The organism is Streptomyces sp. NPDC046759 (assembly GCF_040645475.1).
In the GTDB taxonomy this organism is placed as follows: Bacteria; Actinomycetota; Actinomycetes; order Streptomycetales; family Streptomycetaceae; genus Streptomyces.
On sequence record NZ_JBEYYJ010000040.1, the window covers coordinates 1 to 55,995 of the forward strand.

The 55,995-nt window shown below is 72.9% G+C and carries 52 protein-coding genes and 2 pseudogenes; 29 read left to right on the forward strand and 25 right to left on the reverse strand.

The features are described from left to right. The first annotated feature begins 1,236 nt into the window (after positions 1-1,236). Positions 1,237-4,602, forward strand: a complete 3,366-nt coding sequence (locus ABZ919_RS36810) for a lectin (protein WP_361257076.1) — start codon at positions 1,237-1,239, stop codon at positions 4,600-4,602. A 100-nt stretch (positions 4,603-4,702) separates the two neighbouring features. Here ABZ919_RS36810 and ABZ919_RS36815 read toward each other — a convergent pair whose 3' ends face one another. After that, positions 4,703-5,827 carry a putative sulfate exporter family transporter gene (locus tag ABZ919_RS36815; protein ID WP_361257079.1) on the reverse strand — a complete coding sequence of 375 codons (1,125 nt, stop codon included), beginning with the start codon at positions 5,825-5,827 and terminating at the stop codon, positions 4,703-4,705. 95 nt (positions 5,828-5,922) lie between these two features. On the opposite strand from ABZ919_RS36815, the gene ABZ919_RS36820 reads away from it, so the two are divergent. After that, on the forward strand, positions 5,923-6,888 hold the full coding sequence (locus ABZ919_RS36820) for a LysR family transcriptional regulator (RefSeq protein WP_361257082.1): 966 nt from the start codon (positions 5,923-5,925) through the stop codon (positions 6,886-6,888). Between the two features lie 189 nt (positions 6,889-7,077). On the opposite strand, the gene ABZ919_RS36825 is transcribed toward ABZ919_RS36820, so the two are convergent. Beyond that, positions 7,078-8,013, reverse strand: a complete 936-nt coding sequence (locus tag ABZ919_RS36825; RefSeq protein WP_361257085.1) for a LysR family transcriptional regulator — start codon at positions 8,011-8,013, stop codon at positions 7,078-7,080. 134 nt (positions 8,014-8,147) lie between these two features. Between ABZ919_RS36825 and ABZ919_RS36830 the strand changes: the two genes are divergently transcribed. Both ABZ919_RS36830 and ABZ919_RS36835 read left to right on the forward strand, forming a co-directional pair. Next, positions 8,148-9,416 carry an MFS transporter gene (locus tag ABZ919_RS36830; protein WP_361257088.1) on the forward strand — a complete coding sequence of 423 codons (1,269 nt, stop codon included), beginning with the start codon at positions 8,148-8,150 and terminating at the stop codon, positions 9,414-9,416. Positions 9,417-9,597: 181 nt separating this feature from the next. Next, positions 9,598-10,599, forward strand: coding sequence for a LacI family DNA-binding transcriptional regulator (locus ABZ919_RS36835; protein WP_361257091.1), 1,002 nt, complete (start codon positions 9,598-9,600; stop codon positions 10,597-10,599). 103 nt (positions 10,600-10,702) lie between these two features. On the opposite strand, the gene ABZ919_RS36840 is transcribed toward ABZ919_RS36835, so the two are convergent. From ABZ919_RS36840 to ABZ919_RS36850, 3 genes are all read right to left on the reverse strand, one after another. After that, complete coding sequence (locus tag ABZ919_RS36840) at positions 10,703-11,638, reverse strand: alpha/beta hydrolase (protein ID WP_361257094.1); 936 nt, start codon at positions 11,636-11,638, stop codon at positions 10,703-10,705. A gap of 202 nt (positions 11,639-11,840) precedes the next feature. After that, positions 11,841-12,980: an aromatic acid exporter family protein gene (locus tag ABZ919_RS36845; protein WP_361257097.1), complete on the reverse strand. Its 1,140-nt coding sequence runs from the start codon at positions 12,978-12,980 to the stop codon at positions 11,841-11,843. Positions 12,981-13,428: 448 nt separating this feature from the next. Continuing rightward, positions 13,429-14,607, reverse strand: a complete 1,179-nt coding sequence (locus ABZ919_RS36850; RefSeq protein WP_361257100.1) for an AI-2E family transporter — start codon at positions 14,605-14,607, stop codon at positions 13,429-13,431. 509 nt (positions 14,608-15,116) lie between these two features. Here ABZ919_RS36850 and ABZ919_RS36855 point away from each other — a divergent pair. Then, positions 15,117-15,266: a hypothetical protein gene (locus ABZ919_RS36855; RefSeq protein WP_361257103.1), complete on the forward strand. Its 150-nt coding sequence runs from the start codon at positions 15,117-15,119 to the stop codon at positions 15,264-15,266. On the opposite strand, the gene ABZ919_RS36860 is transcribed toward ABZ919_RS36855, so the two are convergent. Together ABZ919_RS36860 and ABZ919_RS36865 are read right to left on the reverse strand one after the other, a co-directional pair. Next, positions 15,260-15,652: an ANTAR domain-containing protein gene (locus ABZ919_RS36860; RefSeq protein WP_361257106.1), complete on the reverse strand. Its 393-nt coding sequence runs from the start codon at positions 15,650-15,652 to the stop codon at positions 15,260-15,262. The genes ABZ919_RS36855 and ABZ919_RS36860 overlap by 7 nt on opposite strands. Positions 15,653-15,821: 169 nt before the next feature. Continuing rightward, positions 15,822-16,274, reverse strand: a complete 453-nt coding sequence (locus ABZ919_RS36865; protein WP_361257109.1) for a DUF2267 domain-containing protein — start codon at positions 16,272-16,274, stop codon at positions 15,822-15,824. Between the two features lie 255 nt (positions 16,275-16,529). Here ABZ919_RS36865 and ABZ919_RS36870 point away from each other — a divergent pair, with 255 nt between their 5' ends. Further along, entirely contained in the window at positions 16,530-17,099 is a 570-nt protein-coding gene (locus ABZ919_RS36870) for an MgtC/SapB family protein (protein ID WP_361257113.1), read from the forward strand. An 88-nt stretch (positions 17,100-17,187) separates the two neighbouring features. On the opposite strand, the gene ABZ919_RS36875 is transcribed toward ABZ919_RS36870, so the two are convergent. Beyond that, positions 17,188-17,679 carry a DUF1360 domain-containing protein gene (locus ABZ919_RS36875; protein WP_361257115.1) on the reverse strand — a complete coding sequence of 164 codons (492 nt, stop codon included), beginning with the start codon at positions 17,677-17,679 and terminating at the stop codon, positions 17,188-17,190. A gap of 605 nt (positions 17,680-18,284) precedes the next feature. Between ABZ919_RS36875 and ABZ919_RS36880 the strand changes: the two genes are divergently transcribed. The 10 genes from ABZ919_RS36880 (at position 18,285) to hypE (ending at position 28,314) form a co-directional block, all read left to right on the forward strand. Continuing rightward, the gene (locus ABZ919_RS36880; protein ID WP_361257117.1) at positions 18,285-18,815 is read left to right on the forward strand and encodes a hypothetical protein; all 531 of its coding nucleotides are present in this window, start codon (positions 18,285-18,287) and stop codon (positions 18,813-18,815) included. An 861-nt stretch (positions 18,816-19,676) separates the two neighbouring features. Then, positions 19,677-19,895 (forward strand): hypothetical protein, encoded by a 219-nt coding sequence (locus tag ABZ919_RS36885; RefSeq protein WP_361257120.1) that lies wholly within the window; start codon positions 19,677-19,679, stop codon positions 19,893-19,895. A 55-nt stretch (positions 19,896-19,950) separates the two neighbouring features. Continuing rightward, a complete protein-coding gene (locus ABZ919_RS36890) occupies positions 19,951-20,319 on the forward strand; it encodes a hypothetical protein (protein ID WP_361257123.1) in 369 nt (122 codons plus the stop codon). A gap of 65 nt (positions 20,320-20,384) precedes the next feature. Then, positions 20,385-22,094 (forward strand): enoyl-CoA hydratase-related protein, encoded by a 1,710-nt coding sequence (locus tag ABZ919_RS36895; RefSeq protein ID WP_361257126.1) that lies wholly within the window; start codon positions 20,385-20,387, stop codon positions 22,092-22,094. After that, a complete protein-coding gene (locus ABZ919_RS36900; protein ID WP_361257129.1) occupies positions 22,091-22,657 on the forward strand; it encodes a hydrogenase maturation protease in 567 nt (188 codons plus the stop codon). The genes ABZ919_RS36895 and ABZ919_RS36900 overlap by 4 nt, the downstream gene beginning before the upstream one ends. A 75-nt stretch (positions 22,658-22,732) precedes the next feature. Further along, positions 22,733-23,455 (forward strand): hydrogenase nickel incorporation protein HypB, encoded by a 723-nt coding sequence (gene hypB / locus ABZ919_RS36905; protein ID WP_361257132.1) that lies wholly within the window; start codon positions 22,733-22,735, stop codon positions 23,453-23,455. Further along, the gene (gene hypF, locus ABZ919_RS36910; RefSeq protein ID WP_361257135.1) at positions 23,452-25,797 is read left to right on the forward strand and encodes a carbamoyltransferase HypF; all 2,346 of its coding nucleotides are present in this window, start codon (positions 23,452-23,454) and stop codon (positions 25,795-25,797) included. The genes hypB and hypF overlap by 4 nt, the downstream gene beginning before the upstream one ends. Positions 25,798-25,800: 3 nt before the next feature. Beyond that, entirely contained in the window at positions 25,801-26,091 is a 291-nt protein-coding gene (locus ABZ919_RS36915) for a HypC/HybG/HupF family hydrogenase formation chaperone (protein WP_361257138.1), read from the forward strand. Then, complete coding sequence (gene hypD / locus ABZ919_RS36920) at positions 26,088-27,230, forward strand: hydrogenase formation protein HypD (protein ID WP_361257141.1); 1,143 nt, start codon at positions 26,088-26,090, stop codon at positions 27,228-27,230. The genes ABZ919_RS36915 and hypD overlap by 4 nt, the downstream gene beginning before the upstream one ends. A gap of 94 nt (positions 27,231-27,324) precedes the next feature. Next, entirely contained in the window at positions 27,325-28,314 is a 990-nt protein-coding gene (gene hypE, locus ABZ919_RS36925) for a hydrogenase expression/formation protein HypE (protein WP_361257264.1), read from the forward strand. 44 nt (positions 28,315-28,358) lie between these two features. On the opposite strand, the gene hypA is transcribed toward hypE, so the two are convergent. The 10 genes from hypA to ABZ919_RS36975 form a co-directional block, all read right to left on the reverse strand. After that, the gene (hypA, locus tag ABZ919_RS36930) at positions 28,359-28,700 is read right to left on the reverse strand and encodes a hydrogenase maturation nickel metallochaperone HypA (protein WP_361257144.1); all 342 of its coding nucleotides are present in this window, start codon (positions 28,698-28,700) and stop codon (positions 28,359-28,361) included. A 7-nt stretch (positions 28,701-28,707) separates the two neighbouring features. Continuing rightward, on the reverse strand, positions 28,708-28,887 hold the full coding sequence (locus tag ABZ919_RS36935; RefSeq protein WP_361257147.1) for a hypothetical protein: 180 nt from the start codon (positions 28,885-28,887) through the stop codon (positions 28,708-28,710). 32 nt (positions 28,888-28,919) lie between these two features. After that, positions 28,920-29,126, reverse strand: coding sequence for a hypothetical protein (locus tag ABZ919_RS36940; RefSeq protein ID WP_361257150.1), 207 nt, complete (start codon positions 29,124-29,126; stop codon positions 28,920-28,922). Between the two features lie 20 nt (positions 29,127-29,146). Next, positions 29,147-29,743 (reverse strand): DUF5947 family protein, encoded by a 597-nt coding sequence (locus tag ABZ919_RS36945; protein WP_361257153.1) that lies wholly within the window; start codon positions 29,741-29,743, stop codon positions 29,147-29,149. Next, complete coding sequence (locus ABZ919_RS36950) at positions 29,740-30,300, reverse strand: NifU family protein (protein ID WP_361257156.1); 561 nt, start codon at positions 30,298-30,300, stop codon at positions 29,740-29,742. The genes ABZ919_RS36945 and ABZ919_RS36950 overlap by 4 nt, the downstream gene beginning before the upstream one ends. Continuing rightward, a complete protein-coding gene (locus tag ABZ919_RS36955; RefSeq protein ID WP_361257159.1) occupies positions 30,293-32,086 on the reverse strand; it encodes a nickel-dependent hydrogenase large subunit in 1,794 nt (597 codons plus the stop codon). The genes ABZ919_RS36950 and ABZ919_RS36955 overlap by 8 nt, the downstream gene beginning before the upstream one ends. 63 nt (positions 32,087-32,149) lie before the next feature. Continuing rightward, complete coding sequence (locus ABZ919_RS36960; RefSeq protein WP_361257162.1) at positions 32,150-33,238, reverse strand: hydrogenase expression protein HypE; 1,089 nt, start codon at positions 33,236-33,238, stop codon at positions 32,150-32,152. A gap of 237 nt (positions 33,239-33,475) precedes the next feature. Beyond that, positions 33,476-35,026: a hypothetical protein gene (locus tag ABZ919_RS36965; RefSeq protein WP_361257165.1), complete on the reverse strand. Its 1,551-nt coding sequence runs from the start codon at positions 35,024-35,026 to the stop codon at positions 33,476-33,478. Positions 35,027-35,694: 668 nt separating this feature from the next. Beyond that, the gene (locus ABZ919_RS36970; RefSeq protein WP_361257168.1) at positions 35,695-36,768 is read right to left on the reverse strand and encodes a type I phosphomannose isomerase catalytic subunit; all 1,074 of its coding nucleotides are present in this window, start codon (positions 36,766-36,768) and stop codon (positions 35,695-35,697) included. A gap of 1 nt (position 36,769) precedes the next feature. Beyond that, on the reverse strand, positions 36,770-37,183 hold the full coding sequence (locus tag ABZ919_RS36975; RefSeq protein WP_361257171.1) for an SRPBCC family protein: 414 nt from the start codon (positions 37,181-37,183) through the stop codon (positions 36,770-36,772). A gap of 249 nt (positions 37,184-37,432) precedes the next feature. Between ABZ919_RS36975 and ABZ919_RS36980 the strand changes: the two genes are divergently transcribed. Continuing rightward, positions 37,433-39,238: an alkaline phosphatase family protein gene (locus ABZ919_RS36980; protein WP_361257174.1), complete on the forward strand. Its 1,806-nt coding sequence runs from the start codon at positions 37,433-37,435 to the stop codon at positions 39,236-39,238. Between the two features lie 146 nt (positions 39,239-39,384). Here the strand turns inward: ABZ919_RS36980 and ABZ919_RS36985 are convergent, their stop codons facing one another. Together ABZ919_RS36985 and ABZ919_RS36990 are read right to left on the reverse strand one after the other, a co-directional pair. Next, positions 39,385-39,615, reverse strand: coding sequence for a helix-turn-helix transcriptional regulator (locus tag ABZ919_RS36985; protein WP_361257177.1), 231 nt, complete (start codon positions 39,613-39,615; stop codon positions 39,385-39,387). 202 nt (positions 39,616-39,817) lie between these two features. Continuing rightward, positions 39,818-40,276 carry a hypothetical protein gene (locus ABZ919_RS36990; protein ID WP_361257180.1) on the reverse strand — a complete coding sequence of 153 codons (459 nt, stop codon included), beginning with the start codon at positions 40,274-40,276 and terminating at the stop codon, positions 39,818-39,820. 201 nt (positions 40,277-40,477) lie between these two features. Here ABZ919_RS36990 and ABZ919_RS36995 point away from each other — a divergent pair, with 201 nt between their 5' ends. Further along, the gene (locus ABZ919_RS36995; protein WP_361257182.1) at positions 40,478-41,023 is read left to right on the forward strand and encodes a hypothetical protein; all 546 of its coding nucleotides are present in this window, start codon (positions 40,478-40,480) and stop codon (positions 41,021-41,023) included. 179 nt (positions 41,024-41,202) lie between these two features. Continuing rightward, positions 41,203-41,733, forward strand: a pseudogene (locus tag ABZ919_RS37000) (nitrilase-related carbon-nitrogen hydrolase); the annotation flags it as partial. Between the two features lie 207 nt (positions 41,734-41,940). On the opposite strand, the gene ABZ919_RS37005 reads toward ABZ919_RS37000, so the two are convergent. Beyond that, positions 41,941-42,753 carry a serine hydrolase gene (locus ABZ919_RS37005; RefSeq protein WP_361257185.1) on the reverse strand — a complete coding sequence of 271 codons (813 nt, stop codon included), beginning with the start codon at positions 42,751-42,753 and terminating at the stop codon, positions 41,941-41,943. Between the two features lie 228 nt (positions 42,754-42,981). Here ABZ919_RS37005 and ABZ919_RS37010 point away from each other — a divergent pair, with 228 nt between their 5' ends. From ABZ919_RS37010 to ABZ919_RS37020, 3 genes are all read left to right on the forward strand, one after another. Further along, positions 42,982-44,001, forward strand: a complete 1,020-nt coding sequence (locus ABZ919_RS37010; RefSeq protein ID WP_361257188.1) for a permease — start codon at positions 42,982-42,984, stop codon at positions 43,999-44,001. Next, positions 43,998-44,807, forward strand: a complete 810-nt coding sequence (locus ABZ919_RS37015; protein ID WP_361257191.1) for a TIGR03943 family protein — start codon at positions 43,998-44,000, stop codon at positions 44,805-44,807. The genes ABZ919_RS37010 and ABZ919_RS37015 overlap by 4 nt, the downstream gene beginning before the upstream one ends. Positions 44,808-45,542: 735 nt before the next feature. Then, entirely contained in the window at positions 45,543-46,145 is a 603-nt protein-coding gene (locus ABZ919_RS37020) for a hypothetical protein (protein WP_361257194.1), read from the forward strand. Between the two features lie 366 nt (positions 46,146-46,511). On the opposite strand, the gene ABZ919_RS37025 is transcribed toward ABZ919_RS37020, so the two are convergent. Then, entirely contained in the window at positions 46,512-46,883 is a 372-nt protein-coding gene (locus tag ABZ919_RS37025; RefSeq protein WP_361257197.1) for an STAS domain-containing protein, read from the reverse strand. A gap of 676 nt (positions 46,884-47,559) precedes the next feature. Further along, complete coding sequence (locus ABZ919_RS37030; RefSeq protein ID WP_361257266.1) at positions 47,560-47,826, reverse strand: GlsB/YeaQ/YmgE family stress response membrane protein; 267 nt, start codon at positions 47,824-47,826, stop codon at positions 47,560-47,562. A gap of 241 nt (positions 47,827-48,067) precedes the next feature. Between ABZ919_RS37030 and ABZ919_RS37035 the strand changes: the two genes are divergently transcribed. The 4 genes from ABZ919_RS37035 to tatA all read left to right on the forward strand — a co-directional run bounded on the left by ABZ919_RS37035 (position 48,068) and on the right by tatA (position 52,064). Then, complete coding sequence (locus ABZ919_RS37035) at positions 48,068-49,213, forward strand: TerD family protein (protein WP_361257200.1); 1,146 nt, start codon at positions 48,068-48,070, stop codon at positions 49,211-49,213. Between the two features lie 194 nt (positions 49,214-49,407). Beyond that, positions 49,408-49,773, forward strand: a complete 366-nt coding sequence (locus tag ABZ919_RS37040; protein ID WP_361257203.1) for a metalloregulator ArsR/SmtB family transcription factor — start codon at positions 49,408-49,410, stop codon at positions 49,771-49,773. 310 nt (positions 49,774-50,083) lie between these two features. After that, entirely contained in the window at positions 50,084-51,787 is a 1,704-nt protein-coding gene (locus tag ABZ919_RS37045) for an LCP family protein (RefSeq protein WP_361257207.1), read from the forward strand. A gap of 70 nt (positions 51,788-51,857) precedes the next feature. Continuing rightward, positions 51,858-52,064, forward strand: coding sequence for a Sec-independent protein translocase subunit TatA (gene tatA / locus ABZ919_RS37050; protein WP_361257210.1), 207 nt, complete (start codon positions 51,858-51,860; stop codon positions 52,062-52,064). A 19-nt stretch (positions 52,065-52,083) separates the two neighbouring features. On the opposite strand, the gene ABZ919_RS37055 is transcribed toward tatA, so the two are convergent. Beyond that, on the reverse strand, positions 52,084-52,317 hold the full coding sequence (locus tag ABZ919_RS37055; protein ID WP_361257214.1) for a hypothetical protein: 234 nt from the start codon (positions 52,315-52,317) through the stop codon (positions 52,084-52,086). Between the two features lie 150 nt (positions 52,318-52,467). Further along, complete coding sequence (locus tag ABZ919_RS37060; protein ID WP_361257217.1) at positions 52,468-53,337, reverse strand: class II glutamine amidotransferase; 870 nt, start codon at positions 53,335-53,337, stop codon at positions 52,468-52,470. A gap of 454 nt (positions 53,338-53,791) precedes the next feature. Here ABZ919_RS37060 and ABZ919_RS37065 point away from each other — a divergent pair, with 454 nt between their 5' ends. From ABZ919_RS37065 to ABZ919_RS37075, 3 genes and pseudogenes are all read left to right on the forward strand, one after another. Next, the gene (locus tag ABZ919_RS37065) at positions 53,792-54,457 is read left to right on the forward strand and encodes a ScbR family autoregulator-binding transcription factor (RefSeq protein WP_361257220.1); all 666 of its coding nucleotides are present in this window, start codon (positions 53,792-53,794) and stop codon (positions 54,455-54,457) included. A 267-nt stretch (positions 54,458-54,724) separates the two neighbouring features. Continuing rightward, positions 54,725-55,114, forward strand: a pseudogene (locus tag ABZ919_RS37070) (class I SAM-dependent methyltransferase); the annotation flags it as partial. Between the two features lie 89 nt (positions 55,115-55,203). Further along, positions 55,204-55,947, forward strand: coding sequence for a class I SAM-dependent methyltransferase (locus ABZ919_RS37075; RefSeq protein WP_361257223.1), 744 nt, complete (start codon positions 55,204-55,206; stop codon positions 55,945-55,947). The last annotated feature ends 48 nt before the right edge of the window (positions 55,948-55,995 follow it).

Below are 55,995 nucleotides of genomic sequence, written 5' to 3' on the forward strand. Positions count from 1 at the left end.
CGACATCTCGAAGCGTGGAGAACGGCCGCCTCCGCTGTCCCGTGAAGAACCGCAGGTCAGCAGGACGAGTGACCCGCGAGGTTAAACGCCAAGCTCAGTGAAGGTGCGAGATCGTGTGGGCGTCCCGGGCACAAGCCCGGGACGCCCTGTCACTGCAGCAGCCGCTTCTCCTGTGCCGCAGCGACGGCCTCCGTGCCCCGTCGGACGGGCCGAAGGGCCGCTGACCGTGCCGTCCTGGCGCGGGCCGACAACTCCTCGCCGCCCGCACCGGCCTGAGCGTGGCAGGGGGCCGGGGGGCTCGCGGCGGACGGGCCGCGTACAGGACCGCCCCGCACTGCCCCAGCATGCCAGGCGTGTACGGCGCAGGACCGCACGGCGACCGGCACGTCAGCGACTGGTAAGGAGCCGCGCTCGAGCGACTCCACCTCGTCCGTCGGGCGGTGGTACCTGTGGGTGGCCCTCGGGGAGCAGGCGGTGCGGATGGAGAACTCGCCCCGGGTCGTTGCCCGTCGCTTTTGCGATGCAGGCGGCGTTGTCGGCGCTTCGGTTGTGCCGCGCGTCGTCGAGAACCCGAGAACTCCTCGGTGACGCCGGCGTGATGGACCGCTGCCATGCGCGGGACCTCAAGGGTGCCCCGGATCCGTCCGCCGGCCGTGTCGCCGGGGAATCCGGGAGCAGCTCCACCGTCTGCTCACCGACCCTGCGGCCGCCCGCTCATGACGCCCTGGTGCGACGGGCGGTACCTGTCGTCGGCCCGCGTCTTCCCTCGTGTCGACGCTTCGGCGGCGGGGCGGACGGTGTCTTCCGCGAGGGGTCCGCAACTCGGCCCGGCTCCCGGCTGGTTCGGCCGAGGAGGAGCGGCTCACTGCCCTCGACAACACGGAGCCACCTGAAGGGCGGCCGGTGACTGAGGGACAGATGCGCCGGGGTAGCGGAACGGCCGGCCCGGCCCAGGCGGAGTGGCGCCGAAGACACCGGCTGCGAACTTCGCGCTCAGAAAGTGCCGTTGGCCTCGTTGACACGCCGTAAGCCCACGCGTTTCACTCGACACTCGTGTATGGCAACGTTGTCAGGCCGTTTCCCGGGGCGACCGGCAGCGTTGCCGTCGACGACGTCCCCGTCCTTCGGCACGTCAGCACCTGTGCGAAGCACGAACCGCTGCGGAGGCAACCGATGGTCCGACCCCGACGTTCAGCTGCGCCACGTAACCGCAAGAGACTTCGCCAACGCCTGGCCGTGATCTCCGTCCTGGGCCTCGCGGCACTCCCGCTCCCCGCGATCGGGCACGCCTACGCGACGAGCGCCACGACACCGGCGCTGGTGAAGGACCCCGCGTCCCTCGTCAACCCCCTCATCGGCACCTCCGGAGAGGTGGACACCTTCCCCGGCCCCGACATGCCGGCCGGCATGATGCAGTGGGGTCCCGACACGACGCCCGACCGCCCCTCCGGCGGCGGCTACGAGTACAACGACGGCAAGGTCTCCGGCTTCAGCCTCACCCACGTCTCGGGACCCGGCTGCGGCGTCGCGGGCGACCTGCCCGTCCTGCCGATGACCGGCACGCTGTCGGGCAACCTCGGCAACACGTCCGTCGGCTTCAGCCACGACGACGAGCGGACCGGCATCGGCCACTACGAGCTCACCGACGCGGGCGGGGTCACCACCCGGCTGACCGACACCACCCGCGCCGGCCTCGGCACCTTCACCTTCCCGGCGGGGAAGCAGGCGAACCTGCTGTTCAAGCTCAGCGGCGGAGCCACTCAGGTGGACGGCACCCGCGTCCAGGTGGTGAACAAGAAGGAGATCAGCGGCTCGATCGACAGCGGTCACTTCTGCGGCGCCGGCAACCGCTACACGCTGCACTTCGACATCAAGTTCGACCAGCCGTTCACCACCAGCGGCACCTGGGTCGGCAGCACCATCAACTCCGGTGCGACGTCGCTGAAGGCGGGCAACGCCCGGCAGAACCTGCCTGCGCATCCGTCGAAACGGCTGAAGGAGAAGCACTTCACCGTACCCGCCGCCCCGTCCCCGACCGTGCACGGCAGCGCCGGCAAGTCCTCCGGTACGCCGTCCCCGGCCCCGAGCGCCGCAGCGGCGCCCCGGACGCCGGCCACGGGCAGGAACGCCGCCGGCACGTCCGCCGAGCCCCCCACCACGGGCGCGAACGGCATGTACCTGACATTCGACACCTCCTCCCACCCGACGGTGCGGGCAAAGGTCGGCATCTCCTACACCAGTGACGCCAACGCGGCGGACAACCTCGCCACCGAGATCAAGGACTGGAACTTCGACGCCGTGGAGCAGGCGAACCACAACGCCTGGAACTCGGTGCTGAACAAGATCCGCATCGGCGGCGGGTCCTCGGACCAGCAGGTGCAGTTCTACACCGCGCTCTACCACGCATTGCTGCACCCGAACGTCTTCTCGGACGACAACGGCCAGTACATGGGCATGGACAACCAGATCCACAAGCTGGCCAAGGGCCAGCAGGCCCAGTACGCCAACTACTCGGGCTGGGACACCTACCGCTCCCAGACCCAGCTGATGGCGATGGTCGAGCCCGAGCTCACCAGCGATGTGGTCACCTCGATGCTCAACGGCTACGACCAGACGGGCCTGCTGCCCAAGTGGGCCTCGAACAACGGCGAGAGCTACGTCATGGTCGGCGACCCGGCCGCCGGCATCATCTCCGACGCGTACGCCTTCGGTGCCCGCGACTTCGACACGTCCAAGGCGCTCGCCGCCCTGCAGCACGAGGCCACCGTCCCGAACAACGACCGCCCGGGCGAGTCGGTGCGGGACGCCAAGGGCTACCTCCCGCTGGACGAGAACGATTACGGCTGCTGCAACTTCTACGGACCGGTCTCCACACAACTGGAGTACGACTCCGCCGACTACGCCCTCGCCGCCTTCGCGAAGTCGCTGGGCAAGACGGCCGTCTACCAGAAGTTCGCCACCCGCGCCCAGGACTGGATGAACGTCTTCAACCCGCAGACCGGTTACATGCAGGCGAAGAACAAGGACGGCCAGTTCGCCGGCGGTTTCACCCCGGGCACGTCCAACGGCTTCGTGGAGGGCACGTCGGCCCAGTACACGCCGATGGTCCCGTTCAACCTGCAGCAGCTCATCCAGGCGCGCGGCGGTGACAAGGCGTACTCGTCCTACCTGGACAGCCTGCTGGACGACATCACCGATCCCGGCAACACCGACGCCGACCTGAGCAACGAGCCCAGCGTGGAGATCCCCTGGGAGTACGACTACACGGGCCAGCCGTGGAAGACCCAGGAGGCCGTCCGCGAGGCTCAGCAGAAGCTGTACTTCAACGCTCCGGTCGGCTCGTTCGGCAACGACGACCTCGGCGCGATGAGTTCCTGGTACGTGTGGTCCGAGCTCGGCATGTACCCCGAGACTCCCGGCACGGACACCCTGGCGCTCGGCAGCCCGGTGTTCCCGGTCGCCGAGGTGGTCCTCGCCGGCGGCAAGATGGTGCAGATCAACGCACCGCAGGCGGCACCCGGGGCCCCGTACGTGCAGTCCCTGGACGTCAAGGGCAAGGAGTGGAAGACCTCCTGGCTGACGTACCAGCAGTTCAGGGGGGCGGGCACGGTCGACTTCACGCTCGGCGCCCAGCCCGACAAGTCCTGGGCCTCCGACCCGTCGGCGGTGCCGCCGTCGGACACCACGGGCGGCGACCGCGTCCTGGCCGCGACCGGGCCCTCCAGCGACGGACTGGTGCTCCAGCCGGGCGCGTCCGGTGACGCCACGCTCGACCTCACCAACCTCGGCGGCAAGGACGTCACCGTCGACTGGAAGGCGACGGCGCCCTCCGGTGTCACGCTCGACCCGGCGTCCGGTTCGGTGACGGTGCCCGCTTCGGGCAGCGCCGAGGCGAAGGTCCACGTGACAGCGGGTGCGAGCGAAGGTACGTACCCGGTCACCTTCGCGCTGACGGACCACAGCACCGGGGCGGCGCTGAGCGGGGCGGCCTTCCGCGTGGCCGTGGCCAGGGCCGGAGAACTGTGGCCCTACGACACCAATGAAGGCATCTACCCCGACGGTGCGAAGTTCTCGGGCGGCTTCGACGGCGGCGGCTGGGCGTTCTCGCAGAACGCGCTGTCGGCGGCCGGTGTCACGAGCGGTTCCACCGTCACGGTCGACGGCATCGCCTACACCTGGCCCGAGGTGACGTCCGGTCAGCTCGACAACCTGGAGATGGCCGGCCAGACCATCGCGATGCCGGCCGGCACCTCGGGTGCGTCGCTGGGCCTGCTGGGCACGGCGACCAACGCACCGACCGACGGCAGCGGGGTGTCGGGCACGGTGACCGTCACCTACACCGACGGCACCACCTCGAAGGCGACGGTCGGCTTCTCCGACTGGACGCTCAACGCCGGTTCGAGCAAGCCGCTCCCGGGCGAGACCACGGCCGTCACGACGGCCTACCGGAACACCGGCAGCGGGGGCCGGGACGGCGTGAAGACCTACGTCTTCGCCGCGAAGGTCCCGCTCGACGCGTCCAGGCAGGTGGCGTCGATCACCCTGCCGGTCACGGGCTCGACGGGCAGCGACCACCTGTTCGCCTACGGCTTCGGCCAGTGAGACCCGGCGGACACTGACGGCCGCGGGCCGGTTTCCGGGGCACGCGCCCCGGGAACCGGCCCGGTCCCGTGTACAGGCCCGACTCGAACGGCGCCGAGCGTCACAGGTACCGGGCCAGGAACTGGACGGCGAGGCTGGTGGCGGACACCACCAGCCACAGGCAGCCCCCGAGCAGCAGGGGAGCGGGGCCGGTGCGACGCAGTCGGGTGGGTTCGGTGGACAGGCCGATCGCGGACAGGGCGACGGTGATCAGGAAACCGGCGAGCGTGCTGAGCGGGCCGTGGGCGCCGTACGGGACAAGGCCGGCCGTGTTCACGGCTGCCAGGACGAGGAAGCCGGCGAGGAACCACGGCACCAGCCGGCCCACGCGCACCGGGCCGGCAGGATCCCGCCCTTGACCCGCAGCGCCGGCGTCGGCCGGGGCGGCCGCCGTCCGCGCGCGGCGGCGGGCGAGGGCGGCGAGGCCCAGGCAGATGGGGATGATCAGCAGCGTGCGGGCCAGCTTGACCACCACCGCGCAGTCGGCCGCCGGACCGCCGTACGTGGTGGCGGCGGCGACCACCGACGACATGTCGTTGACCGCGGTGCCGGCGAACAGGCCGAAGGCGTGCTGGCCCATGCCCAGCAGGTGACCGAGGGCGGGGAAGGTCAGCACCGCGGCGACGTTGAAGACGAAGATCGTGGACACGGCGTAGGCCACCTCCGCCTCGGCCGCGCCGATGACCGGCGTGACCGCGGCGATGGCCGAGGCGCCGCAGATCCCGGTCCCCACACCGATCAGTGTGCGCAGGTCGCGGACGACACCCAGGCGGCGTCCGATCCCGTACGCGGCCGCCAGGCAGACCGTGAGGGTCACGATCATCACCGGCAGTGAGCCGACACCGACCCGCAGCACCTGCCCCAGGGACAGTTGCGCGCCCAGCAGCACCACCGCGGCCTGGAGCACTGCGCGCCCGGCGAAGGCGATGCCGGGCCGCAGCCGGCCCCCGGGCCGCACCGCGACCGCCACCAGCACCCCGAGCACGATCCCGCACACCGGCCCGCCCACGACGGGGACCAGCCGGCCCAGCGCGGTCGCGACCAGGGCGACACCGACGGCGAGGGCCAGCCCGGGGAGCCGGGCGGCAGAGCCCTGGAGCCGGGTGGCGAGGCCGGCGGCGGGCCGGACGGTGGCAGGGCGGGGCGGGCAGGTGGTCCCGGTCCGGGAGAGGCTGGCGTCCTTCATGATCACCACTCTGGGCGGCCGGCGGACTGGTCTGTAGCCCTTGATCGAGCAGGAGGTCATAGCCCTGGCGTATGAGCGGGTCATACGCTGGCGCTGTGACAGAGTCCTCCCTGCCGGATCCCCGTGCCCTTCCACTTCCCCTGCGCACGCCCGACCTGGAGTCGCTGCGGCTCCTCGTCCTCGTGGCCGACCTGGGCAGCCTGGGCCGGGCGGCCGAGCGGCTGCGGATCTCCCAGCCCTCCGCGAGCCGCCGGCTGTCCACGCTGGAACGCGGGCTGGGCCTGGTGCTGGTCGACCGGACCCGCCGCGGCTCCCGGCTGACACTGGCCGGGCAGGTCGTCGCCGGGCACGCCCGTCGGGTCCTGGACGAGCTGGACGAGCTGCTCGCGGGGGCGGGCGCACTGCGCGACCGGCGGGAGGCCGAACTGCGCGTCGCGGCGAGCCTGACCATCGCGGAGTACCTGCTCCCGGCGTGGATCAGCGAGCTGCGCGGCCGCAGGCCGGAGCTGTACATCGGGCTTCAGGTGACCAACAGCGAGCACGTGCCCGAGCTGGTCGAGTCGGGCGCGGCCGACATCGGGTTCATCGAGGGGCCGCGCCTGTCCCGGGTGATGTCCACGCGGCAGGTGGCCGAGGACCGGCTCGTCGTCGTCGTCGACCCCGGCCACCCGTGGGCGCGGCGACGGGAGCCGTTGTCGGCGGGGGAGCTTTCCCGTACACCGCTGGTGCTGCGGGAGAGCGGTTCCGGCACACGGCAGACCCTGGACCGCGCCCTGTACCTGGCCGGCTGTGAACGCGTCCGGCCCCTGGTGGAGCTCGGCTCGACGGCCGCCGTGCGCGGTGCGGTGATCGCCGGCACCGGGCCGTCCGTCCTGAGCGAGCTCGCCGTCCGCGGGGACATCGCCGAGGGCCGGCTGATCGGCGTCGACGTCGCGGGCGTAGATCTCACGCGCGACCTGCGCGCGGTGTGGCCGACGGGGCGGCGTCTGGTGGGCCCGGCGGCGGAACTGGTCGCGGTGGCCCGCCGGGCGTTCACCGGCGAGCGGACGCCCCGCGCGTAGGCCCGACGGGACGGCCGCGCCCGCCTCGCCGTGCCCCCCGCGGCGGCGTGCCCGAGTGCTCCGGCCGGCAGCTGGGTACCAGGGCCTGGGACGCCGGCAGGGAGAGCCGGAGTTCGCCGATGGCCACGCATTCCCGCAGTCGCCGTTCGTCGATCCGGTCACGGCCATCGAGCGTGGGCGTGGCGACCGTCAGCGCGGAATCACCCAGTCCGGCACCCACGTCCCGAGGGCGTCGTGGCCGGAGGCCGTGGCGGCGAGGTGGGCGCGCAGGGTGGACAGCGCCGGGTGGGGGTTGTCACGGTGCCAGAGCAGTGAGTGCGGGTAGACGGGCGTCGGGTCGGTGACCGGGATGCGGCGCAGGCCGTGGCCGGAGGGCCAGACGAGTCGGGTGTGCTCGCCCATGAAGGTGGCCAGGGCCGGGGTGTCGGCGACGGTGTCCAGGAGCGCGTCGGAGCCGAAATTGGGGCCGGTCGCCTCGATGGTGAGGCCGAACCCGGCGACGAGGTCGTCGTAGTAGGCGGCCCACTCGGTGCCGGGGACGATGCCGGGCATCCAGATCCGGTGTCCGGCGAGCTGGGCGACGGTCACCGACCGGGCGCCCGCCAGCGCGTGTGCGGGGCCGGTGAGGAGCTGGAGCGGCTCGTCGAGCACCCGGACGGACTCGATGTCATCGGGAAGAGGCCGGCCGGGCATGGCGACGGCACGGAAGGACGCGTCGATCGCGCCGGACCGGATGGCGCTGACGGCGGCCTCGACGTCGAACAACATGACCACGTCGAGCTCGATGTGGGGATGAGCGCGGTGGAAGCCGCGCATGAGACCCGACGGCGCGACGCGCGAAGCGATCACGTCGACGCGCAGCGCACGGCGGCCGGTGCGCACCGACGCGACCGCACGCTCGGCGACGCGCAGCAGCTCGCGCGCGTGGGGCAGGAACGCCTGCCCGTCGATGGTGAGCTCGGCGCCGCGCGCGGTGCGGGTGAACAGCCGCACGCCGAGGCTGCGCTCCAGCGCGGCGATGCGCTTGGAGACGGCCTGCTGGGTGACCGCCAGTTCGGCGGCGGCCTCCTGGAACTGCCGCGCGTCGGCGGCGGCGACGAAGGTCCGAACGGTGTCGAGGTCCATGTCGACACCCTAGGGGCACAACCCCAGGTTGTGGCTGGGCGGCCTGCGGTTGTTTGATCCCCTGGTGGTGAGCCCGCTTTGATGCTTCCGGTCGCGGATCGGTTGTGCGGATGAGTGACGGGAGGGCGTCCGGCATGAGGAGCGGGCACCGGCTGGGACAGCTGCTCGGACATCGGCTGGGACGGCGGTTCGGCTGGCTCTGGGCAGCGTACGGGACCAGCGCACTGGGCACTTGGCTCGCCTTCGGCGCGTTCCCGCTGATCGCCATCCGGGTGCTGCACGCCGGACCGGCCGAGGTTGCCGCGCTCTCCTCCGTAGGGGCCGCGGTGGGTGCGGCCGTCGCGGTGCCGCTCGGCCCGTGGGTGGAGTTCCGCCGCAAGCGGCCCATGCTGGTCGCGATGGACCTGGTGCGGTTCGCGGCGCTGCTCACGATCCCCGCCGCGTACGCGGTCGGCGTGCTCAGCTTCCTTCAGCTCCTGCTGGTCTCGGTCGTCGTCGCGGCGGCCGACATCACCTTCCGCGCCGCCTCCGGCGCGTACCTGAAGACGCTGCTGCCGGCCGGGGACCTGCTCGTCGCCAACGCCCGGTTCGAGTCCACGGCCTGGACGACCACGATCGTCGGACCGCCGCTGGGCGGCGCCGCGATCGGGTTCCTCGGTCCCGTGGCCACGGTGGTGGCCGACGCGGTCAGCTACCTGTTCTCGGCCCTGGGCATCCGCGCGACGGGCGGGCACGAGCCGCGGCCCGAGCGCCCGGAGGCCGCACGCATGCGGGTCCGGGACCTGCTCGACGGCTGGCGGTACGTCCTGGGCGACGCGACACTGCGTCCGCTGCTTTTCAACACCGCTCTGTTCAACGGCCTGGTGATGGCCACCGAGCCTCTGCTCGCCGTGCTGATGCTCGGCCGACTCGGGTTCGCACCGTGGCAGTACGGCCTCGCCTTCGCCGCACCCTCGATCGGCGGGCTGCTCGGCTCGCGGCTGGCCCGACCGCTCGTCACCCGGTTCGGGCAGCACCGGGTCCTGGTCGTGGTCGGGGCGCTGCGCGCGATCTGGTCCGTCGGTCTCGCTCTCCTGGGGCCGGGGACGGGCGGGCTGCTGCTGGTGATGGGTGTCGAGCTGGGACTCATCTGCTGCTGCGGGGTCTTCAACCCCGTCTACGCCACCTACCGCCTCGAGCGCACCGCGACCGACCGGGTCACCCGTACCTTGTCCGCCTGGGCAGTGACGACCAAGGCCTCGACCGCGCTCCTGACGGCCGTCTGGGGCGTGCTCGGCGGCCTGCTCGGTCCGCGTACCGCGATCGGCCTGGCCGGCGTACTCCTGCTGGCGACCCCACTCCTGCTGCCGTGGCGCGCGCCGGCGCAGCTCTCCGAGCCGGAGCCCGCAGCGTCCCGCGCCTGACCGGCGTCACGGCGGACACGGCAGACGCTTCGGTCACTTCGTCACGGCAGTAACGGTCGTCGCCGATCCATGCCACTCCGATGCTTACTCGTGTCATCGGTGGCCGTCGCACCCCACGTATCTTCCGCTTGACGCGTGTAACGTGGTGCCCGGCGGAAGGACCGGTGAGCGGAAGGCAACCATGGCGAGGAGAGCGGCCACGGCCGTCACCAGCGCCGACGTCGCACGGCTGGCGGGCGTCTCGCGGGCCACCGTTTCCTTCGTGCTGAACAACACCCAGGCGCACCGGGTGAGCGAGGCGACCCGCACGAAGGTCCTCGCCGCCGCGGACGCCCTCGGCTATGTGCCGCACGCCGCGGCCCGTTCTCTGCGGGCCGGCCGCACCAGCCTGGTGCTGATCCCGGCCGCGGTGTCCGCCATCGGCCGCCTGGTCAGCGGCTGGATCGACGATCTGCACACGGAGCTCGAGCGGTACGGCTACACGGCCGTACTGCACGCGGGCCGGTTCGCCGACCCGGTCACCGCCGCCCGCGCGTGGGCGGAGCTGCGCCCGGGCGCGGTCCTGGCGCTCGACGGTACGAGCCTCGGCGCGGCCGGTGTGGACGTGCTCCGGCGCGCCGGGGTGCAGGCCGTGATGGCCCTCGCACCGCAGCCGGTCGAAGGCGTGTACACGGTCGTCCTCGACGACCGGCGGGTGGGCGTGCTCGCGACCGAACACCTCGTCGCCCGCGGACGACGGCGCATCGGCGTCGTCATGCCCCGCGAGCGCGGTCTGTCCGCCTTCGCCGAGCCGCGCCTGGCCGGTGCGCGGAGCGTGGCCGCCCGTACGACGGCGGCCGTCACGCCGCTGGAGATCGAGTACACGCAGGCTTCGGCCGCGGAGCTGGCGGGCGGCTGGGCGGAGCGTGCTCTGGACGGTGTCTTCGCCTACAACGACGAGTACGCGGCGCTGCTGCTCGGCGCGCTGCGCGACGCCGGCGTCGACGTTCCGGGTGAGGTCGCCGTCGTCGGCTGCGACGACCTCGTGACGGCGGCCCTGCAGCGCCCCGCGCTCACCACGATCCGGCTGGAGGTGCCCTCGGCCGCCCAGGTCGCCGCGGCGCTGCACGACCTGATCGTGACCGGCACCGCCGCGCCCCTGCCGGCGGTCGAACCGGTCCTCGTGCGCCGCGAGTCCGCCTGACTCCACCTGCTTCGGCGCGTCGGCCGACGGCGGCCCCGAGAGGCCGTGCGGTGCGCGACCGACGGATGCCCGGGGCCGGCGCCGTCTGCCGCCGTGCTTCCGGTCAGGCGGTCAGATGCCTGCGCAGGAAGTCCACGCTGTGCGCGACGATCGCGGGCACCTCCGCCGAGCCGAGGAAGATGTGGTCGGCACCTTCGACGGGCCGCAGCGTGACTTCACCGCCCGCGTCCGACAGCACCCGGGCCAGGGCCTCGCTCTGCTCGTAGGGCACGACCGCGTCCTCGCGGCCGTGGACCAGCAGGAACGGGGGCGCGCCGCCGTCCGCCGCGTAGGTCACGGGACTGGCCCCGCGCGCCCGTTCCCGGCGCTCGGCCTCCGGCCCGCCGAGCAGCGCGTGGACGGGATTCGGGTAGGACCCCTCGCCCGGCGACGAGGGCATGGCGTGGACCAGGAACGGCTCGATGTCGGAGACGCCGTACCAGTCGACGACGGCCCGCACCGCGCTGCTCCCCTCTCGCACGCCCTCCGCACCTTCGAGTCCGGCTCCGTGCGTGTCGGCGCGGACCAGGCCGGTCAGTGCGGCGAGGTGCCCGCCGGCCGACTCGCCCCACGCACCGATCCGGTCGGGGTCGATGCCGAGGGGTGCGGCGTGGTGCCGTACGTACCGGACGGCGGCCTTGACGTCGTGCAGCTGGGCGGGGAACGGCGCCTCGAGGCTGTGCCGGTAGTCGACGCAGACCAGGGCCAGGCCGGCGCCGAGCACGGCTCCGTGCAGCAGCTCCACCGGCACGGTCGGCGGCGGATAGCGTCGGTCACCCTCCAGCCAGCCGCCGCCGTGGATCCACACGACGGCCGGCACGGGGCCTGCGGCGGGCGGTACATGGATGTCCAGCAGGCGGGGCCGGTAGCCCGGCGATGTCGCGTAGGTCAGCCCCTCGAAGCGGCGGACACCGTCGGTGCCGGTCACCGCGGGGGAGGGCGCGTGGAACGGGGGCGGCGGCCAGCCCGTGTCGAGCTGGACGGGTGCTGTCGAGGTCATGGCGGGGCCTTCCGTCGTCGGCCGGGCTGGGGCGCGGACGGCGCGGAACTCGTCGGCGCACCGCGATGTTACACGTGTAACCCATGCCGGGCGAGGTTTCCTGTACCGACGTGCGGGCCGTGTCGGGCCGGGCGGCCCGTCTCGCGCCGCGGGATACACCGTTGCCGGGGCCGTCGGGCACCGGTCACGACGCACGGCGAGGTCATGTGCCCGAGACGGCCAGCTGATCGGCCAGCCGGTGCGCCTGGGTGAGCAGTGCGCCGTACGTGGCGACCTCGTCGGGATCGTCGGTCGTGGAGCGGACCAGATCCCGGCGCAGCGCGTCCAGCGTCTCGCGCAGCCGCGCCACGGCCGTGCCGAGCTCGTCGTCGCACGCGTCGCCGAACCGGCTGTGGCTGTAGAGCCGCAGCGCCTGGGCGGTACGGCGCAGGAACTCCGCGTAGCGGCGGGCGAGTTCGGGGCGTGGCCGGGGCGCCGCACGGTCCTCCGTGGCGGCCTCCAGCACCGTGCGCGTCACACCCGCCGTGTGCACGGCCGCGTAGTCCAGCACCAGGACCGCGTCGTCGTACTCCTTGCCGGGCCGCGGCACGGCACCGGCGCGACGGTGGCGCAGGTTGCCGCGCAGGCTCTCCCTGCTCCACTCGACCGAGGAGCGGGCCTGCTCCACGAGCCGGTGCAGCCGCAGCGCCCGCTCGTGCCAGGCACCGGCCTCCCCGGCGTCCCAGCGTCCCCCGGCCAGCCCCTCCGCCACGGCCCGCAGGACGTCGTGGGCCTCCTCGGTGGCGTCCTTCAGCACGGCCCGGCTGTCCCGCAGGTACAGCGGCGGCCGGACCAGAGCGTTGACCGCTATGCCCACCACGGCGCCGAACAGGGCCTCGACGAGCCTGGCCGTGGAGGTGGTGACTGTCACGCTGCCGTTGGTCAGGACGAAGAGGGCGCCGGTGGCCGCGTAGATGCCCTGGCTCCCCAGGCGTCGCCACTGGCCGAGCAGCATCGCGAGGGGCAGGACGACGGCCATCGCGGCCACCGTGTCGTGCAGCGGCAGAGCGACCGCGGTGGCCACGACGGTGCCGGCCGCGATCGCCGCGAGTTGCTGCAGCCCGTGCGCGATCGACCGGTACACGGTCGACTCCACCAGGACCACCGCGACCCACGGCGCGACGAAGGCCACCGGAGCGTGCAGCCACCAGCCCGCCAACGCCCAGGCCAGCCATGCGGCCAGCGCCGCCTTCAGCGTCTGTACGACCAGGTCCCGCTCCCGGCACGGCCCGGCCCAGGCCCGTGCCGCACCGTGTGCCGCGGCCGTCACGTCACGCCACAGCTCCTGACGGATCGCTCGCATCCGGCGCGCGGCGCGCCGGGAGTCACCGGATTCATTGCTCCCTGTAGTCAGCCCTCGCATGCCGTCCCGGGTCACCAGCCACCCGCGTCCTACGCACCGGTCCCCGCGGATCGGCCCTGGTCACCGCCCGCCGCGGCAGGCATGATGCCGACCGTCGGCCCCGGACGACCACCGCACCGCCCGGGTGGCCGATCGCGGAGGTCGCGGCGTCGGCCGCGGGAACGTGGCCCGGGCAGGCGGTGTACGACGTCCTCCTCGCCCCTGTGTGGCCGACGGGCCCCGCGGTGGCGCGTCGGGCTGCGTGGAGGGGCCGGCCCGGAACCGGTCGGCCGAGGGCGGAAGTGCCTCGGAGGAGGAGATCCGCAGGCTCGTGGCGCCGGCCGCGGCTGAGCGCTGCGCCGACGGCCGCGCCGCCTCGCTGGGACGGGGAGGGCGGCGCCGCGCTCCTTCACACGCCCCGCGGAGGCACGGCACGCAGTGCGCGCAGCACCGCCCAGACCACCGACACCAGCGGCACGGCCACCACGGCACCGATCACCCCCGCGATGATGCTGCCGGCGATCACCGACACGGCGACCACGAGCGGATGCAGCCGTACTGCCCAGCTCATCACCAGCGGATGGAGCACATGGCCCTCCAGTTGGCCGATCACGACGATCAGGGCCAGCACGGCCAGCGCGATGAGCGGGCCCCGCCCGGCCAGCGCGACGATGGTGGCGATGCCGAGCGCGACCGGCGAGCCCACCAACGGCACGAACGCGGCGAAGAACTCCAGCAATGTCAGCGGCAGCGCGAGCGGCACCCGCAGCACGAACAGCGCGACACCGACGAGCACGGCGTTGGTGGCGGCCACGATGATGATGCCGCGCGTGTATCCGGCGAAGGCCCGCCAGGCCGCCCGTCCCGCCCGGTCCCACGCCGGCCGGGCGCCGGCCGGCAGCAATTGGTCACGGATCCACCCCCACAGGTGCTCGCCCGAGTGGATGAAGAACACCGAGGCGAACAGCGCGAGCGCGCACCCGGTGACCACCTCGACCACGCGGCTCAGGCCGCTGACGGCACGGCTGAGCAGACTGGAGCGGTGCGCGGCCAGATAGCGCGTCACCTGGTTCTCCAGCTCGGCCAGCCGCCCGGGACTCAGCCGGAACGGCGGCCGCCGCAGCCACTCCTCGATACGGTGCGCACCGCCCCGGAATTCACCCGCCAGCCTGGTCGACTCGCCGGCCACGGCGTTGCCCACCAGGGCCAGCAGTGCCAGCAGCACCAGGATGCTGCCGACCAGCGCCACCGCGACGCACAGTGGCCGCGGCAGGACCCGGTTGAGCAGGTCCGTCAGCGGGCGCAGCACGGTGGTGACGACCAGTGCGAGGAACAGGGCCACCGCGACGAGCTGGAAGCTGCCGAGGATGCTGAAGACGCCGTAGACGACGATCCCGACGAGGATCAGCCGCCAGGAGTACGCCGCCGCGACCCGCAGCCAGGGCACCGTCCGCTCGGCCGGCGGCCCCGGATCGGTGCGCGGCACGGCGGGGAGCCGTACGGAGTACCCGGGCCGGCTGCCCAGCACCTGCCCCCTGCGGCGCCGGCCGTCTGGTCCTGCCGTCCCCCGACGCGTGTCGCCCACCACCGATCCCGGCTCCTCTCCGTCACCCCTGATGACGGTCGGTCACACAGAACCGTAAGCGCACGTCCGGACAGGGGCGCGCGCAACGCGCCCGCGCCGGTCTCCGCGGCGGAGGCCCGAACCTCCGACAAGGCGGGCCGAGACGGGTCCCCGGCGCGCCGCCGCGGACCACCGCTCACGGTAGGGAGACTTGAGGATCCGCTCGGCGCCGCACGCGGGACCGGCTCCCCGGAGCAGGCCCGCGACGCCGGCCCGCTGGCCACCGCCTCCTACGCATCCATCCGCACGACCTCCATCCCGGTTCCTCTTCCACCGCACTGACGGAAGCCGGGCGGCGCATGTGACCGGCCCTGTGACCGGAACTCAGGCCGAAACCGTGACCGGAGCCGTCCCGCGGGGCGCATCGTCCTGCTGCCGGTCCGTCGCGGTCACAGGACTTTCACAACCTCCGCGGGTCGTGACGAGGGGGGCGGGGCACCCGGAAGGTGCCGTCAGCAGAGAGGGATCCTGCTGTGATCACCGTCGCCGTACTGCTGCTCCCCGTGCTCAGCATCCTGCTCTACGGGCTCGCCCAGGTCGAGGACCGATGGGTCCTGCGACCTCCGGTGGCCCGGCACGCCAGGCCCCACCGGCACCGCCGCATGAGGGTGGGCCGTCACTGATCCGCCGGAGGCTGGACCTTGGCGCCCGCCGCCCGGCCCTCGCCCGCATCGGCGCACCGCCGGTAGCGCACGATCGCCCTGCCGAGCTCGGTCCGCTGCGGTTCCGGCAGCACCCCGCCCTGGGCGTAGTCCAGAATGTGCTCCGCGACCGCCCGCAGCTTGGTGTTGGTGCGCTGGGAGACGTCCCGCAGCGCACGCCAGGCCTCGTCCGGGGCGATCCGCCCGAGGACGACCAGGGCCCCGATGGCCTGGTCGATCACCGCGTGCGACGCCACGGCGCGCCGCAACTGTTCGTTCTCGGTCAGCAGCCGCTCGTACCCCACGGCGAGGTCCGTGGACGACAGCAGGGCCAGCGGCTGGCGCGGAGAGAGCGCGAAGAAGGCCATGAAGCACCTTTGCGTGGTCTGGGGCGTCACTGGTGCACCTGCCCTCGACGGGCGCCGGCACACTCATCGAACCTGCGGTGCACAACACCGTCACGCGGCACGTACCGCGCCACGCGGCCGGGCATGTGTGCGCCGGCCGCGGTTCGCGCGCCGCGCCACCACGCGAATCTCAGCCCTCCCGGCCCGAGCCGCCGCCGCGCTCGGCGATCTCGGTCGCCCGGCCCACCGGCAGCAGGTCACGGATGTCCGCGGGCAGCGCGCCGGCCATCCGCTCGGTCAGCTCGGGGGCGAGCGCGGCGTCCAGCACCTCCAGTACGGCGGCGGCCTCCCGCAGGGCGGTGTTCTCGTCGGTGCCCGCCCGGTCGGCGACACGTCCGGCGAAGACGGTCAGCCCGAACCGCTCGCCCGACGCGCCGGCGTCCGCCCCGGCCGCCGCATCCGTCGCCTCCCGCATCGCCGCCGCCATGTCGGGCGGCAGCTGCGCGGCCACGTGCCGGGCCAGTCCGGACGGCAGCCGCTCCGACAGTGTGCTCACGACGGCGTGCGCGGCCCGTTCGGCCGAGCCCCGGTCCGGGAGCTGGGCCAGCGCCTGCACCTTTCCGATCATCTCGTCGTGCCGCATGGGGCCGGTCCCTTCCTCACGACGTTCTGACGGCGTGGTACGTCCCTCGACGCGGGCGAGGCGCCGGCCTCGGCCCGGCCGGCGGCGCCGTCACCGGCACCGGCCAGGCCCTCCCGCGGCGCTCGCCGAGTACCCGGTCGCCGCCGCCGGTACCCCGCCCGGGGAGTCGGGGAGTCGCCGTGCCGTCCCGGGGTAGGCGAGGGCGGCGGACGGCCGAACGACCCGGACGCGGGCGGACGGACTCGCGAGGTGGGGATGCCGGAAGCGGGGCTCGCGGCGCCGCTGTGGGACGTGCACAACGGCCAGGGGCTGCGGCAGCTGGCCGAGCTGGGGCTGGCGCTGCTGCTGTCCAGCCTGATCGGCTGGGAGCGCGCGGCGCAGCAGAAGAGCGCCGGACTGCGCACGCACCCGCTGGTCGGTATCGCCGGCGCGCTGATGATGGAGGTGTCCCAGTACGGGTTCACCGCGGTGCTCGGACTGCAGAACGTCTCCTTCGACCCCTCCCGCGTCGCGGCGCAGATCGTCTCCGGGATCGGCTTCACCGGCGGCGGCCTGATCTTCGTACGACGCGACGCCGTACGGGGCCTGACGACGGCCGCCACCATCTGGCTGACCTGCGCGGTCGGCATGGCCTGCGGCGGCGGGCTGCCCGTTCTCGCGCTGGCGGTGACCGCTCTGCACTTCCTCGTGGTGCGCGGTTGTCCGACCTTCACCTCGAGGTGGATACCCGGCACGGCCGCGACCACCTTCGAGGCGCGCCTCACCTACCGGGGGCGCTGGTGTCGGAGCCGTTCCGGGACGAAGGCGTGCTCGACGTCGAGGTGAACGCGGCGACGGACGACGAACAAGGGGCCGCGGGGATCGCTCAGCGGTTGGTTCGCGGGCCGGTCAGCGGGTTCGCTCGCGGGTGCGCTCAGCCCTCGGTCGTCTGCTGCGTCCACGTCCAGGCGTACTGCAGCCAGTCGGCGACCGTCACGGCGCCGAGGCCTGCGCAGACCAGGCGGGTGAGCCGGGGTGCGGCCGCGTAGGAGCACACCAGGGCGCCGGAGGTCCAGGCGGACGTGCAGAACGGGCAGCACAGCAGGTCGCCCACGGCCCGCCGGATGCCGTCGCCGCGCGGTTCGTCGATGACTTCGCTCGCCTCACCCGCGTCCACGCGGCGGGTGAACGGCGCCCGCAGAAAGCTCGTGATCTTGTCCCGCGTCAGCAGCCTGGACGTCTTGTACGCCGCCGCCCCCAGCAGCAGCACGTCCCACGGCGGCACCTCCTGCGGCACCTGCACACCCCGGCGCCGGGCCAGCAGCGCGAAAGCCCCGGCACCGGCCGCGAAGACGGAGGCGAGGGCCGCATACCCGACCAGGGGGACGTCCCCTTGGTCGTCGTACTGAACGGCGTCCGTCGTCATGCCCAGACCTCCAGTGGGTGCGTTGCCGTGGCACGCAACGAGTTCCCCGGGCCTGCTGGGTGACACGCACGTGCGCACCCTCGGGCCGGCGACGGTGGGGGCGGTGGTCGCCGGGCCGTGTGGGGCGAGGGGCTGGCGGTGCAGTGGCGGTGTGTGGTGCCGGTGGGCGGTGCGGGTGGGGGAGTGGGACCTGAGCTGGGTGGCGCTCCGGCGGGCGGGGCGAGGGGGCGTGGTGCACTGGCGGGGCGGTCCTGGGGCGGATGCCGCGGGCGGAGCGACGGTGGGCAGAAGGGAGTCGGGGAGGTGAGGTGGGTGCTGGGGCGGAGCGGCAGTGGAAGGGGGCGTTGCCGGCGACAGAGCGGCCGTAGAGGGGCGTGCTGGGGCGGAATGGCGGTGGAGGGGGAGCGTTGCCGGCGACGGAGAGGCCGTAAGGGGGCGTGGGGGAATGGGCCGTGGGATGGGCGGAGGGCCGGGGGCGGGCGGATGGTGGAGTGGGCGTGGGCGATGCCACATATGACCTGGTTCGCACCCCCTCCCTGCAGGCCTGCCCGGAGGCTACCGTTGCGGGGAGTCCCTGTTCCCTCTGTGTCCCGGACGGCCCGGCTGTGCCCACTGATCTGTCCCCCCTCATCGCCGCGACGGCGCGCTGGCTGACGGTCTCCTATCCGCCCAGCGGCGGGGCGCTGGCCTCCGCCCTGTGCGAGGCACAGGCCCGGCAGGCCGTGTCCGTCGCCGCGTGGCTGCGCTACCCGACCGACATCGACGCCGGCCTCGTCACCATGGCCGGGCCCGGCGGCGCCGCCCGGCTCGACTGGATAACCGGTGCCGAACCGGCGGGCGAGGACGGCCGGGACGACGACTGGGCCTGGCGGACCTGGGTGGACGAGGTCGTGGCCAGCTGGGCGGCCGCGCTGCTCACCGATCCCGAGCTGGCCGCACTGGCCGTCGCCGCACTCGCCGACGGCGAGCACGCCTCGGACGCCACGGTCGAGTTCCGGCGTCTGCTCGCGCCCGAGGACGCCGACCGGCGTGCCGCCGCGCTGCTGCGTCACCCCGACCTTCTCGCACCCGTGTCCGAACTCCACCACGACCAGCTTCTGGACCGGCTCGGGCCGGGCCGCGCCCTCGCCGCCTGACCCCACGACTGCCCGGCCCGTCCGGACTGTCCGACCGGCCGCCCCCGCCTCGCCACAGGTCGTGCGGCCGCCGCCTGCGCCGGCGCTGTCCGGTCTGTCCCTGTCCGGCCGTCCGATCGGCCGCCCCGGGCTCGCCGCTTGACGCAACCGGTCTCCTGCCGCTTGACGCAACCGTCGCCCGGTTCGCTCGGACCGTCTGGCCCGCAGGGTCGTGCGCGCGCCGCCCGAGCCAGCGCTGTCCGGTCAGTCCCCGCCCGGCGGGTTGTGTCCGCGTCGCCCGGTGCAACCGGTGCAGCGGCTGCCCGGCCCGTCCGGTCTGTCCGGACAGTGGGTGCTGCCCGGCCCGCGGGCGGTGTCCGCGCAGCCTGCCCCGCGGGGCCGTGCCCTCGCCGCCTGACTCAGCGGGTGTCCGGTCCGTCCGACGCGCCGGGCCGCGCCATCGGCCCCTGACCGCAGCTGCTGCTTCTTCCACTTGCCCCGTCCGATCCGCCGGGCCGCGCCCTCGCCCCCGACGGCAAGGGCTGCGCGTTCCGCCCGGGCCGCCCGACCCGTCCGCCCCGCGCCCTCACCGCCCGATCGCAACGGCCGCCCGATCGCGGCATCCGCCCGGCACACCCCTCCGGCACACCCGCCCTACCGGCACACCCGCGCCTCCGGCGGATCCGACCCGTCGTTCCCGCCACCCGCCCGTACCGTCCGCCCTTCCGGCACACCCGCCCCTCCGGCACCTCCCACCCTCCGGTGGCGCCGACCCGCCGGAGCGGCCCGTGTCGTATGCCGTCGCAGGGGTACTGCGGAGCTGAGCCGGGGGCCGTTCGGTGACCGCGGATGGAGTCGGGATGCGGCAGGCGGGAGAAGGCGATGCGCGCGCAAGGCGACGAGACACCGGCGGCGGGCAGCGCCGGTGGCGTGCCGACCCGTCCGGCCCAGGACATCGGCGAACCGGCCCGCAAGGAGATGCGCACCCTCGGCGCGGTCCTGCCGGAGCGCACGGTCTCGGGCGTACGGAGCTGCGCGTACGCCACCGTGGCCGTCGGTCTCGGCCCGGCGGCGCGGGACCGGGTCAGGGTCGCCGTATGACCGCCCGGCGGCGGTCGGCAAGCCGGCTTCGCCGGCCGGCGGGGAGGGGGCGGGCATGACGTTCAAGAATCCCGTGCACCGCGGCGGGCCGCGCCGTGGCCGGTTCGACCAGTTCGCGGAGTACGCCTCCAACTTCACCAGCTCCCCGGTCTTCTTCCTCTTCTGCCTGCTCCTCGTCGGCTTCTTCGTCGCCGCACACGTGGCCCATCTGCGGCTCGAACTGCTGCTGCTCGCGGGGGAGTCCATGACCGCCGTCACCCTGCTGCTCCTCGCCCTGCTGAAGAATGCCGAGGTGCGGGCCGAGCACGCGATCCAGCGCAAGCTCGACGCGATCGCCGGGGCACTGCTGGAGGCCCACGCCGACGACCGGAGTCAGGCGTTCGAAGATCTGCGCAATGCGATCCGGATGGAGGAAGAGACCTGACACAGGCGGTCAATCGGCGCGGCGGTTCTTCACGGCGCCCCGTTCAGGGTCGACCATGCCGTGTCATGGACATTTTGCTCGTCGCCAGCGCGTTCAACAGCCTCACGCAGCGCGTGTACGCCGAACTGTCGGATCTCGGGCACCGCGTGGACGTCGTGCTCGCCTCCCACGGCGCCGACGCCGTCCGAGCCGCCCTGCACGAGCTGCGGCCGGAACTGGTCGTGGCGCCGATGCTCAAGTCGGCCATCCCCGAAGACGTGTGGCGGGACCACACCTGCCTGATCGTGCATCCCGGACCGCCCGGCGACCGCGGCCCGTCCTCGCTCGACTGGGCCGTCGCCGATCGCGCGACCCACTGGGGCGTGACGGTCCTGCAGGCCGAGGCGGCGATGGACGCGGGCCCGATCTGGGCGGCGGAGCCGTTCCCGGTACCGCCCGTCGGCAAGAGCGACCTGTACCGCAACGAGGTCTCCGACGCCGCCGTCACCGCCGTCCTCACCGCCGTACGGCGCTACGCGGAAGGCTCCTACAAGCCCCGCCCGCAGAGCGACAAGTCCATCGGCGTCGTGTGGCGCGACGCCTTCCGGCAGGAGCGGCGCCGCATCGACTGGGAGCAGGACGACACGGAGACGGTCCTGCGCAAGCTCCGCGGCGCCGACTCCCAGCCGGGCGTCCTGGACGGGCTCCTCGGCCGGGAGGTCTTCCTGCACGGCGGTCACCCCGAGGACGGGCTGCGCGGCCGCCCCGGCGAACTGCTCGCCCGACGGGCGGGCGCCGTCTGCCGGGCCACCCGGGACGGCGCCGTGTGGATCCCGGAGCTCCGCCCCCGCAAGAACTCCGGCGACCCGTCGCCCTTCCGCCGGCCGGCCGCCTCGGTGCTCGCCGCCTGGGAGCCCTCCCTCGAACTCCCCGAGGCCCCCGTCCCGCTGAACCTGCCGCCCGGCCGGGTCACCTGGACCGACATCCGCTACCGGCAGCGCGGCGACGTCGGCTTCCTGACCTTCTCCTTCCCGGGCGGCGCGATGAGCACCGACCAGTGCCGCCGGCTGCTCGCCGCCTACGAACACGCCCTCTCCCACCCCACCCGCGTCCTCGTGCTCGGTGGAGTGCGCGACTTCTTCTCCAACGGCATCCACCTGAACGTCATCGAGGCGGCCCCCGACCCGGCCGAGGAGTCGTGGATCAACCTGAACGCCATGGACGACCTGGTCGAGGCGGTGCTGCGCACCACCGACCGGCTGGTCGTGGCCGCACTCGCCGGCAACGCGGCAGCCGGCGGCGCCATGCTCGCCCTCGCCGCGGACCAGGTGTGGTGCCGTGCCGGCGCCGTCCTCAATCCGCACTACCGGCGCATGGGCCTGTACGGTTCGGAGTTCTGGACGTACACCCTGCCGCGCCGCGTCGGAGCGGAGTACGCACGGCGGCTGACCACCGAGGCCCTGCCCGTCAGCGCCGTGAGCGCCGAGCGGACCGGACTCGTGGACCGGCTCGTCCCGGCCGCGACCGCCGACTTCCCCGGAGAGGTCGAGCGGCTGGCGGCCGAACTGGCCGCCGACCCCGGCCTGGAGCAGCGGATCGCCACCAAGGCCGCCACCCTGGCCGCGGACGAACGCGAACGCCCCCTGGCCGCGTACCGCGAGGCCGAACTGGCCCGCATGCACGCCGTCTTCTTCGACCCCGAGGCCCCGTACCACGCCCTGCGTTCCGCCTTCGTCCGCAAGGCCCCGGCGGGCTCGCCCCGGCCGCTGACCGCGCCCGCGGGAAACCTCCGTTGACGCCGCGTCTGCTGGTGGCCGGTGTCGGCAACATCTTCCTCGCCGACGACGCGTTCGGCCCGGAGGTGATCCGAGCCCTGGAGGACCGCCCGCTGCCGTCCGGGGTACGGGTGCACGACTACGGCATCCGTGGCATGGACCTCGCCTACAGCCTGCTGGACGGCTATGCCACCGCCGTCCTGGTCGACACCGCGCGGCGGGGCCACCGCCCCGGCACCCTCAGCCTGATCGAGGCCGAACCGCCCGCGGGCACGGCCGTGCCCGAGGCCCATGGCATGGACCCGGCGAAGGTGATGGCTCTGGCCGCGCACCTCGGCGAGGAGCCGTTGCCCCGGGTCCTCGTCCTGGCCTGCGAACCCGAGGTGCTGCCGGCCGGCGACGAGGACCTGCTGCCGGGGCTCAGCGCACCGGTCCGGGAAGCCGTCGGCCGGGCCGTGGACGCGCTGCACACGCTGATCCCGGTTCTGCTCGCCGATCCCGCGTCGCCCGCACCCCCATTGGGCCGCCCGATGGAATCCGGCCCCCCACACCCGGCTGCGCTGCCGGGCACGGCGGCCGACTGAGCGGAAGATCGTGGGGCCCGGGCCGCGGCGAAGCGGTCCGGGCCCCACCGCCGCCGCATCCGAGGAGCAGCGCCCATGTGCCGGTCCGACGTCAAGCAGGCCGTCCTGGCGAAGAACGACGAGCTGGCCGCGGATCTGCGCGGCGACCTCGCCCGGCAGGGGGTGTCCGTCGTCAACCTGCTGTCCAGCCCCGGCAGCGGAAAGACCGAACTCCTCGGCCGGGTCCTGGCGCGCGCGATGGAGCGGGGTGTGCCCGTGGCCGCGCTGACCGCGGACCTGGCCACGGAGAACGACGCCGTCCGGCTGGCCCGTTCCGGCGCCCCGGTCCAGCAGGTGCTGACCGACGGGCTGTGCCACCTGGAGGCCCGTCAGGTGCGGGCCCGGCTGGCCGGCTGGCTGCCCGCGGACACCGCGGTGCTCTTCGTGGAGAACGTCGGCAATCTCGTCTGCCCGGCCGCCTACGACCTCGGTGAGACCCTGCGGGTCGTGCTGATGGCGGTCACCGAGGGCGAGGACAAGCCGCTGAAGTACCCGAGCGCGTTCGGCTCCGCCCACCTGGTCGTCGTCACCAAGACCGACCTCGCCGAGGCGGCCGGCTTCGACGAGTCCGCCTTCGTGGAGAACGTCCACCGGGTCAATCCCGGGGTGGAGATCGTACGGTCCTGCGCCCGCACCGGCGCCGGTGTCGGCACCGTCCTGGACCGCGTCCTGGCCGCCCGGGACGGCGCCCGGCACCAGCCGCCCCTCGCCCCGCATCCGCACGGCCACCACCACGGCGCGCCCACCACCGTCGCATGACGGCCCCCGCCACCGGCCTGGTACGCCGCAGGCTCACCGTCCGCGGCACCGTGCAGGGCGTCGGCTTCCGGCCGTACGTGCACCGACTGGCCGCCGGCCTGGGCCTGTCGGGGTTCGTCGGCAACACCGGCGACGGTGTGATCGTCGAGGTCGAGGGCCCGGCGGCGGGGGTCGAACGCTTCTGTGCGGAGCTGGCCGAGCAGCCGCCGCCGCTGGCGACCGTGAGCGGCATCGCGGGCGAGGACCTGCCCGCCACCGGTGACACCGGGCCCTTTGCGATCCGCTCGACGGAGCGGGCCGGCGGCCGCACCCAGCTTCCGCCCGACACCGCCACCTGCGCCGACTGCCTGCGCGAACTCGCCGACCCGGCCGACCGCCGGCACCGGCACCCGTTCGTCACCTGCACCCATTGCGGCCCCCGCTTCACCATCGCCACCGGGATGCCGTACGACCGCGTGGCCACCACCATGTCCGGCTTCCCGATGTGCCCCTCGTGTGCCCGCGAGTACGGCGACCCCGCCGACCGGCGCTTCCACGCCCAGCCGGTCGCCTGTCCCGGCTGCGGCCCGCGGCTCACCCTGGTCCCGGGCCTCGGCGGCCTCCGCCCGGCCCGGGACGCGAACGCCCTGGCCACGGCACGGGCGCTGCTGGCCGCAGGGCGGATCGTGGCCGTCAAGGGGGTCGGCGGCTACCACCTGGCCTGCGACGCCACCGACGAGCGGGCCGTGGCCGCCCTGCGTGACCGCAAGGAACGCGGCGGCAAGGCCTTCGCGGTGATGTGCGCCGACCTCGCCACCGCCGAGCGGATCGCCGTCGTCTCCGCCGCCGAACGGGCCGCGCTGTCCAGCCCCCGGCGGCCCATCGTCCTGCTGCGCAGGCGCACCCCGGCGGACGGCCTCCGCCTGGCCGGTCAGGTCTGCCCGGGCAGCCCGCACGTGGGCGTGATGCTGCCCTACACCCCCGTGCACACCCTGCTTTTCGGGCTGCCCGGGGATCCGCCCGGCCCCCGGGTCCTGGTGATGACGAGCGGCAACCGCTCCGGCGAACCCATCGTCACCGACGACGCCGAGGCCCTGACCCGCCTCACCGGCCTCGCCGACGCCTGGCTCGCCCACGACCGGCCCGTCGCCTCGCCGTGCGACGACTCCCTGCTGCGGGTTCGCCCGGACGGCACCGAACAGGTCCTCAGGCGCTCCCGCGGCTATGTCCCGCGCCCGCTGAGGCTGCCGGTTCCGGTACCGCCCGTGCTCGCGGTCGGCGGCGACCTGAAGAACGTGCCGTGCCTGGGCGAGGGCGAGAACGCCTGGTTCGGGCCGCACATCGGCGACATGGGCGAGCTGGCCACGCTCGAGGCGGCCCGGCGGGCCGAACGGCATCTCACCCACCTGACCGGAGTCGTCCCGCAACTGGTGGCCGCCGACCGGCATCCGGGCTACCACTCGACCGGCTGGGCCCGCCGCCGCGCCGCTCAGCTGCCGCGGGGCGAACCGCGGCTGGTCCAGCACCACCATGCCCACATCGCCTCCGCGATGGCCGAACACGGTCTGGACGGCACCACCCCGGTGATCGGCGTCGCCTTCGACGGCACCGGATACGGCGACGACGGCACCGTGTGGGGCGGGGAGATCCTGCTCGCCGACTACTCCGGTCACCGCCGCTTCGCTCATCTCACCCCCGCCCCGCTGCCCGGCGGGGACGCGGGCGTGGTCAACCCGTGCCGGCTGGCGCTGGCCAGACTGTGGGCGGCAGGGCTGGACTGGGAGCCGGACCTGCCCAGCCTGCGGGCCTGCCCGGAGGCGGAACGTGCCGTCCTGCGGCAGCAGTTGGACCGGCAGGTGGCCTGTGTGCCGACATCCAGCATGGGCCGCCTGTTCGACGCGGTGTCGTCCCTGGCCGGCGTATGTCACCGGGCGGGATACGAGGCGCAGGCCGCGATGGAGCTGGAGGCGACGGCGGCGCAGGCGCGGGACGCGGACACGGTGGCGTACCCCTTCGGCCTCGCCCGCCACGGGGAGATCGACCCCGCGCCCATGCTGCGCGCACTGCTGGCGGACCGGCGTCGCGGCACCCCCGCACCGGTCCTCGCCATCCGCTTCCACCGGGGCGTCGCCCGGGCCGTCGCGGGCATCTGCCGGCGCGCGCGCTCGGCGACCGGTCTGACCACCGTCGCCCTCAGCGGAGGTGTCTTCGCCAACGGCCTGCTGGAGGAGGAGTGCACCGCGCTGCTGGCCACGGACGGCTTCACGGTCCTCCGGCACGGCGAAGTCCCCCCGAACGACGGAGGGTTGGCGCTCGGCCAGCTCATGGTCGCGGGAACAGCAACCAACCACGAGACGGAGTGACCCATGTGTCTGGCAGTGCCCGGCAAGGTCGTGTCCATCGACCGGAGCGCCGACCCCCTGACCGGCCTGATCGACTTCGGCGGAGTGCACAAACAGGCATGCCTCGAGTACGTGCCCGATGTGCGGGTGGGGGAGTACGTCATCGTCCACGTCGGGTTCGCCCTGCAGCGGCTGGACGAGGAGTCGGCCCGGGCGTCCCTGGAGCTGTTCGAGGAACTGGGGCTGCTGGAAGAGGAGTTCGGGGACGCCTGGGAGCAGGCGGCCCGGCAGGAGAGCGGGAGCGAGGCCCGGTGAAGTACATCGACGAGTTCAACGATCCGGGACTGGCGCGCCGTCTGCTGGACGAGATCCACGCCACGGTCACCCGCCCCTGGGCCCTGATGGAGGTGTGCGGCGGCCAGACCCACTCCATCATCCGGCACGGCATCGACCAGCTGCTGCCGGAGAAGGTCGAGTTGATCCACGGCCCCGGCTGCCCGGTGTGCGTCACGCCGCTCGACGTCATCGACAAGGCCCTGGAGATCGCCGCCCGCCCTGAAGTGATCTTCTGTTCCTTCGGCGACATGCTGCGCGTGCCCGGCACCGACCGGGACCTGTTCCGGGTCAAGGGCGAGGGCGGTGACGTACGCGTCGTGTACTCGCCGCTGGACGCGCTCGACCTCGCCCGCAAGAACCCGGACCGGCAGGTGGTGTTCTTCGCCATCGGCTTCGAGACGACCGCCCCGGCCAACGCCATGGCCGTCCACCAGGCCCGCCGTCTGGGCCTCGGCAACTTCAGTCTGCTGGTCTCCCACGTACGGGTCCCACCCGCGATCGAAGCGATCATGGCGGCCCCCGAATGCCGGGTGCAGGGCTTCCTCGCCGCCGGACACGTGTGCAGCGTGATGGGCACCGCCGAGTACCCGGAGCTGGCCGAGAAGCACCGCGTACCGATCGTCGTCACCGGCTTCGAACCGCTGGACATCCTCGAGGGCGTCCGGCGCGCCGTCCACCAGCTGGAGCGCGGCGAGCACCGGATCGAGAACGCCTACCCCCGGGCGGTGCGCGAGCAGGGCAACCCGGCGGCCCTGCGCATGCTGGAGGAGGTCTTCGAGGTCACCGACCGCAACTGGCGCGGCATCGGCCGCATCCCCGCGAGCGGCTGGCGGCTGTCCGACGCCTACCGGGCCCACGACGCCGAGCACCGCTTCGACGTCAGCGGCATCCGCACCGAGGAGCCCGCCGTGTGCCGGGCCGGCGAGGTGCTCCAGGGACTGATCAAACCGACCGAGTGCGAGGCGTTCGGCACGACCTGCACCCCGCGCACCCCGCTCGGCGCCACCATGGTCTCCAGCGAGGGCGCCTGCGCCGCCTACTACCTGTACCGCCGTATGAACGCCCCGGCACCGCGGGGATCGCGCATCCCGCAGGAGGAGATGAACTCCGTTGGCTGACCTCGCCACCGAAGCGGCCGAAGCCGACGGGACGGCCGTCGACCCCGCGAACTGGACCTGTCCCGCCCCGCTGCGCGACCAGCCGGTCGTCGTCATGGGCCACGGCGGAGGAGGCGCCCTGTCCGCCGAGCTCGTCGAGCAGGTCTTCGCCCCCGCCTACGGCAACCCCACCCTGGCCGCCCTCACCGACTCGGCCGTCCTCGACCTGGGCGGCGCCCGGCTGGCCTTCTCCACCGACTCCTACGTCGTACGGCCGCTGTTCTTCCCCGGCGGCAGCCTGGGCGACCTCGCCGTCAACGGCACGGTGAACGACCTGGCGATGAGCGGCGCCCGTCCCGCCTACCTCTCCACGGCGTTCGTCCTGGAGGAGGGCGTGGAACTGGACGTCGTCGGCCGCATCGCGCGCGCCATCGGCGCCGCGGCCGGGACCGCGGGCGTCACCGTGGCCACCGGCGACACCAAGGTGGTCGAGTCCGGACACGGCGACGGCGTCTACGTCACCACCGCCGGCGTCGGTCTCGTACCGGACGGAGTCGACCTCCGCCCGCAGCGCGCCCGGCCGGGCGACGCCGTCATCGTCAGCGGCCCGATCGGGCTGCACGGCGTGGCCATCATGAGCGTGCGCGAGGGCCTGGAGTTCGGCGTGGAGATCGCCTCCGACACCGCGCCCCTGGCGGACCTCGTGGCGGCCATGCTGACCGTCACCAGGGACATCCACGTGCTGCGCGACCCGACCCGCGGCGGGCTCGGCGCGTCCCTGAACGAGATCGCCCGTGCCTCCGGCACCGGCGTCCGGCTGCACGAGCGGGCCATCCCGGTCCCGGAGGAGGTCCAGAACGCCTGCGGCTTCCTCGGCCTGGACCCGCTCTACGTCGCCAACGAGGGCCGGCTCGTCGCCTTCGTCCCGCCGGAGCACGCCGAGGCGGTCCTGGCGGCGATGCGGGCACATCCGCAGGGCGGCGGTGCGGCTCTGATCGGCGAGTGCGTGGCGGACCACCCGGGCCTGGTCGTCGTCGCCACCGGACTCGGTGGCACACGGGTGGTGGACCTGCCGCTCGGCGAGCAGCTGCCGCGCATCTGCTGAGCGGATACGGACCATGAGCGGCCCCGCCGGCACGGCGGGGCCGCTCAGGTCACGACACCGGTGATCTCCAGTTCCCGCCCGCTCCGCAGCTCCCGCGAGGGCCGGTCGCAGCGCGGGCACCAGAAGAACGGCGGCATGCCGACCGCGAACTCCTCGGCGCACTCCCCGCACCAGGCCCAGGCGGGCACCTCCTCGACCACGAGCCGGGCCGCCGCGAGCGGCGTACCGTCACGGGCCACCTCGAAGGCGAAGTGCAGAGCGTCCGGTACCACTCCGGCCAGCTCTCCGACGCGGACGGTCACCGACGAGACACCGTCGGCGCCGTCCGCCCGGGCGATCTCCCCGGCCTGCTCCACGATCGCGGTCGCGATCGACAGCTCGTGCACGCGGGCCTCACGGGTAGCGGTGGCCCGCGCGCAGGCCCCCGGTCATCCGGTAGATCCGCAACTCGCGTACGATGCCCGGGAGTTCCCTGACGAAAAGGGTCGCGACCAGGCTGCCGACCACCGCGGCCTGGGCCGCTAGCAGCTGACGCCCCGACAACCTCGTTCGCGCGGTCCTTCTGCGTCTCATGCTCATGTTCATGACGGCCACTTTCCGCTCCCTCATCCCGGTGAGATGTTCGGCATGTCCTGCACCAGGGCGTCATGCCGTTTCCAGTGGACACCGGTGGAGCGGCGCGCGTCGGAGCTGCCGTCCTTGTGGTGTCCGGGCTGCTGCTTGTACGGGCCTTTGTTCCCCTGGTGCAGTCCGCGTACATGGCTGAGCATGTCGGGCTTCGCCTGGGGGCGCCCCACTCGGATGCTGCCCATCTCGATCTCCTTCCGGGCTGTCACGACCGTTCGGTCAGCCCCTTGAAGAACTGTTCTACGGCCGGCCAGACCCGGCCGCCACCGGAGAGCCCCCGCCACTCGCGGCGGACCAGGGCGATCATCCGGTAGCAGTCGTCGACCGGCACGATCCAGTGTTCGTCGAGGCCCCGCACGGTGTTCACCAGCAGCGCCTCGACGTCGGGCGTCATGGAGGCGAGTTGCGCAACCGTGGCGGCGAGCCGCTGCCAGGCCGCCGCGTCCACCTCCCACCGCATGGCGCCCGCCGGGCTCGGCCCCTGCGCGGTGACCGTGCCGTCGGCGCGCGGCACGAAGAACACCAGCCCCACCGGCACGCCCAGAACGGCGGTGTCGACCGCCGGCAGCCGCAGCCTGCGCCGGGGCACGAGACGGTAACGGCCCTCACCGGCCCCGTCGTCGGCGAACAGCACCGAGCACGGGCCGCACACACACCGCACTTCGTCGGCACCGGTGTCGTACAGGTGGGGGTGCTCCACGGCGACGCGGGCGGCGCACAGCTCGCAGACCTCGGCCTCGGTCCGTGCCGCGCGGTCGGCGGCGGAGCGGATCACCCGGGCGAGTGCTCCGTCCACGCTCACCGCGCCTCCTGGGGCGCGGCCCGGCGCCTGATCGTGTTCAGCGGCACGAAGGCGGGCGCCGCTCTGCGTCCGGCGGTGTCCGGCAGCGTCTCCACGGCGGTCAGCTCCGGAGCGACGGCGAGCACCGCGCCGCGGACCGCTTCGACGACGTCGGACGTGCCGCCGCCGCACCCGGATCCGCAGCCGCCGCCGGTGCTCAGCCGCACCCGGGCCACCTGCCCGTCGACACCGGCCCACTCCAGGTCGCCGCCGCGCTCACGCACCGCCGGCCGCAGCTTCTCGACCGCCCGGGCGGCCCGCCGCTCGGGCGGCTCCGGGTGGATGTCGTGCAGCACCAGCAGATGAGCGAGCAGCTCGTCCTCGGCGAACCGTTCCAGCAGTGGCTCCGGCGCGTGGTCCAGCACCCGGGCGAGAGCCTCGCCGTACACCTCGGTCAGCAGCCGTACCGCCTCCAGCGCCGGGCCGGGCGTGGTCTCCAGCCCGGCCAGCACCTCGTCGAGCCGGGCCAGCCGCGCCTCCACCGCCGGGTCCGGCAGCCGTTCGGCGGCCTCAGCCATGGTTGGCTCCGTACGTCGGCGAGTGCATGGTGGTGAGGGTCTTGCCCTTGCCCATGTACATGTGCACACCGCACGGCAGACAGGGGTCGAAGCTGCGGACGGTGCGCATGATGTCGACGCCCTTGAATTCGTCCGGCCCGTTCTCCTCGAAGATCGGCTGGCCCTGGACGGCGTCCTCGTACGGACCCGGGGTGCCGTAGATGTCGCGCGGGCTGGCGTTCCACGGGGTGGGCGGGTACGGGTGGTAGTTGGCGATCTTCTTGTCCCGGATCACCAGGTGGTGGGAGAGGACACCACGCACCGCCTCGTGGAAGCCGCAGCCGATCGACTCGTCCGGCACCTCGAAGTTCTCGTACACCTTCGTGTCGCCGTTCCTGAGCATCCCCATGGCCTCCTCCAGGAACTGCAGGGCCATGGCGGCGGCGTAGGCGATGAAGTACGGCCGGGCGCGGTCCCGTTCGAGGGTGTTGCTCCACTGCGGCGGGCGCCACTCCAGGGTGGTCTCGGGCAGCTTCTCGCCCTTGGGCAGCGTGATGCGGATGCCGCCGCCGATCGTCTTGACGTAGGGCGTGTCGACCAGGCCGCTCAGCGCGGTCGACCAGAGCCGGGCCAGCGGGCCGCCGCCGGTGTCGAGCGCGAGGTGCTCGCCGGTGTCCGGGTGGTGCCAGCGCGGGCTCATCACCCAGCTGTAGTTGCCCTCGAAGTCCCGCTTCTGCGGCACCGGGACGGTCGTCTGGTTCCACGGGTGGCGCATGTCGACGGGGTTGCCGAGCGGGTCGTGGGTGACGAACGGCCGCTCGTTCGCCCAGTCCTCGTAGTAGGAGCTGCCCAGCATGATGCGCAGGCCGAGGTTGATGTCGACGAGGTTGTTGGTGACCAGCTTGCCGTCCACGATGACGCCCGGGGTGACGTACATCGCCTTGCCCCACTCGTTCATCGTCGCGTAGCGGTAGTCGACGACGTCCGGGTTCTGGAAGGCTCCCCAGCAGCCCAGCAGGATGCGCCGCTTGCCGACCTCCTCGTAGCCCGGCAGGGCCTCGTAGAAGAAGTCGAACACGTCGTCGTTCATCGCCACCGCCTTCTTGATGAAGTCGATGACGCGCATCAGGCGGCTGAGGTAGTCGGTGAAGGTGTTCGGCTGCGGCATGGTGCCGACACCGCCGGGGTACAGCGTGGAGGGGTGCACGTGCCGCCCCTCCATGAGGCAGAACATCTCCCGGGTGATCCGGCTGACCTTCAGCGCCTCCTTGTAGACCTCGCCCTCGAAGGGGTTGAAGGCCTTCATGATGTCGGCGACCGTGCGGTATCCGTGCACGTCACCGCGGGGGGCGTCGGTGGTCTGAGCACGCGCCAGCACACCGGGGTTGGTGGCCTTGACCATCGCCTCGCAGAAGTCCACGAAGACCAGGTTGTCCTGGAAGATCGTGTGGTCGAAGATGTACTCCGCCGCCTCGCCGAGGTTGGTGATGTGCTCGGCCAGCTTCGGCGGTTTGACGCCGTAGGCCATCTGCTGGGCGTAGTTGGAGCAGGTGGTGTGGTTGTCGCCGCAGATCCCGCAGATGCGTGAGGTGATGAACCCCGCGTCGCGCGGGTCCTTCCCCTTCATGAACACCGAATAGCCGCGGAAGAGCGACGAGGTGCTGTGGCACTCGACGACTTCCCGGTTGGCGAAGTCGATCTTCGTGTAGATGCCCAGGTTGCCGATGATCCTGGTGATGGGATCCCAGGACATGTCGACGATCTGCGCGGGTTTGCGCTCGGTGGGCCGGGACTCGGTGGTGGTCATCTGCGCTACTGCCCCTCGCTGTTCGGGTCGGGCGGATCGGTGGGGGAGTGGGGAACGACGGCGCTACGCGCGCCAGTGCGGGTCGTAACCGCTGGTCAGCTTGCGCTTGTTGTGGCGCCACTTGGGCTCGTGGTTGACCATGTCGTTGGTCAGACCGCGCAGCCGGCGCACGACCGCCCCGTACGGCCTGATCACCATCGACGACAGCGTGCCGCCCGGAGGTTCGTCCATGAACGGCATGAAGGCGTCGGGGAAGCTCGGCATGGTGCAGCCGATGCAGATACCGCCGACGTTCGGGCAGCCGCCGATGCCGGCCATCCAGCCGCGCTTGGGCACGTTGCAGTTGACGACCGGGCCCCAGCAGCCGACCTTCACCTGGCACTTGGGGGAGCTGTAGTCCTTCGCGAAGTCGGCCTGCTCGTAGTACGCCGCCCGGTCGCAGCCCTCGTGCACGGTCTTGCCGAACAGCCACTGCGGACGCAGCATGTGGTCCAGCGGCGGCGGCGGAGCAGCTCCGGCCGCGTGCTGCAGCACCCAGACCAGGGTCTCCATGAAGTTCTCCGGCTGGATCGGACAGCCGGGCACATTGACGATGGGCAGACCCGAGCGCGCCTTGAACTCCCAGCCGAGGTAGTCCGCGAGGCCCATGCAGCCGGTCGGGTTGCCGGCCATGGCGTGGATGCCGCCGAACGTGGCACAGGTCCCGGCCGCCACCACCGCCCAGGCCTTGGGCGCAAGCTGGTCGATCCACCAGTTCAGGGTCTGCGGCTCGCCGGTCTCCGGGTCGTTGCCGAAGGAGGTCCAGTAGCCGTCGCCCTCGATGATGTTCTGGTTCGGGATCGAGCCCTCGATGACGAGGATGAACGGCTCCAGCTCGCCCCGTGCCGCCGCACGGTAGGGGGCGAGGAAGTCCTCGCCGCCCAGGCTGGGGGACAGCACCTTGTTGACGAGGTTGACCTTCGGCAGGCCCGGGATGAGGCCGAGCACCACGTCCTCGATGGACGGCTGGCCGGCGGCGGTGAGCGAGACGGTGTCGCCGTCGCAGCTCATGCCCTCCGAGATCCAGAGGATGGTGATCTCGTCGAAGCCGTTCCGCGCCTCGGCCCGGCCGGGCTCGCCGCGGACTTCGGTGGTACCGCTCTGTGTGGTCATGTCTGCGGCCTCCGTTGCAGCCGGTCTCGGAGCAGGTCATGGGGCGCGGCCGGCGAGGCCGCGAGGGCCGGGGCGAAACGCCCGGCCGGGGCGTTCGGGTGCGGGCGGGCGGATGCTCCCTGCCGCGCCCGGCCCACGAGCGGGTCCACGCTTGCGCGTCGCCGCTCGCCGGAGGCCGCCGTGGCCCGCTCCCGGAACCGCCGTGCGGCCGTCCGGTGACCGTGCGTGGGCTGCACCTCAAGGGCGTCCATCGGACCGTCCCTCCTCCGGCACGTCGGCCGGTCGTTCGGGGGGCCGCGGGGACTGCGGCCGGGATGGGGGGACCGGGCCGGGGGCGTCGGCAGGGCCGAGCGGTTCGACCTCGTCCGGCCGGAAGTAGTGGAAACGGCCGTACCAGCCGTGCAGTTCGGCGGCCGGGTCGTCGTCGACGGTGACCGCCAGGTGGATGCTGCCGTCCACGTCGTGGAAGAGCGCGGAGACCCGTGCGGTCCGTCCTGCCAGGAACATGTCCTGCGCGTCGGCGCCCCGGCGCCGCGGGCGCAGCCGCACCCGGCTTCCGCCGCCGACGGCCACACCGTCCACGAGCACCGTGTCGGTCGTCGGGGACAGCCCGTCGTCGCCGCCCTCCTGCCACCAGGCGGGCCGTTCGGCGGGCGGGGCCACGGGGGTCAGGGAACGGATCGCGCCGTGCAGTCGCTCGAACACCTCGCGGGGCATGGTGTCCACCCGGTCGACGATCCGCGCGGCGCGTGGATCGGTGGCCCGGGCCTCGGCCTTCTCCTCGTCGGTCAGCAGCATGGTGCGCAGCGTGAGGATCTCGTCGATCTCCGCCGCGTCGTGCAGATCGCCCGGGCTCTCCGGCGCCACCCGGGGCCAGTCGGGCAGGATGATCGGAGCGGAGAGCATGACGGCCCCGGTCGAGCCCTGCTGGGGCGCGCCGCCGAGGACAGGGAACGTGAACGCGTTGCGGCAGCCCCTCGCCTGCTCCGCCAGGGCGCGGGGCGGATCGATCAGGGACACGAACTCCACGCCGTCCCCGCCGACGAGGGTGTGCGTGGCGATCAGCGCCTGCCGCAGCGCCTCGTTGCGCGAGGCCCGCGCATCCGCAGCCTCGCCGGTGTTCTCGGTGCGCACCCGCAGCCGGTACAGCTGCGGCGCCAGCGGCTCCGCCACCACGGTCGTGACGGCCCGCACCTCACGGCGCCGCCGTACCGCCCGGCCGGCACCGTCCGGCAGCGGCTCGGTCTCCGTGCCGGCCGCCGACGCCACGGCGGCCGTACGACCGCCGCACACCAGCTCCCGCAGCGGCAGCACCAGCTCGGTCTCGCGCGGCACCGCCTCCTCGAACGACAGCTGGGTGACACCGTCGGCCGTGCGCAGCGACTCGACCGGGCGGTACCGCCCGTCCTCGCAGACCGCCTCGACCTGCTTGTCCTGCATCTGCAGGTACCGCACCCGCACCCGTACGACAGCGTTGTCCCCGTGTGCTTGCAGCAGGCACTCGGTCTGCTGGTACCACGAGTCGGCGGAGCCGGAGACCCCGGGCGTGACCGGACCGTCGCGTTCCACCCAGTGTCGGGGGAGCAGGACGCCGAACTGCCAGCGGACCCGGTTCTTGGCCGAGGACCGGCGGTACGGGTAGAGCAGGTACCCCTCGTAGAGAACGGCGTCCGCCACGGCCCCGATCTGTTCGAAGGCGTCGACGGGCCGGGCGTACGGCGCATCGGCGCCGCGGCCGTCCAGTACGGCCGCGGGCGCCGCTCCGCCCTCGCCGGTTCCCTCGGACATGCCGCCTCCTCATCGCCGGTCTTCTCGCGACTTCTTCCACCACGGTCACATCCGTCACGGACCCTCGCCCCTCCGGCGGACCAGCATTGGGCCGTGCGGGGGACGAGGGGGGGCCGAGGGGCTTCACGACAGGTGCGACCGTCCCGGAGGCGGGAGGCGGGAGGCCGGGGGCCGGGGGCCGGGGGCTGGGAACCGGGAGCTGGAGGAGGCCGGGGGCCGGAGGCCGGGGACGGTGGAACCCTGGGCCCGGTCCGCGCTCGGAGCCGGGCGACCGGCGGGCGGGCCCCTTACGGCTGCCGATCCAGGACCACCAGGGCCGGCCGTCGCTGAGGCCGCCTAGGCCACCGAGGCCGGCCGTGGACATGGCGGGGCGGGGCGCGACGGAGCGGCGGAGGGCGGCCACAGCTCCGCCGCCGCGCGGCGCACCGTCGAACTCCCCGCGGACACGGCCTGCTTGGTGGACAGGCCGAACGGCGGGGGACCGCCACCCCCGCCGCCGCCGACCCGGCCGGCCGCGGCCGGTCCCCATCCGCACCGAGTGCGCCTGCACGACCCGGACGCTCGGCGCCGGGTACTGAAGGCGGCCGGTACGACGCGGGGCGTTCCCGTACGACGGGGCCCTCCTCAGCACGCCCGCCGCAGGTGCGCACCGGCGGCGGGCCCGAGGCTCACCCGAGACCCTCGCCGAGGGCGGCGATCGCCGGTGCGCCGTGTCCCGCGGCCGTCAACGGCGCGCGGATGTCGGCCTCGAGGTCGGGGACGTAGCCGAACAGGACATCGGCGGGTCCCTCCACCCGGACCTCGCCGAGCGCGGCCGGCAGCAACAGCGTCCGGGCAGGGTCCAGACGGCCGGTCCAGCCGCCGGCGGCGACCGTGACCGGGGCGCCGGCGTTGCTGAGGATCTGCGCCGTCGTGAAGGCGCGGGTCAGGCGGGCGGCGCCGACGGTCCAGCGTTCCAGGGCGAAATACGGCCCCGCGCACAGCACGGTGCGCGTCACCGCGTCCCCGTGCGGCACGCTCAGCCCCGGGTGGGGGACGGGCCGTGGATCGGGCCGCCACTCCTCCAGGAGCCGTTCGATGTTCGCCGTGCGCTCCCGTTCGTCCAGCGGCGCCCCGTCCTCCATCCGCCACGGCATGGCGTGCTGCTGGAGGTCGGAGGCCTGCTCGATCTCGTACACGAGCGTGCCCGGACCGAAGCTGTGCAGGGTGCCGCCGGGGACGTAGACGGTCTGCCCGGCGCGCAGCGGCAGGCGGCGCATGACCGAGTCGAATTCCTGTGCCAGCAGCGCCCGGCGCAGCTGCTCCCGGTCGACTCCGGGCCGGGTTCCGACCAGCGCCGTGGCCCCGGGCATGGCGTCCAGGACGTGCCACGCCTCGGTCTTGCCGTGGGACTCGCCCTCCAGTTCCCGGGCGGTGGCGTCGTCGGGGTGGAGATGCACCGGCAGGGGCCGTGCGGCGTCGACGAACTTGGTCAGCAGCGGGAAGTGCGGTCCGTGCGGGCGGTCGCCCAGCAGACCGTGGCTGTGGTCGGCCATGAGCCCGCGCAGGCTCTGCCCGGCCAGTGGGCCCTCGGCGACCGTCGCCTCCTCGCCGTCGACGTCGCCGACCTCCCACGTCTCGGCGACGGGGCCCTCGGGCAGACCGGTGCGGCCCAGTCTGCCGGCGAGGGCTCCACCGCCGAAGACGTGCTGTCTGACCGGCGTGGTCAGCCGCAGCGGGTACCAGACCACCAGGCCCCGCATGTCAGCCGGACGCATTCTCGACGCGCATGCGCACCTGTTCCTCCAGGCGCCGCAGGCTGCCGTCCAGCGCGTCGCACACGGCCTGTTCGCCGGGGTCGTGACCGGCGTCGAAGAACGACAGGTGCACGGTCACCTCGCTGGCCCCGCTGCCGATACCGGACACCTGCAGCCAGCCGGCGTAGTCGCCCTGCTCCCGGGTGCCCCACTCCAGGCGCATCTGGTCCCGCTGCGCCCGCAGCAGGGCGGGGGTGTCCTCGCCGGAACGGTCCTCGTGGACGGTGACGGCGGGCGGGTCCTCGGCGTCCACGTGCAGGGCTTCCGGGAGCCACGCGTCGAGCTGGCCGAGGTTGGCCGCCTGGTCGAAGACCTGCTCGGGCTGTGCGGGCATCGTGCGGGAGCGTTCGTATTCGCCCATGGTCAAACCGCCCCTTCGCTCGGAAGTGGTACCCCGACCGCGTGCCCCTTCCGCGGAGACCGAAAAGTCCGTTATGGCCCCCACATCGCGACCGGCGCCCCGTCAGCCGCGAACTTGTCTGGTCAAGTTTGGTCATGGTTCTTCCGCTCGACAGCGACGACCACTACTCATGTCCCGTTCGTTGCGCACAGACAGGCCGTGCGGGCGTCTCCTTCACGGCATCCTCACCAACGGGACGAGGTACTACGTATGCGACTGCGCTGGAGATCCCTCGGCGGGCTTCTCGCCCTCCACGGCGCACTGATCGTCGCCGCTCCCGCCCCTGCCACGGCGGCCGGGACCAGCGGCAACCTGATCGTCAACGGCGATGCGGAGAGCGGCGGATACTGCACCGGCGACTGGTCGGCCGCCACCACGGTCCCCGGCTGGACCACCGAGGCCGGCGGCCCCGACGTCATGTGTCACAGTGTCGCCTCCTTCGGTCTGCCGAGCGACGGCAGGACACCGGGCAAGGCCTTCTTCGGGCCCGGCAACTTCGGCGACGGAGCGATGACGCAGACCGTCGACGTCTCCTCGGCCGCCTCGGCCATTGACGGCGGGGCAGTGCACTACAACCTCGCCGGCTGGCTCGGCGGCTGGACCACCTACAGCGGTTACGTGGCGGTCAGCCTGCACTTCCACGACGGCAGCGGCCGCCCTGTCGGCCCCGCCGCCAAGCTGCCCACCGTGTCCGCGAGCGACCGGGGCCTGGCCACCAAGTTCCTCTCGCGCAGCGCCACCGGCGCGGTCCCGGCCGGCACCCGGTCCATCCAGGTCGAGGTGCAGTTCCTGTCGACGAACAGTGAGACCGGCTACCTCGACAACCTCTCCCTCACCCTGGACACCCCGGTCACGGCGCCCGCCCCGCTCGCCCCGCCCGTCTCCAAGGTCCCGGGCTACGACCACGTGTTCACGGTGATGATGGAGAACACCGACTACTCCGAGGTCATGAACGACCCGGCGGACACGCCCTACATGCACAGCCTGATGTCCCAGGGCGCCACGCTCACCGACTACCACGGCGTCTACCACCCCAGCGACGAGAACTACCTCGCCATCGCCGGCGGTGACACCTACGCCAAGGGCGCCACCTACTTCCCGGACATCAACTCCCCGCAGCGCAACCTCGGCGACACCCTGGAGGCGGCCGGCAAGACCTGGAAGGCCTACGAGCAGGGCATGGGCACCCCCTGCAACACCAAGAACGACCACGACAGTTACTACGAGCCCGACGACGCGCCCTTCATCAACTACACCGACATCAGCGGTGACGCCACGCGCTGCGCAGCCCACCTGTTCGACACCACTCAGCTGACCACCGACCTGAAGTCCGCGGCCACCACGCCGAACTTCTCCTGGATCGCCGCCGACGACTACTACGACGGCGAGGCCTCGGGCAACGGCAACGCCACCAGCCTGAAGACCCAGGACGGCTGGCTGAAGCAGACCCTCGCCCCGGTCCTCGCCTCCCCGGCCTGGACGCAGCAGCGCTCACTGCTCGTGCTGACCTGGGACGAGAGTCAGAACGAGGGCTACAACCACGTGGTCACCACGGTCGTCGGCTCCCAGGGCACCGTGCCGGCCGGGACCAGCAGCCCGCTCCACTACGACCACTACGGTGTCGCCCGCACCGTCGAATCCGCCCTCGGCCTGCCCGGCCTCACGGCCAACGACACCTACGCGACGCCGCTCAACGCCGCCTTCGCGCCGTCCACCGCGAACACGCCCACCCTCACGGGTGACCTCGACGCAGTCTCCGACGGCGGCAACGTCACCTTCCGCTACTCGGTGCCCTCGGCGGCCCAGGCGAACGCCAGGAACTGGATCGGCATCTACCCGGCGGGCGTCACCCCGGGCAAGCAGTCCTCGCTCACCTGGGCCTACGCGTCGAACGCCAGCGGCGCCCTGACCTTCCCGACCGGCAAGCTCAAGGGTGCGGGGACGTACGACGTGTACTACCTCGCCAACGACGGCTACTCGGTGCTGGCCGGACCGTTCTCCCTGACCGTCGGCTGATCCCGCGGTGAAAGGGGCCCACGCACCGCCGCGCGGCGGATTGGCGGAAAGCCTCGCGGATCCTCGTCCCGTGACCGGCTGCCTCCTCCGCCTTCTCCATGCGGCCGGCGCGTGGGCCCGGTGTGCGCCGCACCCCGTGACCGGGATCACATCCCCAGGGAGATGGCGATGCGGGTCAGCTCGGCGGTGTTGGTGATGTTGAACTTGGCCCGGATGCGGCGCAGGTAGGCGTCCACGGTGTGGGTGGACAGTCCCATGTGCCGGGCGGTCTGGAGGTAGGTGCGGCCCGCGGCGATGTGCCGGAGTGTCTCCCGCTCGCGCGGAGCCAGCGCGGGGGCGGGGGCTTCGGTGTGCGGCGTGGCGAGAGTGGCGCTCATGCTGGTGTCCTCCGGACGAGGGCTTTGACCGTTTAGGGCGATTTGCCCTTGTTCCTCCAGGTTGCTCATCGCACGTCATGGCGACGTCCGCCGCCTGTCACAGGCGTGTCACAGCGGACCGGAAACGGTGTGAAAGTTCAAGATTCCGACTGGTCCGGACCACCTGGTTCACCACGCCGCACGGCAGGGACGGCCGGCCGCGTCAGCCGTCGGAGCCGGCCGCTGGACGCCCGGACCCGACGTCCACGGCGTCCGCGGTGAGACCGGCCCGATGGGCGAACAGGGCGGCCTGCACCCGGTTTTGCAGAGTGAGCGCCACGCTCACCGTCACCGACGCGTACCGGGCGAGGGCGTACACGCCGAGCATCAGCAGGAACGGCCCCGGGATCTTCGCCGGAACCGGGCCGAGCACCTGGAAGAGGACGTACAGCGCGGTCATCGCGGCGAGAGCGGCCGCGGGGCGGGTCCGCCGCCACAGCAGGGGCACCGTCTGCGCGCCCCACAGGGCCACGCCCCAGACCGGCGGCCGCGGCGTACGGTCCAGCACCGTGACCATGTCGAGCACGGTGAGGCCGCCGATCCACAGCACGTCCGTCAGACGTGGTCGGCCGGCGAGCCAGTGCTGTGCGGCTCGGGGCAGGGCGTTCACCTGGGTGGTCATCTCGGTCCGTCAGGCTAGACGACGGACAGGTCGGGGCGGATCCACCGCCGGGCGCACATCGAAAGGTGCGTCACCGCGCCGAGGAGCCGCATCGAGCCCGAGGCGAGGCCGGGGCGGGCGGCCCTAGCGTCCCGAGCATGACGAACGGTCCCAGCCGACGGCACAACCGCCCTCGCGCCCGGTACGCGCCCGCCGGCACTCGTGGCCCCTCCTGCTGCTCGGCACCGGCGCCATGCTCCTCGCGGTCGGTGGCCGGTAGGACGTCGCGGCCGCCGCCTGGATCTTCCCGGCCCTGCTGCTGCGCTTCAGCCGACTGAGCCGCGCCTGGTCCGGGCGCTGTGGGTCTGGTCGGCCCAGCTCGGGGCCGCCGTCTTCTGGGTCCAGGAGTCCGCGATCGGCTTCGACGCCGTGGTGCTCGCCGGAGCGGTCGCGCTGGGCGCCCTGCAGACGCTGCCCTTCCCGGCCGACCGCCTCCTGGTGGACCGGCTGCGACCGGCGCCGGCCGCCCTGGTCTTTCCGGCCGGTGTCGCCGCCGCCGAGTTCCTGATCACCCTGCTGTCCCCGTTCGGCACGGCCTACGGCTCCCTGGCCGTCACCCAGCACGCGGACCTGCCGCTCCTCCAGGTCGTCTCCGTCACCGGCCCCTGGGGCATCGGCTTCCTCATCGGTTACGTCGCGAGCACGGTCAACCGTGTGGGGACCGCCCCACCTGGCGCGGCGGCGCCGTCTGCATCGCCGTCCTGGTGAGCGTCCTGCTGGCCGGCGGCGCCCGGCTGGCCTTCTTCCCACCGCAGGCCACGAACGTACGCATCGCCGGGATCAGCCCGTCCCGCGCCGTGACCGAGCGGCTGAGGGCCACGCTCGACCGGTTCGCCGACGGGCGGGGCGGCGTCGCCGCGGCCCCCGCCGACGCGGTGCGGCCCGCCATGACCGCGGTCGAGAACAACCTGCTGGCCGCGACCCGCCGCGAGGCCGCCGCCGGCGCGAAGATCGTGATCTGGCCGGAGGAAGCCGTCCGGACCCAGGAGGCCCAGACGCCCTCCGTCATCGCCGCGGCCCGGGCACAGGCCCGCCGGTCGGGTGTCTACCTGGAGATCGGAATCCGGGTGTACAGCACCACCGCGCCCGCCTACGGCCGGGACGAGGCGGTCCTCGTCGACCCCCACGGCACGGTGCTGTGGACCTACCAGAAGGCCCGCCCCGTCCCCGGTTCGGAGCGGTTCACGCCGGGAGACGGCCACGTGCCCGTCGTCCGCACCGCGTACGGCCGGCTCGCCGACGTCATCTGCTACGACGCCGACTTCCCGGCCCTGATGCGCACGCGGGCCGACATCATGCTCATGCCCGCGCACGACTGGAAGGAGTACGGCGGCGCGCACACCGACAAGGCGGTCCTGGCCGCCGTCGAGGGCGGGTACGCGCTGATCCGCCAGGACGCGGAGGGTGTCTCTGCCGCGTACGACGACCAGGGCCAGGTCCTCGCCACCGCCGACTACTTCACGGCCGGGCGGCAGGCCATGGTCGCCCAGGTGCCGGTGCGGGGCGCCACCACGGTCTACGACCGCGTCGGCGACACCTTCGCCGGCTCTGTCTGGCAGCCCTGGCGGCGCTCACCGCCACGGCCCTCGTTCGCCCCTGCCGCCCGGCGGGCCGCTGACCACGGACTACGCCACGGCCTGACGTGCCGTCCGCTCCACCAGGGAGATCCCGTCGCTCATCGAGGCGCTGCCGTTCGACAGCACCGCGACGAGGTACCGGTGCCCCTTGACGGTGACCTGGCCGACGCTGTTGACGTCCCACAGGCCGGAGGTGTTGCGCTGCAGCCAGCCGTTCTTCAGTGCCCGAGGGGAGCCGGAGCCGCCGGCCGCGGAGACGCCCCAGCTCTGTTCGGGGACGACACGGCTCATCAGGGTCCGGATGTAGGTCCGGGACGTGGCGTTCAGCGCGGCGGGACCGGACGCGGCCTTCGTGTCGCCGTCGAACACGGTCCTGAGCAGCCGTATCTGGTCGCTCGCGGTCGTCCGGGTCAGCCCCCACTTGAGGCCGGGGCCGGCCGTGGTCGCCGTCAGTCCCAGCCGTTCGTTGGCCGCCGCCAGCCCGGAGGCCCGGCCGATCTCGCGCCAGAGCGCGTCCGCCGCCGTGTTGTCGCTGCGCTCGATCATGGGCTCGGCACGGCCGCGCTCCTCGGCGGTGAGCTGCCGCCCCGCGTCCTGCGCCTGCAGGAGGAGCGCCGCGAGGATGTCGACCTTGACGATGCTGGCGGTGTCGTACGCGCTGTCCTGCCCGTGCACCACCGGTGTGCGGCCGGCTCCGTCCAGGTCGAGGACGGCGGCGGTGGCGTGCGGAGAAGCGACCGGTGCGGCGGCCGGCGCGGCGGAGGCCGGGTGCAGCGCGCCGGCGGAGACGAGGGCCGCGACCGAGGCGAGCAGGGCGCCGGTCCGGATGCGGGTGGTGGCGGGGGAGGGGCGAGACGACATGGCCCCGAACGTAAACAAAACGTGCCCCGAGCGGCGTGGCACCCGTCACCTTTGCGGGTGTTCACGGCGAATTGTGAGAAGGGCCACTTTCCCACCAATGGGGCGGATTGCGGCGCCGCGGCCGTCGTGCGACGGCGTGTATGCGCCGCCCGGTGACGCGGCTCACCTATCGTCGGCCGGACACCGACATCCGGAGTGATGATGGAAAGAACGGATGAACTGGTAGGTGTGGCTGAGGGTGTGACGGTCGTACCCGTGGTTTCGCCGTCCGTGCGACGCATCCGGCCCCGGCTCCGGCCGCGCGGCGCCGCCCTCGCCGTCGCCGCCGGCGTCGCGGCCGTACTCCTGCTCGGCGGCACCCAGTGGCTGGACCAGCCCGCCGTCCAGGCCTGGCGCACCGTCTGTCTCGCCATCACCGTTCAGGCGCTCCCCTTCCTGCTCCTCGGCACCGCCTTGTCCGGCGCCATCAACGCCTTCGTGCCGGCCGGCCTGTTCACCAGGGTGCTGCCGAAGCGGCCCGCCCTTGCCGTACCCGTCGCCGGCATGGCGGGCGCGGTACTGCCGGGCTGCGAGTGCGCCTCCGTCCCGGTCGCGGGCAGCCTGATCCGACGCGGTGTCACCCCGGCCGCCGCCTTCGCCTTCCTGCTCTCCGCGCCCGCCGTCAACCCCGTCGTGCTGACCGCGACCGCCGTCGCCTTCCCGGGGGACCCCGCGATGGTCGCCGCCCGGCTGCTCGCCTCCCTGGGCACGGCGGCCGTGATGGGCTGGCTCTGGCTCTGGCTGGGCAAGGAGAAATGGCTGCGGCCGGTCCTGCGGCACCGGCACACCGGCCACCGGCCCGGCCACAGCCGCCTGCGTGAGTTCCGGCTCGGTTTCCAGCACGACTTCCTGCACGCCGGCGGCTTTCTCGTGTTCGGCGCCATGGCCGCCGCCACCTTCAACGTCACGGTGCCGCGTTCCGTCCTCGACACCTTCTCGGGATCACCCTGGCTGTCGGTGTGCTTCCTGGCCGGCCTCGCCGTGCTGCTGGCGGTCTGCTCGGAGGCCGACGCGTTCGTCGCGGCCTCGCTCGCCGGATTCTCCCCGACCGCGCGGCTCGCGTTCATGGTGGTCGGCCCGATGGTCGACCTGAAACTGATCGCTCTTCAGGCGGGCACCTTCGGACGGTCCTTCGCCTGGCGGTTCTGCACGGCCACCACCGTCGTGGCGGTCGCCGCGAGCGTCCTGACCGGGAGCGTACTGCTGTGAAACGCCCCGTCCAGGCCCTGCTCCTGACGCTGAGCGGCATCGGCCTGCTGCACACGGCACTGTTCACCGACACCTATCTGCGCTACGTCAAGCCCGGCCTGCGACCACCGCTGATCGCCTCCGGCGCCGTCCTCCTGCTGCTCGGCCTGGCCGCTGCGGCCACCCGGGACGCACACCGGCACACCGGCCGAGACGACGATGCGCGCACTCACGGCCACGACCACGAGCACACTCCCGACCACACTGACGAGCACGGCCACGACCACACCGACGAGCACGGTCACGACCACTCCGGCGGTGCCCCGCGCATCGCCTGGCTGCTGTTCCTCCCGGCGGTCAGCCTGCTCTTCCATGCTCCGCCCGCCCTGGGCGCCTACACCGCCGCACGCTCGAACACCAAGTCCGTCGCCGTGCAGAGGGGCTTCGCGCCTCTCCCCGCGACCTCACCGCTGCCGCTGACCCTCACGGACTTCACCAAGCGCGTCCAGCAGGATCGCAGCCGCGCCATCCGGATCCGGGTCGTCCGGCTCACGGGTTTCGTCACCCCGGCCGAGGACGGCCACGGCTGGTATCTGACCCGCATCATCTTCACGTGCTGCGCGGCGGACTCACAGACCGTCAAGGTCCGGGTGTACGGCGCCGGGACGCCACCAGCGAACACCTGGCTCGCGGTGACCGGCACCTGGCACCCCCGGGGCACCCTCGGCACGAGGACCGCGCAGGCGGCCCTCGACGCCAAGGACACCCGCCCCATCGCCCAGCCGGTGAACGCCTACACCGACGACCTGCCGCTCACACCGTCCTAGCCGCCGTACCGCCACGCTCCCGGCGTACGGGGCGCCGGTCGCCCGGATCCCTTCGCCGGCAGGGCGGCCGCGTCGGTCAGGAGCACCCCCGTCACCCGACACGGCCCGAATCCGCACGACCTGCGCTCCCGGTCAGTGCCATGCCCTCGTGGGTGCGGAGGACCATGTCGCCGCCGTGCAGGGCGTGATCGACCGGGCGGACGCCGCGCCGTGTCTGCCGCGTGAAGACGACCCTCCCGCAGGGCCTCCACGGGGACAGATCGATGTGCCGAGGCGCCGGCTCGCCATCACGGACCATGCCCGGCTTCTTCGCGGGTGCGTGACGTGCTCCTCGCCTGCCCCGGCCCGGTTCACGGCCCGGCACGGCCGGAACGGAGCGACACCGCGGGGGATCGGTGCCGCTCCTGAGCCCCACTGTCGCCCACACCGTGCCGTCCTCCCAGGGCCCTTCGGTCCCCGGCCACGGGGCCGGACGGCCCGACTCCGCTCGCCGGTGGGGTCCGGCCGTCCGGGGGGCGGCACGCGGGGCTTCCGTACGCGCACCGCATCCGCCACCGCACTCACCCCGCCGACATCCGGTTTGAGGTGCACGATGGTGTCGTGACCACTCGACGGCCGGGCCCGGCGACCATCCCGAGTCCGCCCGCCGCCCGCCCGGCGTGAGCCCGTCCGGCGAGGCGGGAGTGGATGGAGTGTGCGGCGAAGACGCCGGTGCGCGAAGAGGAGGCGGTGACGATGAACCGGACACCTCCCACGACGGTCACCCGGCTGCGGGGGTGGCGCTGGCGACGCAATCCGCTCCGACGGCACAGCGACGTCGTCGAGGCCTGGATCGTCCTTGCGACCTGGCTGCTCGCCGTGCTCGGCGGAGCCGTCGCGGGTCTCGCGGCGGCCCACTCCGCGGGCTCGGCGTTCGCCGCCCGGCAGGCCCAGGTGCACGCCGTGTCCGCCGTGCTCACCGATGGCGCTGCGCGGACCCCGGCCTCCGGGACCGGCTACGACGACGGACGGGTGTGGACCACCGTGCGCTGGACGGACGCCCACGGCACCGTGCACACCGAGCGGGCGAAGGTCCTCCCGGGCACCCCCGCCGGAGCCCAGGTGACGGTGTGGACCAACCCCGCGGGCCGCGTGGTCTCCGCGCCCCTCACCGGCACCGCTGCGGACCTGCAGGCCGCCCTCACCGGAGCCCTCGTCGCCCCGTCGGCCGGTGCGGCGGTCTGGGGCGTGGGATGGGTGGTCCGCGCCCGGCTGATCCGGCGGCGCATGGCCGAGTGGGACGAGGAGTGGAAGCAGATCGGGCCGAGGTGGGGGAACCTCAGCGGGGGACGAGGCTGAACGGGGAACAGGCACCCCGCAGGCGGCCGCGCCCGGAGCCGGTGGTGCGGAAAGACGCACAAAGACGACAAGGACGCACGAGGAGCCGGAGCGCAAGGACGGGAAGGGCCATCCGCTTCTCGCGGATCCGGATTGCGCGGTGCACGACTCTCGGCCGCTTCTCCGCGTCTGTTCTCGGTCCTTCCCGCCACTACCAGCACACCACGGAAACCGCCGTCTTACCAGGCCCGGCGCCCTCCAGGGGCGGCCCGTCACCCGGCCCGTGACCCGCAAGGCCCGTTCCTGCTCCTCACTGGCGACCCGGACCCGGCCGGAGCCGGGCCGGTGCGGCATCCGCGTCGTCCGGACGTGCCCGGCCGGGCGGTCTCAGCCGGCCATGGCCGCGCGCACCGTCGGATAGCAGCCGAGGAGAGTGGTGACACCGACGAGCTCCAGAGTGCGCAGGACGCTGTCGCGTACCCCGGCCAGACGCAGACAGCCGTCCGGGCCGTGGGCGTGGTGGGCGGCGATCAGGGCGTTGATGCCGCTGGAGTCCATGAACGCCACGCCCGCGAGGTCCGCCACGGTGCGTGCCGTCGTCGCCGGGGCCACGGGCGTCAGCGCCCGGCGCAGAGCACCGGAGGTGTGGTGGTCGATCTCGCCGGAGACCGTGACGACCGTGAAGCCGTCGACCCCGGCGCGGCTGATCGCCAGCTGGTCCGGTGCGCCCGAGCCGTTCGTGTCTGCGGTGTCTGCCACGAGCCCTTCGACCTCGTTCGGTGATCGCTGACCTGACTCGACCTGAGTCCTTTCCACCGTGGCAGGTGCCCGGGATCCCGCCGAGAATGCCTGATCGGCGCCTCGACGTCCGGGTGTGCGGTACGCGCCGCCCGTGCCACGGCCGTGACGGCACCGGCTCAGCGACGTCGCCGAATGCAGCGGCCTCCGGAACGGGCCGGCGCGGACGGTGAGTTGGCCGAGCGGACCTGCCGGTGGAGCCGGGCGGCCGGGTGGGCGCGCTCGTCGGTGAAGAGGGCACGGCGCCCCCGGGGAGGAGGCGGCCGAGCAGCCCTGCGGGAGCGGTGATCCGCTCACGCGGGCCGCCCGGCAGGGCGCAGGCGTACGGTGTGGTGTCGGGCAGCACCGCCACCGGTGTGGACGGCAGCCCCCGCAAGGCCGCACTCGCCCGCCGCCTGCCCGGTGTTGACGCAGCAGGACACGGCCGCAGGCCCTACCACGGTGAGGAGCGCGGGGGTCGTGGGCTTGCCGGCCATCTCGAGCCGCGGCATCCCCGCGCGCACCCGGGGTCCGACCAGCCCGTCCGGCTGGGGACTGCCGGGCAGCCGGGCCGTGCCGACCACCGTCAGCAGCGCCGGACACAGCGTGCTGCCACGGCAGATCGCCGCCGTCGGTGCGCGACTGCCCCCGGGTGGGGTCAGTCGCGGGAGTTGCCGAACAGGACGCGGTAGCCGATGAGCAGGACCAGGGATCCGGCGACCGCCGCGCCCCAGGTGTAGAGGTCGAAGAAGTGCTTCTCCACCGGGCGGTCGAGGAAGCGGGCGGAGAGCCAACCGCCCACGAAGGCGCCCGCGACGCCGATGAGCGTGGTGCCGATCAGACCGCCCGGGTCGCGGCCGGGCAGCAGCATCTTGGCGATGGCTCCGGCGAGCAGGCCGAGAATGATCCAGCCGAGGATGCCCACGGTGTTGTCCTCCAGTCGGGGTCGGCTCCGCGCGTGCAGCCCGGACACCGAGACGTGGTTGCGTGTGTGCGCAAGCCTAGGGAGCGTTCGAGGCGGGCCGGCAAGAGGCGTCGGCCTCTGGTGATGACCCGTCGAGGTCCTGCTACATGATGAAGACATTGCGCAATCGTGGAACCTTGAGGGCTCCACAGGCGTTGATCATGATGGACGCGGAAAGCGTGAGCGGCAGCGGAGGACGTGGATGAGTGTGTCCCTGACCAAGGGCGGCAATGTGTCGCTGAGCAAGCAGGCCCCCGGTCTGACTGCCGTGACGGTCGGGCTGGGCTGGCAGGCGGACACCGGGTACGAACCGGATGCCAGTGCGCTGCTCTGCGACCGGTCGGGCAAGGTGCTGTCCGACGAGCACTTCGTCTTCTTCAACAACCTGAGCAGTCCCGAGGGTTCGGTCCGCCACTGCGGCGCAGGCACCCCGGCCGACGGTGACGACCAGCGGATCCAGGTCGACCTGAGCAGGGTCCCGGACCAGGTCGAAAAGATCGTCTTTCCCGTGTCGCTCTACGAGGGCGCGAGCCGCGGCCAGGCCTTCGGCCAGGTGCGCCAGGCCCATATCCGCGTCCTTGACCAGGACAACGGCACCGAACTGGCCCGGTACGACCTCGCGCAAGGCGGCCTGTCGGCCGAGACCGCGCTGGTCTTCGGCGAGCTGTACCGGCATGGCGCCGAGTGGAAGTTCCGCGCGGTCGGGCAGGGTTATGCCGCGGGACTCGCCGGCATCGCCGCCGACTACGGCGTGACCCTGCTGCGGGACACCCCCGCGAAGACGACACGTCATCCGGCACAGAGCCCGGCGCCGTCCACCGCACCGCGGGAGAGTTCCGGTGCGTACGTGCCGCCGGTCCCACCCAAGCCCCCGGTCGCCGCTCCGCCGGCGCCGGCGTTCACCTCGTCCCCGCAACCGATCACCGGGAGTTCCAGCGTGACTTGTTTCTTCGACCCCAACCACGGCCCGGGCATCACGACCGTGTCCTGGTCCCCGCAGTGGGGCGTGCCCCGCCCGGTCGAGACCTGCGGCGCCTGCGCGCAGCGCGTGCAGACCACGGTGCCGCCGTTCTACACCCCTCCCCAGCAGGGCTATCCGCAGCCCGTGCAACAGGGTTACCCGCAGCCGGGCTACCCGCAGCAGGGCTATCCCCACCAGGGGTACCCCCAGCAGGGTTACGGCGAGTCGTACGCCGACCACGACCACCACCAGGGCGGCGGCCGGCGCTTCGGCGCGGGCGCGCTCATCGGCGCCGGCGCGGCAGGACTCATCGGCGGTGCGCTGCTCAACGAAGCGTTCGACGACGACGAGCCGGAGGTCGTGGTCAACAACTTCTACGAGGACTGAGTCCCCTCCTGCCCCTCGACGAGGACCGCATCCCTTCCCACCGGACGGGCTCCTTCTCCTCCGCTCCGCGTCCGCGCGCCCCGTCCCGGCCAGACCGGCCGTCCGTCCCGACGGCGCCCGGGCCGCCGGAACCGGGTGCCTACACTGGGTGGGCGGACATGCGGCGACGGTGACGAGGGCGGGGAGGGGAGAGCATGGTGACGGAGAGGTCCGCCGGCTTCGAGGACCCGGCCACCGAGGTGCTGGCGGAGGCCGCCGCGGCGTTCGGTCTGCTCGCCTCCTCCGCCCGGCTGCACCTGATGTGGGCGCTGTCGCAGGGGGAGAGCGATGTCACGCATCTCGCGGGCCGGGTGGGCGGAACGCTTCCCGCGGTCAGCCAGCATCTGGCCAAGCTGAGGCTCGGGGGGCTCGTCCGTTCCCGCCGCGAGGGCCGGCGGCAGGTCTACTACATCGACGACCCGGACGTCGTGCCCTTGGTCCGCGTGATGGTGGGGCAGCTCACCACACGCTCGCACCACGCCTCGGTCCCGGTCCCCGGACTGCGTGGCGTCGGCGGCTGAGCGGCCCCCTGGGGCAGGGGCGCCTTCTCTCCCGAGATCATCTTTCTTGTTCGCGTTATACGCCGCTCTTATACAGGGCGCGTAGACTCCCGCTCCTGTCCCGTCCCAGGTCCGCATGCAGGTCCATGAGATGCCTCACCTGTGAATCGTGTGCGTATCTGTGCAGTTCGGGCCACAGGTTTGTTAGATTGCGCAACCACGCAAGCAAGGGTGAGGCGGAGCGCTTCGCCCGCCCGTACTTCGCCGCGCGGTCCGGGCCGTACACCCCACGGCCCGGACTGACGGGCCCGACCGTTCATGGGAGTGGGAGATGAGCGACCCGTGGGACGGGCCCACCGGCCAGGCCACGCGCAACCGGGGCGCGCGGGTGCCCGGGCAGCGCGCGGCCGGACCTGATGGGGCGCGTCCTCCGGGAGGCCGGGCCGCCGCCCGGGCGGCGGCCCAATCGCGCGGCAGGCGGGCGCGCCGCGCCCGTCCGGCGGGCCGCGCCAGGAGGGTGCTGAAGACCCTCTCGATCGTCCTGTCGGTCCTCATCGTGGTCACGGCCGGTGCGGGCTGGTGGTTCTACGAGCACCTGAACGGCAACATCCACAGCGTCGCGCTCGACGGCAAGGGCGGCAGCGAGAAGGCCGACGCCTTCGGCCGCACCCCGATCAACATCCTGGTCATGGGTTCGGACGGCCGTACCAGCCAGGCCGACTGCAAGCTCGGCGGCGGCTGCTCCAGGACCGGGGTGCAGACCGGCAGCAACGCGGACGTGGAGATGGTGGTGCACATATCCGCCGACCGCTCCAACGCGACGGTGATGAGCATCCCGCGCGACACCATGACCAGGGTCCCGGCCTGCAAGGACAGCGAGTCCGGCCAGTCGACGGCCGGCTACTACGGCCAGATCAACAGCGCGCTGCAGTACGGCCCCGCCTGCCAGGTGGCCACCGTCCACGAGCTCACAGGCATCCCGATCGACCACTTCGTCAAGCTCGACTTCTCCGGCGTCGTGAAGATGTCCGACGCCGTCGGGGGCGTCCCCGTCTGTGTCAGCGACAACGTCTATGACACCTACTCCCACCTGAAGCTTTCCAAGGGCACCCACACCCTCAAGGGCGTCGCCGCCCTGGAGTTCGTGCGCTCCCGGCACGGCTTCGGCGACGGCAGCGACCTCGGCCGCACGATCTCGCAGCACATCTTCCTCAGCTCCATGATCCGCAAGTTCAAGAGCGCGGGCACGCTGACCGACCCCACCGCGGTCTACGGCCTGGCCGACGCCGCCACCAAGGCGCTGACCGTGGACGACGGCCTGGGCAGCGTGAAGAATCTGATCTCGCTCGCGTCGGACGTGAACAAGGTGCCGACGAAGCGGATGACGTTCACGACCATGCAGACGGCCCCCGACCCGAACAACAAGGAACGCGTGGTCGTGGGCTCGGGTGCCAAGACCCTGTTCTCCACCATCGCCAACGACCAGTCGCTCACCACGGGGTCCGGGACGAAGGCCGCGGCGGCCTCGGCGACCGCGAAGCCCACGGCTCCGGCCGTGCCCGCGTCGCAGATCGCCGTCACCGTGGAGAACGGCACCACCGTCACGGGCCGTGCCTCGGACATCGCGACCGCACTGACCGACCAGGGCTTCAGCTCGGCCACGACCACGGCCAACGCCCCGAGCCCGGCAGCGACCACCACCCTCACCTACGGTCCCGACCAGAAGGCGGAGGCGAAGACGGTCGCCCAGGCGCTCGGTGTGCCCTCCTCGAGCCTGAAGCAGGGCACCGGCACCGGCCTGACCCTGGTGATCGGCAGCGACTGGCCGAGCGGCACCGGCTATCCGGGCGGCAGTTCCTCGCCCGCGCCCGCCGACACCAAGGCCGCCGTCGGCGGCGCGCACGCCTCCACCGCCGCCGAGGCCAAGACCTGCGCCAAGGTCAGCCCCTACAGGACGGTCAGCCTGAACGGCGTCTCCATGACACCGTCCCAGGCGTACGCGGAGGCCCGTGGCAAGCCGGACTCCGACGCCTGACCGGAGCGACCGGGCTCATGGCCAGGTTGTACAGTTGCGCAAGAAAGCAAGTCGGAGAGGGGTGGGCGCGATGCTCCGCAACGGACTGGAACCCTGGCACCTGCTGGTCGTGGCGATCGTCGTGATCGCGCTGTTCGGCTCGAAGAAGCTGCCCGAGGCCGCCCGTGGACTGGGCAAGTCCATGCGCATCCTCAAGAGCGAGGCGAAGGCCATGAAGGAGGACGGCGCCGCGACGCCGTCCACCGCTCCCACGGACGCGAGCGGGCCGGCCGACTGAGCCGCGCCCGCCGCGCCGGTCAGGGGCTGGCGATGTCGAAGCCGTACCGCAGGGGCTCGCTGGTGACGGTGTAGTCGCGGCGGTACAGGTACACCGCGTCGGCGCGCATGCCGCCGGGCGGTGCGGCCTCCACCTGGCAGGGGTACGTCACCTGGATCACCCGCGGCCGGTCGGAGACCTTCATCCGCAGCCCGTCCGCCGGCCCTCCGTCGAGCACTGCGGTCTCCCAACCCGTCACCTCGGTAGTCTCCACGGCGGAAATTTTACGGGTTGCGCAAGTGTGGGGACCGTGACACAGGTCACTGACCGTGTCCAGCAGGCCCGAACACCGGACAGAACCGCCCGACGGGCGGCCCGGGCACGGGAGCCGGTCCAGCCTGCGGTCGCCGAGGCCCGTGCCGGTCTACGCGGGCCGCTGGGAGGCGGCCGCCTCGGGGCGCAGGTCGGCCAGGGTGAGCGGGTGGGCCGGTGGATCGGGCAGGGCGATACGGGTGTCCACCTGGAGATCGGGCCCGACGTGGAGCAGTTCGCCGGGGGCCATGAGCTGCCAGTGCGGGTTCTCGTCCATGCGCTCGCTGGCCACCACGACGGACGGGCGATCGCCCAGATGTGCCGAGCGCACCCGCAGATGGCCGTTGCGGCCGGTGTGGTCCAGGTGCCGCGTTCCGTGGTGACCGCCCGCCGAACGCCGCAGGACGTACAGCTCGTGGGTGGCGGGATAGCGCAGGGCCCACAGCTCCCGGTCGGTGATGAGGATGATGTTGAGGGCGTACAGGGGCAGGTTCCCGGCGACCCAGCGGGCCGCGGAGGCGAGGCCGGCGGAGACGTCCCCGCCGTGTGCCGCGGTCTCCCGGGTGACCAGGGCGAAGAAACGCTCGGAGTCGGTGTCGCCGTGCACCAGTGAGAGGTCCTCGCCCAGATGACGGTCGAGCCGGTCGAGACCCTCGATGACACCGTTGTGCGCCAGCAGCCGCCCGTCCTGCTCGAAGGGGTGCGTGTTGCGCACGTCCAGTCCTCCGGTCGAGGCGTACCGGATGTGCGCGAGGAAGGTGGCCGACTCGACCTCCCGGGCCTCCTGGGCGAAGACCCGGTCCTCGTAGGCTGCGATCGGTGCCTTGTGCACCTCCAGCGTGCCGTCCGGGCCGAAGTACCCGAGCCCCGTGCCGTCGGGTTCGCGATGGCTCTGCGCGCTGAGACTGTCGGGGGCGTCCAGCAGCCAGAACGTGGCGTGCGTGCGCAGCGGGGAGCTGATCAGCCCGAACAGTCGGCACACGACATCCTCCTCGTCACCCGCACTCCGCCGTACTGCGCCGGCACCCGGGCACCCGGGCGCCCGGACGACCATGGTGCCCCGCGCCGGACCTTCCCGCACGCGGCACCGACCGGCCGTCCGGTCTCTTTCCGCGCGGTTTTCGTCCCCGCTGAGGCCTTCCTCGAGCGACGTGCCGCAGCGCCGGGTCGAGCAAGCCGCCGCGGAGGTGTCCGCTGCCGCGTCGGCGGCCCGAGGCGTCGGGGTCGACGCCCGTCGCACGCGGCCGCCACGCCTTCCCGGCGCGGACCGCCGCCCGTCCCCGGGTCAGGTCCAGACGTGCTTTTGAACGCGTAGAAGCGGGCGGTGCCGACCGCATGGGCCGAGTCCCGGCAACTGCCTGTGAGCGCCGTTGCGTTGGGATGCGCTGCGGTAAGGTACGAGCTGTTTGGTTTAATTTTCAGCTTGAGGAGGGTCCATGGCTCAGCAGGAGCGAGCTGTCCGGACCCGACGTGCTGTTCTGGAGGCCGCCGCGGCGGTCTTCGCCGAGCGCGGTTACGCGGCGGCCACGATCGCCGAGATCCTGAACAGGGCCGGAGTGACCAAGGGTGCCCTGTACTTCCACTTCGACTCCAAGGCGGCCCTCGCCCGGGGCGTGCTGCAGGAGCAGATGGCCACCGAGTACCACGTGCCCCGTGAACTGAAGTTGCAGGAGTGGGTGGACGCGGGCATGACCCTGGCGGAGCGACTGCCCCGGGAGCCGATGCTGCTCGCGGGAGTCCGGCTCTCCGCCGATCTGCAGGGCCGTGATGTCTTCGGCACCGCCTGGCCGGCCTGGGCCGAGCTGACCGGGTCCGTGCTGACGGAGGCCAAGGAACGCGGCGAGGTGCTCCCGCACGTCGTCCCCGAGGAGACCGCCCAGGTCTTCCTCGGCGCCTGGATCGGCGTGCAGTTCGTCTCGCAGGCCGTCGCGGGGTGGACCGATCTCGACCACCGGGTGTCGGCCCTCTTCAACCATCTGCTCCCCGCCATCGCGGCACCGGCCGTGCTCGTCCGGCTCGACACCGCACCCGGGCGGGGCGCCAGGGTGATCGAGGAAGTCCGACGGCAGTCGGCCGGGACATTGGCCGGGGCCAACAGCTGAATCGTCACCTCTCGGTCGCACGGGGGGCAGTGGCGGTCGACCTTATAAAACCGCTGGGTCGGTTTCCGGTGGTCGTCGGTCGAGCACCGGCACGGGCGTGGCGCCGACCCCGCCGAGGGAGCCCGGCGACGCGGCGCGGACGGCTGTTTCGGCTGGACCGCCGCCGGGCCCCGGCCGATCCTTGCCCCGGCCGATCCTTGCCCCGGCCGATCCTCGCCCGGAGCGGGACTTCTGCCCCGGCGGACGCAGGAGGAGGGGGACACCGGGATGAGCGAGTGGGAGTGGGCGAGACCCTTTTCGAGGGGCGGCCGCCTAGCACGAGCCGGGCCGACTGCCCTACGCCCCGGGCCTGGTGCCGCTGCTGGGCGAGGTGCTGGGGGCCGACGGAAGGAGGACGGCTCCTCGACGCGGGCTGCGGGCCCGGAACGTGGCCGTCCCCCTGGCTCCGCTGTTCCGCGAGGTCGTCGGGATCGCCCCGGACGCCGGAATGATCGCCGAGGCCCTGCGCCGGGCCGCCGCCAGTCGCAGCCGCGTACGGTCGACGGACTGCCGCACCCGGCCGTGCCGTACCCGGCCATCGAGGAACTGGTCGGGCGCTGTCTGGGGCGGGTCCGCCGCGCCGGCCGGGGCCTGCTGCCACAGGGCACGCCAGTGGGTCCGGGCCGCCGCGGACCCCGCACCGCAGGCCGGAGCGCCGGGTGGTAACCCGCTGGACAACTGGCCTTCTGGCGGCGAGCGTTGGTCCCATGCAGCAGGAGATGATCTGGGACGCCGCCGTCGCCCGGCGGTACGACACGCCCGGCTCCGGTATGTTCGCGCCCGAGGTGCTGACCCCGGCGGTGGAACGCCTCGCCGAGCTGACGGACGGTGGAGCGGCGCTGGAGTTCGCGATCGGGACCGGCCGGGTGGCCGTCCCGCTCGCCGAGCGAGGCGTTCCCGTCACCGGCATCGAGTTGTCCGGGCCGATGGTGGAGCAACTGCGGACCAAGGCCGACGAAGCCACGATCCCCGTGGTCATGGGCGACATGGCGACGACCGTCGCACCGGGCACGTACCGACTCGTCTACCTCGTCTACAACACGATCTCCAACCTGCTCACACAGGCCGAGCAGGTCGAGTGCTTCCGCAACGCAGCTCGTCACCTCGCACCCGGCGGCCGGTTCGTGATCGAACTTTGGGTGCCCGAACTGCGCACGCTTCCCCCGGGCACGTCGGCCACGGTGTGGCGCACCGAGGCGGGCTACCTCGGACTGGACACCTACGACGTCCTTCACCAGCGTGTGGTGTCGCACCACTTCCACTTCGACGATACCGACGAGGCCCGGCTGTACCGCAGCCCGCACCGCTACATCTGGCCGTCCGAACTCGACCTCATGGCCCAACTCGCCGGTTTCCGGCTGGAGTCCAGGCACGCCGACTGGAAGGGCGCCGAGTTCACGGCCGAGTCCCGTTCCCATGTCTCGGTGTACCGGCTCCCGGAGGCGCGGTAGCCGAGGAGCGATGCGTCACCGGCCAGGGTGCCAGGCGCCGGGGCGCGG

Coding starts and splice junctions, on each gene's coding strand:
- ABZ919_RS36815 (WP_361257079.1), bottom strand. CDS start 5,827: ATGAAGGACGCCAGCCTCTCCCGGACCGGGACCACCTGCCCGCCCCGC.
- ABZ919_RS36825 (WP_361257085.1), bottom strand. CDS start 8,013: ATGGACCTCGACACCGTTCGGACCTTCGTCGCCGCCGCCGACGCGCGG.
- ABZ919_RS36830 (WP_361257088.1), top strand. CDS start 8,148: ATGAGGAGCGGGCACCGGCTGGGACAGCTGCTCGGACATCGGCTGGGA.
- ABZ919_RS36835 (WP_361257091.1), top strand. CDS start 9,598: ATGGCGAGGAGAGCGGCCACGGCCGTCACCAGCGCCGACGTCGCACGG.
- ABZ919_RS36840 (WP_361257094.1), bottom strand. CDS start 11,638: ATGACCTCGACAGCACCCGTCCAGCTCGACACGGGCTGGCCGCCGCCC.
- ABZ919_RS36845 (WP_361257097.1), bottom strand. CDS start 12,980: ATGCGAGCGATCCGTCAGGAGCTGTGGCGTGACGTGACGGCCGCGGCA.
- ABZ919_RS36860 (WP_361257106.1), bottom strand. CDS start 15,652: ATGGCCTTCTTCGCGCTCTCTCCGCGCCAGCCGCTGGCCCTGCTGTCG.
- ABZ919_RS36865 (WP_361257109.1), bottom strand. CDS start 16,274: ATGCGGCACGACGAGATGATCGGAAAGGTGCAGGCGCTGGCCCAGCTC.
- ABZ919_RS36870 (WP_361257113.1), top strand. CDS start 16,530: ATGCCGGAAGCGGGGCTCGCGGCGCCGCTGTGGGACGTGCACAACGGC.
- ABZ919_RS36875 (WP_361257115.1), bottom strand. CDS start 17,679: ATGACGACGGACGCCGTTCAGTACGACGACCAAGGGGACGTCCCCCTG.
- ABZ919_RS36885 (WP_361257120.1), top strand. CDS start 19,677: ATGCGCGCGCAAGGCGACGAGACACCGGCGGCGGGCAGCGCCGGTGGC.
- ABZ919_RS36890 (WP_361257123.1), top strand. CDS start 19,951: ATGACGTTCAAGAATCCCGTGCACCGCGGCGGGCCGCGCCGTGGCCGG.
- ABZ919_RS36895 (WP_361257126.1), top strand. CDS start 20,385: ATGGACATTTTGCTCGTCGCCAGCGCGTTCAACAGCCTCACGCAGCGC.
- hypB (WP_361257132.1), top strand. CDS start 22,733: ATGTGCCGGTCCGACGTCAAGCAGGCCGTCCTGGCGAAGAACGACGAG.
- hypF (WP_361257135.1), top strand. CDS start 23,452: ATGACGGCCCCCGCCACCGGCCTGGTACGCCGCAGGCTCACCGTCCGC.
- ABZ919_RS36915 (WP_361257138.1), top strand. CDS start 25,801: ATGTGTCTGGCAGTGCCCGGCAAGGTCGTGTCCATCGACCGGAGCGCC.
- hypE (WP_361257264.1), top strand. CDS start 27,325: ATGGGCCACGGCGGAGGAGGCGCCCTGTCCGCCGAGCTCGTCGAGCAG.
- ABZ919_RS36935 (WP_361257147.1), bottom strand. CDS start 28,887: ATGAGACGCAGAAGGACCGCGCGAACGAGGTTGTCGGGGCGTCAGCTG.
- ABZ919_RS36940 (WP_361257150.1), bottom strand. CDS start 29,126: ATGGGCAGCATCCGAGTGGGGCGCCCCCAGGCGAAGCCCGACATGCTC.
- ABZ919_RS36950 (WP_361257156.1), bottom strand. CDS start 30,300: ATGGCTGAGGCCGCCGAACGGCTGCCGGACCCGGCGGTGGAGGCGCGG.
- ABZ919_RS36955 (WP_361257159.1), bottom strand. CDS start 32,086: ATGACCACCACCGAGTCCCGGCCCACCGAGCGCAAACCCGCGCAGATC.
- ABZ919_RS36960 (WP_361257162.1), bottom strand. CDS start 33,238: ATGACCACACAGAGCGGTACCACCGAAGTCCGCGGCGAGCCCGGCCGG.
- ABZ919_RS36965 (WP_361257165.1), bottom strand. CDS start 35,026: ATGTCCGAGGGAACCGGCGAGGGCGGAGCGGCGCCCGCGGCCGTACTG.
- ABZ919_RS36970 (WP_361257168.1), bottom strand. CDS start 36,768: ATGCGGGGCCTGGTGGTCTGGTACCCGCTGCGGCTGACCACGCCGGTC.
- ABZ919_RS36975 (WP_361257171.1), bottom strand. CDS start 37,183: ATGGGCGAATACGAACGCTCCCGCACGATGCCCGCACAGCCCGAGCAG.
- ABZ919_RS36980 (WP_361257174.1), top strand. CDS start 37,433: ATGCGACTGCGCTGGAGATCCCTCGGCGGGCTTCTCGCCCTCCACGGC.
- ABZ919_RS36985 (WP_361257177.1), bottom strand. CDS start 39,615: ATGAGCGCCACTCTCGCCACGCCGCACACCGAAGCCCCCGCCCCCGCG.
- ABZ919_RS36990 (WP_361257180.1), bottom strand. CDS start 40,276: ATGACCACCCAGGTGAACGCCCTGCCCCGAGCCGCACAGCACTGGCTC.
- ABZ919_RS37005 (WP_361257185.1), bottom strand. CDS start 42,753: ATGTCGTCTCGCCCCTCCCCCGCCACCACCCGCATCCGGACCGGCGCC.
- ABZ919_RS37020 (WP_361257194.1), top strand. CDS start 45,543: ATGAACCGGACACCTCCCACGACGGTCACCCGGCTGCGGGGGTGGCGC.
- ABZ919_RS37035 (WP_361257200.1), top strand. CDS start 48,068: ATGAGTGTGTCCCTGACCAAGGGCGGCAATGTGTCGCTGAGCAAGCAG.
- ABZ919_RS37040 (WP_361257203.1), top strand. CDS start 49,408: ATGGTGACGGAGAGGTCCGCCGGCTTCGAGGACCCGGCCACCGAGGTG.
- ABZ919_RS37045 (WP_361257207.1), top strand. CDS start 50,084: ATGAGCGACCCGTGGGACGGGCCCACCGGCCAGGCCACGCGCAACCGG.
- tatA (WP_361257210.1), top strand. CDS start 51,858: ATGCTCCGCAACGGACTGGAACCCTGGCACCTGCTGGTCGTGGCGATC.
- ABZ919_RS37065 (WP_361257220.1), top strand. CDS start 53,792: ATGGCTCAGCAGGAGCGAGCTGTCCGGACCCGACGTGCTGTTCTGGAG.
- ABZ919_RS37075 (WP_361257223.1), top strand. CDS start 55,204: ATGCAGCAGGAGATGATCTGGGACGCCGCCGTCGCCCGGCGGTACGAC.